The organism is Pedobacter suwonensis (assembly GCF_900111825.1).
In the GTDB taxonomy this organism is placed as follows: Bacteria; Bacteroidota; Bacteroidia; order Sphingobacteriales; family Sphingobacteriaceae; genus Pedobacter; species Pedobacter suwonensis.
In genome coordinates, this window is sequence record NZ_FOJM01000022.1 from 1 (window position 1) to 57,671 (window position 57,671).

Below are 57,671 nucleotides of genomic sequence, written 5' to 3' on the forward strand. Positions count from 1 at the left end.
AGCAGCAGTACTGATTGTTGAGATCGGTGATATTTCACGTTTTAAGAAATTTGACAGGCTCAACTCATTTGTCGGACTGTGTCCTATGGAGCATTCTACGGGTGAAAACGACAGAAAGGGAAGCATAACCACAAGACAGCACCGACGGCTCAGGTATATGCTCGTGGAGGCTGCCTGGGTAGCGGTAAGAACAGATCCCGCCCTTACGCTATGCTATAGCAGATAGACGGCAAAGGTTGGCTCCAAACGGGCCATCATCAAGGTAGGTAGAAAACTGCTTTCCAGGGTAAGACATGTTTGGAATAACCGGACACCGTATGTGAGCGGAATTGTGAAATAAAAAAAACAAAAACTAGCTGTTAAGATATGATAGACTGCTTTCTAAACCTTGCTTGGCAAAAACCTGCTTTAATCAGTGTGCGGCTATCTTTAAACCTAATTATTGATAGATACCTGCGGCAAATTTAATGACCGCTAATAGGAGGATATAGCTAAGTTTTTATACTTTTATAAAAAAAAAACTTCTGAGAGGCATTAATTTAAACAATAGACAGCCAATTCTCAGGACAGGGAACGTCTTTTGCCCATAAAAAAGAAAAAGCTTTCTAAGCTGCTTGAAAGGGGTTTTATTCATAGGAGGTTTAATAACAAAGGCTGGTGCTACTAGGGGGCTTCATTCCATAAGCGATTTACTCCCGATGGGCGGCGTTGGTTGATTAATTTATTTAAAAATCCTATGTTAAATGCTCCAAAAGGGGGCGACTACAAATTGCCGATAATAGCGGTAAATAGCAATTATCAATTGAATCATCCTCTGATTGCCTAGTCAAAGCAAAGCAGTGTCTTTTTTGTTCGTTACCACAATCTTAACCTTTAGTTTGGAATTTCAAACAATTTTATATTTTTGGTATATCTATGATCAACTTTCTAAGGCAAGTACACCGGGTATGGTTTCTATTCTGGATACTGTTTTTCTTCGCGCTTTTTTATCCTTTATATTACGTTACCTCCCGTAATGAGAAATATTATGGCATTCTGAATTTTTTTAGAAAAGCCAACAGCTTTTTATGCAGTCTGTTTTCAGGTGTTTTTTTTCGTTATCAATATCAGGAAAAACTCGACTGCACAAAAACATATATATATTGTGCCAACCATACTTCTAATCTGGATATCATGATTTTTTGTATCATGGGACATGGTAAATTCCACTTTATGGGTAAAGATGAACTACTGAACAATCCTGTTTTAAGCATTTTCTTTAAAACCATCGATATATCGGTAAACCGGGAGAGTAAGATTTCTGCTTTTAGGGCTTTTAAAAAAGCTGGTGAAAACCTGGAGAAAGGGATGAGCCTGGTTATTTTTCCGGAAGGAAAAATTGATGACCACTATCCACCAAAGTTAGCCGAGTTTAAAAATGGTCCTTTCCGTTTAGCTATCGATAAAAATATCCCCTTGGTACCTGTAAGCATTATCGATGTGTGGAAAATAAACTGGGATGACGGTTCAAAATATGGAAGTAAGCCAGGAATTTGCGATATTTACGTCCACAAACCTATCAATACTTCAACCCTGGCTGATGTTGATGCAGATGTATTGAAAGAAAAGGTTTACAGATTGATAGATAGTAAGTTGAAATAAAATATGAATTTAGACGCAAAAACCATTCATAAAATAGCTGATCTGGCCCGAATTCATATTGATGAAAAGCAGGTGGATACATTGATTCCTGAAATGAATAAAATTTTATCGTTCATGGAAAAGTTAAATGAATTAGATACTGCTAACGTAAAACCTTTGGTTTATATGAACGAATCTGTAAATGTTTGGAGAGAGGATATAATCAAGCAGGAAATTACTACTGCCGATGGTTTGAAAAATGCCGCTAAGCATACCGATCAGTTTTTTATGGTGCCAAAAATTATTGAAAAATAATAATTTTTCATCATGCTGTTCTAATAACCAATATGATTATTAGGTATCCCTAAAGATTAAGATTATGCTTAATTTTTAACCTCTTGTAACATCTTGCCTGCTATGCTTGTCTAAAAAAGAAAAAACATGGAGAAACCACTCATCACGATAAAAGAAATTGGCCGTAAATATGTGATTGGATCTGAAGTGATTCACGCTTTAAAATCAGTTTCTTTAGATATTTACAAAGGTGAATTTGTTGCTTTGATGGGGCCATCTGGTTCTGGAAAATCAACCCTGATGAACATTTTAGGTTGTTTGGACACGCCATCAAGCGGAACATATGTTTTAAACGGAACTAATGTAAGCCAGATGAGTGATGATGCCTTAGCAGAAGTGCGCAATAAGGAAATCGGTTTCGTTTTCCAGACTTTTAATTTATTGCCGCGTTCTACATCTTTAGACAACGTTGCTTTACCTTTGATTTATGCCGGAACCAGTAAAAAGGACCGCGATTCAAGGGCTGCCAAAGCATTAGAAAATGTGGGACTGGGTAACCGTATGGACCATAAACCCAACGAACTTTCGGGCGGTCAACGTCAGCGTGTAGCTGTAGCCAGGGCTTTAATCAATAACCCTTCCATCATCTTGGCCGATGAGCCTACCGGTAACTTAGATACCAAAACTTCCATTGAAATTATGGGGCTTTTAGAAGAAATCCATAGTAAAGGCAATACCATTATTTTGGTTACACACGAGGAAGATATTGCGCAGCATGCCCACCGTATCGTGCGTATGCGTGATGGTTTGATCGAAAATGACTATTTAAATACAGATATAAAAAATGTATCCCCGCGTTTGCAGGCACTGAAAGAAGCGGGCAGCGATTGGGAAAAAATTAATTAACCCCTAATTCCCCTAAAGGGGGCTTTTAGGATTAACCATATTATTACCCCTTAAGGGGTTAGGGGATATGAAAATCTACACTAAAACAGGCGATAAGGGCCAGACCTCACTAATTGGTGGTACCCGTGTTCCCAAATATCACTTGCGCATAGAAGTTTATGGAACTGTTGATGAATTAAATTCATATATCGGTTTAATTATGTGTCAGGATATTGACAACTATGATCAGCAATTACTAAAGGAAATTCAGGACAGGCTATTTACCATCGGAGCTTCCTTGGCGGCAGACCCTGACAAATCTAAAATGAAGATTCCAGATCTGCATGATGCTGATATTGCCTTATTGGAAAAGGAGATGGATCTGATGAACGAAAATCTGCCTGACTTAAAACACTTTGTTTTGCCGGGTGGAAACACGGTAATTTCTTACTGCCATATTGCACGTTGTATTTGCAGACGAGCTGAACGTTTGGCAGTGGCCCTTGCAGAAAATAGCTTTGTAGATGAGCATGTAACCATTTATTTAAATCGTTTAAGTGACTATTTATTCGTTTTGGCACGAAAACTGACCGTATATTTTAACGCCGAAGAAAATATTTGGATTCCTAGGGTTTAATAGTGGAAAAATAAGTTTGTTTTGCTCAAAAATTTTGATATAATTTGCGCAATAATAAGAATAGGAATTTAATTGAATTGACGATATGTATTGGACATTAGAACTAGCATCGCACCTGGAAGACGCACCATGGCCTGCAACTAAAGATGAATTAATTGATTATGGTATCCGCTCTGGTGCCCCGGTAGAAGTAATAGAAAATTTACAGGCATTAGAAGACGATGGAGAACCTTACGAAACCATTGAGGAAATTTGGCCGGATTACCCAACTAAAGAAGATTTTTTCTTTAATGAGGATGAATACTAAAGCTTAATAAAACATAAAAAACCTTTCAGAAATACTGAAAGGTTTTTTTATACAGGTTGTTTTTTGATATTGTAAATCAATACAGTAGCCAAATATTTTACATTTTCTAAACAAAAGCTTCAATAGGGGTGTTAATAAAGCAAAAATATAAACATTGCTAAAAAATTAACACTATGGGAAATTTATTGTACTTAGTCGCAGTAGTATTAGTTATACTATGGGTGATCGGATTTGTATTTCACGGCTTCGGCGACGTTGGTGGTATAATCCACGTTTTACTGGTAATCGCAGTTATTGCTATCTTATTAAAGGTAATTGGTAGGGCAGCGTAAAATAAAGTTGTCACCAAATTCATTCATTCAAGAAGTAAGAAAACACTTTTAAATAGATGGATTAAAAAAAGGAGTTTCATTTTTGGAATTCCTTTTTTTCATATAAGCTTTTGCTAAAACTTAACTCAATTAAAGGAATTTGATGAGGTAAGGCTTATTTTCGAATCAGAATCCAGCCTTTAGTTTTTTAGCAACAATTCGGCAAGTTCGAGATCAATGGGGTAGGTGATTTTAATATTAGCTCTTTCTCCTTCAATAATATTGATTTCGTGCCCAATACCTTCTACTACACTTGCATCATCGGTAAAATGAGGGTTGAATTCCTGATTGTAAGCCTCTTTAAGGATGTCAAGGCTGAAAGTTTGCGGGGTTTGCACTAAAAAGATCTCATCACGTTTTAAAGCTGATGTTTTTTTGTTTTTAACCAAACGTACGCTATCGCTTGATTGCACTGCCGCAATAACATTGCCTTGTTTTGCAGCTTCTGCATAGCAGCTATCAATCAGTCTTTTTGAAACCAGCGGACGAACAGCGTCATGAATGGCAACGTAGGCCTCTTCTTCAATGCTATAAATGGCATTTTTAACAGAATAAAAGCGCTCTATGCCGCCGTCAACAATCTGGTGTGGTATATGGAAATTAAATTCCTTGCAGAGTCTGCCCCAGTAAGCCTGCTGATCTTTATTTAAAACCAATAAGATTTTGGGTTGAGTATTGCTGGCCGCGAAAGCTTTTATGGTATGCATCAAAACCGGCAGGTTTTTAAGCAGTAGAAATTGTTTTGGGGTTTCTGTTTGCATCCGATTGCCAGAACCGCCTGCTACAATTATAGCGTAGTATTTCATTTGAAGCGATATGAGATGATAGATATGAGATATGAGACTTGGTTTAACTCAAATCTCATATCTCACTGCTCAAATCTATATAATTAGCATGGCATCGCCATAGCTGTAAAATTTATATTTTTCTTTTACTGCAACTTCGTATGCATTCATTACATTTTCATACCCGCCAAATGCGCTAACCATCATCAATAAAGTAGATTCTGGCGTATGGAAATTGGTGATCATAGCGTTTGCAATGCTGAAATCGTAAGGAGGGAAGATAAACTTACTGGTCCAATCGTTTGCCGCCTTTAATGTTCTGTTGGCAGAAACAGCAGATTCGATTGCACGCATGGAAGTTGTTCCAACTGCACAGATTTTTTTTCTGTCTTCGATCGCTTTGTTTACAATGTTTGCATCTTTTTGTTCGATGATAAACTGCTCCGAATCCATTTTGTGTTTAGTCAAATCCTCAACCTCAACCGTCCTGAAAGTCCCTAAACCTACGTGTAGCGTTACTTCTGCGAATTCTACTCCTTTAAGTTCAAGACGTTTCATCAGTTCACGGCTGAAGTGTAAACCTGCAGTTGGAGCTGCTACTGCGCCTTCGTGTTTAGCGAAAATAGTTTGGTAACGCTCTTTATCTTCAGCAGTAGCTTTACGTTTAATATATTTAGGAAGTGGGGTTTCGCCTAAAATTTCAACATTTTTTCTGAATTCTTCATCTGTCCCTTCAAATAAGAAACGGATGGTACGCCCACGTGATGTAGTATTATCTACAACCTCGGCAACCAGCAGGTCATCGTCTCCAAAATATAGTTTATTGCCTACACGGATTTTACGTGCCGGATCTACCAGAACATCCCATAAACGTAATTCCTTATTTAATTCACGTAGCAAGAAAACCTCAATAGTAGCACCGGTTTTTTCTTTATTTCCATATAAACGGGCAGGAAAAACCTTTGTGTTGTTTAATATCATGACGTCTTTGTCATCGAAATAACCTAAAACGTCTTTGAAAATTTTATGCTCAATTTTACCGCTGTCTTTATGTAAAACCATTAAGCGGGCTTCATCGCGTTGTTCTGCCGGATTATTGGCTACTAAAGATTCAGGTAAGTTGAATTTGAATTGTGATAATTTCATTCTTGATGAATTTTTTGAGGTGCAAAAATACGAATTTAATTTTTCTTTTTCGTATTTTATCAAACGCAATTTATGTATATTATGTTTTGATCATTTTAAATCAAAATATACAATGCTATCCGCGTATTAATAGACATAAAATTAATTAGTTTTGACCATAATCTGTAACCTTTTCAAAGGCTTTGCATCTAACCTGTAATTATGATAATCTTTAGGCTAATAGGCGAGAGTTTCCGTTTTGCATTTGATGCATTGCGCCAGAATAAATTACGCACCATGTTATCGCTTCTGGCTATAACGATCGGTATTTTTACCATTATAGCTGTATTTTCTGCGGTAGATACCTTTCGTGGAAAATTGCAGGCCAGTGTAGATAAATTAGGCTCTAATACCATTTATATTCAAAAATGGCCATGGAGTTTTGGTGATAATTATCCTTGGTGGAAATATATGAACCGCCCTCAGCCTTCATTGCGTGATTTCGAAGCGCTCCGCGAGCGGATTGAAAATGCTCAAGGCGTTACATTCGAAATATCGGCTAGCGATAGGGTTATCAAATATAGAAGTAGCTCGGTTGAAGGAATTTCGGTTTGGGCGGCATCGCACGATTTTAATAAAACCTGGAATTTCGAGCTTCAGGATGGACGTTATTTTACTGAAAATGAAAGTAAAAATGGATCTCCTGTCTGTATTTTAGGTTCTGACATAGCCGATGGACTTTTTAATGGAGATGCAGCAGTGGGTAAGCAGGTACAGATTTTAGGGAGAAGGTTAACGGTTATTGGTGTTTTTAACAAAGAAGGGGAGGATATGTTAGGTACTTCGCTCGATAAAAATGTAAATATTCCCATTACTTTTGCAAAGGGTGTTTTAGACATCCAAAATGAACGTTATGGCCCGCAAATTACTGTTCGCGGTAATGATAATGTAAGCCTTGAAGAGGTAGAGAGCGAATTGAGGGGGTTAATGCGCTCCATCCATAGAATCAAGCCCGGCAAGGAAGAAGATTTTGCGCTAAATAAAACCACTATTATTTCTAATCAGTTGGACTCGATGTTTAAGATGGTTAATATTGCAGGTTGGGTAATTGGCGGATTTTCGATTTTGGTTGGTGGTTTTAGTATTGCCAATATCATGTTTGTGTCGGTTAAAGAACGTACCAATATTATTGGTATCCAGAAATCGTTAGGTGCAAAAAACTATTTTATATTGCTTCAATTTATTTTTGAGTCTATTTCGCTTTGTATTTTAGGTGGTTTACTGGGGTTGTTACTCGTCTTTCTGCTCGCTCTGGCCATCGGTGCCGCGACAGATTTTCATATTATATTAGGACTGAATAATATTGCTTTAGGCATTGGTATATCCATTATTATTGGCACTATATCCGGTTTTTGGCCAGCCTATTCAGCGTCAAGGCTGGATCCCGTGGAGGCAATCAGAAGCTAGAACAGTTATCATTTGCCGGTTTGCAGTTGAAGTGCCTTACTGTTCATAAATCTTACTTCGTTGGATTGACCGGAGCAAGGCACGAGCGGGGACCAGCAAAGAAATAAAGACAAATAGCTCCCCTGAAGAATACTGGCGATCATTTTAAAAAATAGATTAAATCGTCACGTGGTCATTTTGACAAGAAACACTTAAATAAATGCTCATTTTTATTGGTGTTATATGCTTAACTATTTGTTTTACAAGTGTTTTTTTAGCGCGTAATTTAAATCATCTTTATCAATCGATACCATTTTTGGATGATCTCAAATAATTAATGTTTATGCCTCGTTGATTCTAAGTGGGGAAAGATTAAATCAGATTAAAACTCTTTTTTGAATTATTATTTTTAACAAGTCTAAATAATGTTAGATTTGCCGAAATTTCTATAATTCCATGAGGCCACTATATCTAAAATTTTTTGTCACAGCATTTATTTTACTTTCTACGGTTACCTTGTTTGCGCAAGAACAGCGAGGAACCATCAAAGGAAAAATTGTAGATTCGTTAGGGAACGGTATCCCTTTCGCCAATGTACAGGTTAAGAAACAAAACCTTAAAACTACTTCTGATAAAAGGGGCGTATTTAAATTGAATGCTGTTTCCACAGGTAATCAGCAGGTTAAAGTATCAATTACAGGTTACGATCTGTTCGAACAGGAAGTATCGGTTACTGCGAATGATACGGTTTCTGTTACATTTGTTCTAAAAGAACAAGCTGAAGGGCTAAATGATGTAATTGTTTCGGCAAGCAGAAGGCCAGAGTCATTATCACAAACGCCATCATCGGTAACGGTGCTTACAGCAAAAGAACTGAATACACAATCAACAATTAGCCCAAACTTAGCCAATATACTCTCTTATAGCGTACCCGGATTGGGTTTTTCAACCAATCAAACCGGTAACTCTGGTCAGACTTTGCGTGGTAGAAATGTGTTGGTTTTAATTGATGGTATCCCACAATCAACTCCTCTAAGGGCAGGCGGAAGGGATATCCGCAGCATAGATCCTTCTGTTATTGAGCGCGTTGAAGTGATTAAAGGTGCTACCGCGATTTACGGCAATGGTGCAGAAGGTGGTTTGATCAATTATATCACTAAAAAGGCCGACCAGGGAAAATCATTCGGAGGTTATTCTCAGGCCGGAATCACAGGAAACCTAAAAGGTGATAGTACTATTGGTTATCGTTTTTCGCAACAGCTATATGGTAAAACAGGTAAATTTGATTACATAGTAAGTGGCATGTTCGAAAAAACCGGTGTTTTCCGTGATGCTGATGGTTTGGTTATTTCGCCGGAATATGGTTTAGGCGAAACCAGATCTTACAATGGTTTTGTAAAATTAGGTTATAACTTCACACCAAAGCAGCGTTTGCAGCTCATGTATAATTATTTCAGTTCCAGACAACGTTCTAAATACATCACCAAAGAAGGCATTTACGGACAGTCGCCCGCTATTGGGATCTATGGCACCAGATTAGGTGAAGATGAAGGTACAAGATTTAACCATAATGCCAATTTACAATACACCAATCAACAGATTTTTGGTAAAACTGATTTAACAGCCAACGTATATTACCAGGATTTCTATACCATTTATTCTAATTCGGCATCATTTTTCGGTGGCGGCCAATCGGCTATTACTTCTACCAAAAAAGGGGCAAGGGTAAACCTGAATACACCATTTAATTTAACAGCTCAGGTACCAATGCAGTTAAACTATGGTTTGGATTTAATGAACGATAAAACCGCGCAAAGCTTAACTGATGGTCGGTTATGGGTGCCTGATATGAATATGGTAAACTTTGCGCCTTATCTGCAGGCTTCAGCAACATTAATTAACGATTTAACCATAAAAGGAGGCTTAAGGGTAGAAAATATCAATATTGATGTAGACGACTTTAATACCCTGGCTACCGGTGCAAACGGTGCCGGAAGTATAGCGGTACAGGGCGGTAAGTTAAATTACAATGCTTTGGTATTTAATGCCGGCGCACGTTATTCTAAATTCAAGTTTTTTAATCCTTTTATCAGTTATGCACAGTCTTTTTCAGTATTTGAGTTGGGCAGGGTATTAAGGGCTGCAAAAAGCAATACGTTAGCACAATTGGAAACCAAACCCATCATTGTAAACAATTATGAAGCAGGTTTTAGCAGCAGTATAGATAAACTTAATTTCAGTGCTGCTTACTATTACAGCACTTCTAAACTGGGTGCTAATCTTTTAGAGGTAAATGGTACTTATATTTCTCAACGGATTCCCGAGCGGGTATATGGATTTGAAGTCCAGGCTGATTACCAGTTGCTACGGGAGTTGAGTATAGGTGGTAACTATGCGCAGGTAGAAGGAAAAGGAGACGTAGATAATGACGGTAACTTTAATGGGGAGAAAGATGTGTATTTAAATACAACGCGCATCCCGCCATCAAAAACTACTGTTTATTTGAAATATTCGGGTATCAAAAACTTAAGTTTGGATGTGAACTGGATGCGTGTAGGAAACCGCGACCGTTTTAAAACGAACGCTGCAGGAAAGTATTTAATTGGTGAGGGGCCGGTAAAAGCTTTCAACTTATTTAACGTCGCAGCAGTATACCAGGTTACGCAACCGTTGAAACTATCTTTAGGCATAGAAAACCTGTTGAATAAAGTTTATTATCCTGCTATTTCTCAGTTTTATGGCAGCAATGTTAATTATGTGCGTGGTAATGGGCGTAGGTTTAACTTATCACTGGGTTACGCTTTTTAAGCAATGAAGAACAGAACATTTAAAAATGCCATCAGGAACATTCACCTCTGGTTCGGCCTGGCAACTGGCCTGGTGGTATTTATTATTAGTGTTACCGGTGCGCTGTATATCTTTGAAGAAGAGATCAGGGATTTTACTCAAAAAGATTTTCGGTACGTAAGGCTTCAGGATAGGCCTTTCGTGGGGCTGAATAAAGTGATTTCAGCATTTGAAAAACTTTCACCTAAAGATGAACTCAGGCTGGTAAGGATAGAAGATGCCAAGCCAAATGCGACAGTGGAACTCACTAGCAAAAAAGGGAAAGTTTATTATTTCAGTCCGTATGATGGCAGTTTGGTTAATAAAGGAGGTGAAGACTGGCTACAGGTAGTAGAGCACATCCATATTTCGTTATTGTTGGGTAAAACAGGCAAGTTTATCATCCAATGGTCGGTAGTTATTTTTGTAGTGATGCTCATTACCGGACTCATCCTTTGGTTTCCTGGCCAAATGCGTTTGTTAAAACAATCATTAACGATTAAAAGAAAAGCTTCATTTAAACGGCTCAATTATGATTTGCATAATGTATTGGGTTTTTATGCATCGTTTGTACTGTTGATTACTGCCTTAACGGGCTTGTACTTTGCCTTTAAAGAAGTAAAAAATGCAGCAAGTTTTTTTACCGGCAGTAAACTGGGGCAGGGGAAAGCTATCGTTTCTGCCAAACCCGCAACGATAGATCCTATACCTGTGCGCTACAATAAAATATATACCGAAGCAAAAATTAAATATCCCGGTGCGATATCTACCAGTCTTTCGCTTCGGGGTAAAGGAGAATTAAGGTTAAGGATGATTTATCCGTATCAATGGGCACGCAAGCAAAATACCTTTTTTTATGAGCAAGCTACCGGTAGAATGATCAGGGCCAAACTCTTCAAAGATTATAATGGGGCCGATTTAATAGAGGCCACCAATTACGATCTGCATACGGGAAGGCTTTTTGGTCTTCCGAACAAAGTTCTTTCGCTTTTAGCGGCGTTGGTTGCAGCCAGTTTACCAATAACAGGATTTATGATCTGGTGGCAAAAACAGAAAAAGCGTAAAAGAAAATAACAACAGCTCGTTGCTAAACGAAGTATAATCCTGTAGGCAGATACTGGTTGATTTGCTTAATAATTCGCTGAAAAATGATTTAATCATTTTGTCGAAAAAACTTAATTAGGTGTTAAATGAGTCTATGCCTAAAAATAAAGGCGATCATAATCTCTAAAAAAGATTTTACCGAAAACCGATTTTTGTTCCATTTATAAGAATGGCAGCTGCACTAGCTACCTTTAAAGGGGCTGAGCTTTCTGATGTTGCCCCATGCTTTCAGTTCATTTGGGCTAAACAGCTACTTGCTTGCATGAACATACCGTTGAGGCAGGGAAAGTGGAAAAGCATTATTAATCTATTGGTTTAATAGCGTGACAATTCAGGCAATAGGGCTTATTGGAACGCTGACATTTGTAAGATAGTTGATCAATTGCTAAATCTCATCTGGGGAAAGCTGTCGTCTAATTTTTTCAATCCCTAATATTAGGTATTTATATCGCAGTAATTATTCTGTAACTTGCTTGTATTGTTTAAGTTAACCACTTAATGTAATACTAAACCCAAACGCTTTACAACATGAGTACAGATCTGGTTAAAACCTACATCCTGAACAGAAGTTCAGAAGACATTAAATTAAGCCTGATTATTGGCGGTATAGAACAAACTGCCGCCAGTTTAATTACGCTAGGCGAAGAGCTGATTTTGAAGGATTATCCTGGCGACCTCCATCAAAAGATAATCGGACAAAATAATAACCTCCACAAAAAGGTGCTGAATATCGTTACTGTAATTACTGATACAGCGCCAAACCATAACGATACCGATTTATATGTTTTATTAGAAGGCGGCTTTGTAACCAAAGGTTATAAAATGCAGGAAGAGGTACAACCTGGCGCTTCAGCTGTTTACACTGTAGAAATTACTTTTTATCAATTTTAAACGCTATGAAATATCTGATATTAATTGTCCTCGCAACCTTAACAGCAACCGCTTTTGCCCAAGAAGCAGATCAAAAAGAAATTAAAGAAGTGAAACTCGATTTGCTCAAGGCACCGAGCTCGCCAGCCTCGGTATTACTGGGCTTTGCCGTTACCGATATCGAAAAGCCAACGGATTTAAGCGATTTTATGCTTTCATTACAATCGGCCAGTTCATCATATACCAAACTTCCATCTAATTATGCAGTAGATATTGCGCCTTTTTACCTTTTCCGCAATAAAGGCACAGACTTTAGCACCACTGGAAAAAAAGGATTACAATCAACACGCTTTAAAGATTATTTTAGGCAAAGCTTTGTGGTTTCGCTGGCATTGCGTAATCCCGATTCGGCTTTCAACAATTTTAAACCAACCAGTACCTATGGCGCCCTGGGTTTAAAATTCTCTATTGTGCGCCCACAGTACAATGCCGAAACCAAAGAGAAATTAAACTCCATCCACGAGAAACAGCGAGCGCTGCTGATGAGCTATAAAATTGGCTTGGAAGAGAAAAGGAAATCTGCCCGTTACCAATACCTGGGTATCAGGAATATTTATTTGCTGGATTCCATTTCTCACCTGCCATATCTGACTGAAGAAGAAAAAAAATCTCATGCGGTAGTGATGATGGATGACTCCACAAGTGAATTTTCTAAAAACGAAGTCGAAAAAAGCCAACTGAATAAAAGTTTTAAGGAGGATATTCAGGCCGAACTCGCCCAACAGTCGAAATTAGAAGCCGATTTGCAGGCTGAAGCTAAGACTTTTACCGGTAGTCGCCAGGGTCTGTCTGTGGATATTGCCGGTGGTTTAAGTGCGGAGTTCAGGGATAAAAGATTCAATAATTCGAAAATATTCAACTCAGGCGTATGGAGTACCTTTGGTTATAATTGGGCCAATGGAAGTTCTGTTTTAGGTCTTGCACGATACCTCTATAACCCGGATGAAATATTTGCGCTGGATAATGTTAAAAACGACGTGGCTAACCTGTCTACCTTCGATACCGGTTTGCGATTTATTTATTCAAAGGGCAAATTTGGCGGCGGTGCGGAGGCAATTTATCGTAGCATACTTTCGTCGGGAACCATAAAACCTTCGTGGCGGCTGGTTGCCAATGCCGACTATGCACTGAACGATAACCAGAAAATTATTTTTTCATTTGGCCGCAACTTTGATGGTACAATAACAAAGAACGGAAACCTTGTGGCAGCTTTAACCTTACTTTTTGGATTCGGAACAAGTAGATAAGCAGATGAATTCAGATCAGCTGAGGGAATGAGTAATATCACCCACGATATAGAAGATAAACAAAAAAATACTGAAACAGGTATAAATATTAAGCCACGCAGGCATAATTTGAGTTTTCCACAAATAAAATAGCAACACAATTAGCTGGCGGTTGGTCTATTTTTTGTAACCTTGCAAAAATGGAAAAACCGCTAGTTGATATCACCTATTGCCCTAAATGTGGCTGGATGTTGCGTTCGGCATACATGGCACAAGAAATTTTAAGCACTTTTGTAGATGATGTAAAGTGTGTAACCTTAATTCCGAGTGAAACATCAGGCGTTTTTACCGTTCATGTTGGTGGAAAGTTGATTTTTGATAGAAAACAAAAACAACGTTTCCCTGAAATAAAAGAATTAAAACAACTCATTCGTGATGAGGTTAATCCCACGAAAAACCTTGGTCATTCTGATGTGAGGTAATTTACGGCTTAATCTTTAACAGCCCCAAATGCCTGATTGTTCATCGAAAATAGAAAACACAGGGTTAGCCTAAGTACTCCTGTATTAATGTATTAAAAATCTTGCGCTTTAAGCTATTTAATACTAAATCATAGCTGCTGATAGTGTGTGAAGAAAATACGTATATTCGTTCCATACCAAATAATACCACAGTACTGTTTTCTCTATGTTCCTTCTAAATAAAAAAACTGCCTGCTATATACTTATTTTGTGGATGGCTGCAGGTATTTGTTTTGCCCAGTCTTCAGCTATTCCTTTAACTTACCTGGGGGTAGAAAACGGCTTGTCTAACAATGTGGTAAATTCTTTGTATTTAGATCATTATGGTTTTATGTGGATGGGTACCTATGATGGATTGAACCGTTATGATGGCTATCACTTTAAAGTTTTCAGAAATGGATGGGAAGATGAACATTCGCTGATCAATAACCATATTACGGTATTAACAGGAGATAGGAAAAACAGGGTATGGGTGGGTACGCAAAAGGGCGTCTCATATTATGATTATGCCGATTCCAAATTTCATCACCTCGTTTATCTGGATAGGGGCAGAAAAAACGAGGTAACTTATGCCGTCAATTCCATTGCCATAAGTGAGGCTTCAACAGTTTATGTAGCCACCGAGGAAAAGGGGCTGTTTATGCTTGAAAAGAACAGTGGTGCAGCGGAGAGGATCCCGTTTGCTAAAAATTTTGATTTTACGGTAAAAGCGTTGTATCTCGATAAAAATCAAACCCTTTGGCTTTTTATAAAGGATGTTGGCCTTTGTAGATATGATCATGGTCAAAACACCATCCGTTTAGTAACCAATGCCATACGTTCCGTAACTTGTATTACAAAAGGAACCGACCAGATGCTCTGGGTCGGTACAGAACGTGGCCTCTTTCAGTTAGATAAAGCCAAAGGTAGCCTTACCAGGTTTAGCGGGCATTTAAGTGACGAAAATATCATGAGTTTATTGTTGGATGAAAAACAAAAGCTTTGGATTTCAACTGATGGCGGAGGAATTACTATTTACGATACAAAAACCCATAAAACGGATTACCTGACCGCAGGAAAAGAAAAAGGTTTGCTCAGCAGTAATTCGGTCGCCCAGGTTTACGAAGACGGGGAATCCAGAAAATGGATTGCAACCTTACGCGGTGGTGTTAATGTTATCGATCCTGAAAATGAACAGTTTACCACGACCAAAAATGATCCGTTAAATAGAAATTCATTAATTAACAACTTTGTACTTTCCTTTAGTGAAGACGAGCATAAAAACATATGGATCGGTACCGATGGAGGTGGTCTGAGCATTTGGGACCAAAAGCAAAATAGATTTATCAATTATACTAAAACGAGCGATCCAAATTCCTTAACCAGTAATTTTATTACCAGTATTTTAAACGACGCAGACCATAATGTATGGGTAGCCAGTTTTAGCGGAGGAATAGACCATTTTAATAAAGCAACGCAGAAATTTGTTCATTATAATTGTTTTAATACCTATACATGCGTTGATGACATCAACATCTGGAAGCTTTATCAGGACAAGCAACACAATATCTGGGCAGGTACAACGAAGGGCGGAGCATTGTATCGTTACAACAAAAACAGCGATAAATTTGAGCTTTTTGATCACAAATTAAAGGATATCCATACCTTGTTCCAGGATTCGAAAGGCAGGCTTTGGGCAGGAAACTATACAGAACTGATCGAAATTGACCCGATCCACAAAAAACACCGTTATACCAAGATCAACTATGCCATCAGGGCTATTCAGGAAGGATTGAACAATCAGCTATGGATCGGCACAGAAGGTGGAGGGTTATTGCTTTTTGATCCGGAAACGAAAAATATAAAGCGATACCTTCAGCGTGACGGATTGCCAGGTAATTCCGTGCTTAATATCCTTCAGGATAATCAAGGCAACTTATGGTGCAGTACTTACAATGGACTATCCAAATTTGAGATTAAACACCATAATTTTAAAAATTACTATGCCACTGATGGTTTGCAGAGCAACCAGTTCAACTACAATGCAGCATTAAAGCTCACCAATGGTGATTTGTTATTTGGTGGGATTGGTGGTTTCAATCTTTTTTCTCCCGATAAAATCAAAAAAAGAAGAAGGATACCTAAAATGGTGCTGACAGATTTTAGGATCAATAATATTTCCCTTGATCAGGATTCTGTCTATAACGATATCTCTATCGTTAATTTAGAAAGTATAGAAATCCCATTTAGTGCTGCTGTCATTTCTGTTGATTATGCGGCCATAGAATTCTCCTTTCAGGATCAGATTTCTTATGCCTATTACCTGGAGGGCTGGGATAGAGACTGGAATTATGTAAATAAATTGAGCACAGCTTATTATTCAAGGTTAAACGAAGGTGAATATAAACTGCATATTAAAAGCACTGATACAGAAGGAGCCTGGAGCAACAATGAAAAAGTTGTGTTAATTAAAATTCTACCGCCCTGGTACCGTACCTGGTGGGCTTATACCATTTACCTTATTATAGGTTCCTCGTTATTTTATCTTTTTCAAACCTATCGCAACCGGCAGAGGAGGTTAAAACATGAGGTAGAACTCACCAACTTTAAAATGGAGCGTGAAAAGGATCTGAATGAGAAAAAGTTAAATTTCTTTACCAATATTTCACACGAGCTACGAACACCTTTAACCTTAATCGTCAACCCGATTAAAGATATTATAAATAAAAAAGAACCGGGACAGGAGCGTAACGACCTAAGTGTAGTTTATCGAAATTCGAGGCGTTTACTAAGCCTGGTAGATCAGTTATTACTTTTTAGAAAGACGGAAAGTGAAAATGATGCTTTAAAAATTGTGAAGATTAACCTGGCCAAATTTACAAAGGAGATTTTCCTTTGTTTCAATTATCTGGCCAAGCAGAACCAAATTGAATATAGTTTTGATTGCGAAGAAGAGGAACTGGATATTTATGGGGATAAAGACAAGCTCGAAATTGTTTTTTTTAACTTACTCTCTAATGCATTAAAATTTACGCCTAAAGGTGGATTTGTGAAATTCAGTGTTAAAACTGTTGGCATGCGTGTGCATATCGAAGTGAGCGATAGCGGCCCTGGGATACCTAAACATGTGGGTGAAAAACTGTTCGACAAATTTTATAAGGTAATGTCGAACGAATCATTAAAAATGGGTTTTGGCATCGGGCTTTACCTCGCCAAAAACTTTGTGGAACTGCATAAAGGTAAAATTTCGTTCCGTTCCAACCAGGGTTTTGGCACCATATTTTTGATCGATATCCCGTTTGGAGAACCAGACGCGCAGCATGGTGGCGTTTTACAAAACGAATTAACCTATGTAAATGAACTGATTGCACAAGAAGAAGAGGCAGAAATAAACGATGCCGAGAGCGTTGGCAACCTCGAATTGCTCATTTCAGATCTGCACTCCATTTTGGTTGTTGATGACAATCCTGAAATTATCGATTACATCAAACAGATTTTTCAGGATACTTTTAAAATTTACAAAGCCGAAAACGGTACCGAAGGTTTAAAAATTTGTAAAGAGTTTCTGCCAGACATCGTGATATCTGATGTAAACATGAGTGGCCTCAACGGGATTGAACTTTGTAAAGCGATTAAAGAAGATTCAGCACTTAGCCACATTCCGGTGATTCTGCTCACCGGCGATCCGAGTCCTGAAGTAAAACTTAAAGGAATTGAAGTGGGTGCCTACGATTTTATCGGTAAACCGTTCGATAAAGAGCTTTTTACCGCTAAAATTAAAAGCATCATTAAAAACAGGACCAATCTTCAGTCTTATTTCTATAATGAAATAACCTTAAAAAGTGATGCCCATAAAGTATCTCAGGAAGATAAAGGTTTTCTTCAAAAGTGCATCATGATAATAGAGGAAAATTTAATGGAAGACAGCTTCAATGTAAAAACGCTGGCATCTGATCTTGGAATGAGCCACTCAAATCTCTATAAAAAGATCAAAGCCACTTCAGGTCAATCAATAAATGGTTTTATCCGCTTTATACGGCTAAGAAAGGCTGCTGAATTATTAATCAATACCAATCTAAACATTAATGAAGCGGCCTTTAGAGTGGGTATCAATGATAGCAAATATTTCAGGGAACAGTTTCAGAAACTGTTTAAACTAACGCCGTCTGAGTTTATAAAGAAACACCGTAAAAGTTTTCATAAATATTATAATATTAATGGAACAACATAAAAGTTACGCTTTTTTGTGCTTTAAAGGGTATTTAGCTTAAAACGCCCCCTGCAAAGTGTGATTTAGCCCCCTATGTAAAGCCTAAAAATTTCGGTACTTCGGGTTTGCCAAACGATAAAAAACCGAGCAGTTTTAACCTAATAATGTATCAGTCCCTAATTAAAAGCACGTTTCTAATTTATGCGTTCATCAGCATCTCAATGGTGGGCGCTGCGCAGGAAACAGAATGGAGCACTATTGCTGGTAACGGCTGGGCAAATAATTCGGTAAATACGGTTATTTTTCGTAAAAATGCTTTGGTCAGCTTTAAGGGCGGCCAGTATGCTGCTTATTATGATCATGAACAAAACGTGGTATTGGCCAAACGCAAAATCGGCTCACCCCAGTGGACGGTAGTTACCACACCTTACAAAGGCGATGCCACCGACGCGCATAAGTCGATTAGTATTATGGTAGATGGTGACGGTTTTCTTCACATGGCTTGGGGCCAGCATAACAATAACTTAAACTACGCCAAATCTACTTCATCAGGTTCGCTAACGCTAGGTAATATGGAGCAAATGGTTTCCGTAAAGGAAAATAAAGTCAGTTATCCGGAGTTCTATAAACTGGCTAATGGCGATTTGTTATTTTTTTACCGCGATGGAGGTTCCGGAAACGGAAATTTGATGATTAATCGTTATCACTTAAAGACCAAAAAATGGACACGTGTACAGGACGGAATGATTGATGGAGAAGGACAACGAAATGCCTATTGGCAGGTTGCGGTGGATCAGGCTGGAACCATCCATTTATCATGGGTATGGCGCGAAAGCCCGGATGTGGCCAGTAACCACGATTTATGTTATGCTAAATCAACAGATGGCGGCACCACCTGGTTAAAATCCACAGGCGAGAAATACACGCTTCCCATTACAGCAACAAATGCTGAGTATACGGTCAAGATTCCACAGAAAAGCGAGCTGATTAACCAAACATCGATGTTTGCTGATGCAAAAGGTAAAGTGTTTATTGCTGGTTACTGGCGCGGACCGAACGAAACCGGTCCCCAATATCATCTTGTTTTTAAAACAGATGCCACCTGGAAAGTAAGCAACCTGAATTTCAGAAAAACAACTTTTAGCCTTAGTGGTACCGGTACGAAGCAGATTCCAATTTCGAGACCGCAGATTGTGGTGTGGGGCAAGGGAAAACATTATGCGGCGGGTTTACTGTTTAGAGATGCCGAACGCCAAAATGTGGCGTCTATCGCTTTAAATAATAACCTTGGAGCAGATGACTGGACAATCAAAGACCTTACTCAAACTCCTTTGGGCGATTGGGAGCCTAATTATGACACCGAACTTTGGAAAAACAAAAAGATATTGAGCCTATTTTTACAAAATGTTGTCCAGATAGATGGAGAAGGAAAGGCAGATCAGTTGCCGACCCCGGTTCAGGTATTGGATTGGAAACCTGGAAAATAAGTTAATTACAAGACATGAAGTATTCAACAAAATATCGTATTTTTTTATTGCTGATGTTTTTATCAGGCAAAATCATCGCACAACCAAAAAAAGATGCCGGAGAAAAAGAAAATATAGCTTACTTATTCACTTATTTTACTGGTAACGCGAAAGGAGAGGAAGCCATTCGTTTCGCAGTTAGCTCAGATGGTTATCACTATAAGGCATTAAATAACAATAATCCAGTCATTTCTTCAGAAAAGATCAGCAGCAGCGGTGGCGTTCGCGATCCGCATATTTTGCGTGGTGAAGATGGCAAAACCTTTTATATGGTAGCCACCGATATGGTTTCTGCCAATGGCTGGGATTCGAACAGGGCAATGGTTTTATTGAAATCAAACGATTTGATCCATTGGACATCCGCAGTTGTTAATATTCAAAAGCGTTTTCCAAACAATGAAAATTTGCTACGCGTTTGGGCACCGCAAACTATTTACGATAAAACGGCTAAAAAATACATGGTATATTGGTCAATGAAACATGGCAACGAACCTGATAAAATTTATTACGCTTATGCCAATGCTGACTTTACCGACCTGGAAACTGCTCCGAAGCAGTTGTTTTTTAGTCCAACCAATGGCTCTTGTATCGATGGTGATATTATTTACGATAAAGGGAAATATAACCTGTTCTTTAAAACCGAAGGCAATGGCAATGGCATCAAAAAGGCAGTATCTGATAAACTGACAGAAGGTTACGTATTACAGGACAAATACTTGCAGCAAACTAAAGAAGCCGTAGAAGGTGCCGGTGTTTTTAAGCTAAACCACAGTGATGAATATATCCTGATGTATGATGTTTATATGAAAGGCCATTATCAATTTACCAGGAGTAAAGATTTAACCCATTTTACTGTAATAGACCAGGATGTAAAAATGGATTTTCACCCTAGGCATGGAACGGTTTTACCAATTACTAAACAAGAGTTAAACCGTCTGCTTAAACAGTGGTATACCGTTGAGTCTGTTCTACAAACCGCAAGAAATCAGGCAATCAATCAAAACAACATTGTTCTTGATCGTGTAAACCAAACACTTTACCTACCTGTAAATTATAATACAGATTTAAAGGCTTTTGATCCGCAGTTTGATATCTTCAACCAGATCAATATCATGCCAAAAGGCAAACTCGATTTTTCTAAAGGCCCTGTAAACGTTAAGGTAAGCATTCCAGGTCAGCAACCTAAAACCTATTCGGTAAGGGTTGCCATAGCAAATAACCCTGTGTTAAAAGGATATTATGCCGATCCGGAAATTTTATATTCGAATAAAACGGCTAAGTATTACCTCTATCCAACCAGTGATGGCTTTAATAACTGGAGCGGCACTTATTTTAAATGTTTCTCTTCAACCGATCTGGTTAACTGGAAAGATGAAGGCAAGATATTAGACCTTGAAAAAGATGTATCATGGGCGAAAAGGAACGCCTGGGCACCAACCATTATTGAAAAGAAAGTAAATGGAGAATACAAGTATTTCTATTACTTTTCTGCCGCACAGAAGATTGGCGTTGCGGTGGCCGATAATCCCGCCGGTCCGTTTAAGGATAGTGGAAAAGCGCTAATTGCCAGCAGACCAAAGGAGGTTAAAGGTGGCCAGGAGATTGATCCGGATGTGTTTAACGATCCTAAAACCAACAAAAGTTATTTATATTGGGGAAACGGTTATATGGCTGTTGCCCCTTTAAATGATGATATGATCTCGATTGACACCAGTGCCATCAAAGTTATCACGCCAGATAATAGTTTCAGAGAAGGTACTGAAGTGTTTTATCGAAACGGGAAATATTACTTTTTATGGTCTGAAGATGATACCCGAAGTGAGAATTACAGAGTAAGATATGGCTTTTCTGATTCGCCTGCAGGAAAAATAACTATCCCTGAAAACAATCTGATTTTGGTAAAAGATGCTGCTCAGCAGATTTATGGCACCGGACACAATAGTGTAATCAAGGTAAACGGCAAAGACGAATGGTATATGGTTTACCACCGTTTTACCCGTCCAAAGGGGATCTCAATGGGTGACGCTGCCGGTTATAACCGTGAAGTTTGCATCGATAAAATGGACTTCAATGCTGACGGAACCATTATACCTGTTAAACCGACAGTAGGCGGCATTAAACCAATACGTTAACGTTATGAAATTACATCAAGTTTTTTTATTTACCTTTTTCTTGATCAGTCTGACGGTAAATGCCCAAAATCAACTTTCAAAAGATGAAGTGCTGGAAGTGATTAACCGCGCAAATACTTATTGGCAACATCACAATAAACCAGAAGTGAGAGCCTTTTGGGATCACGCGGCTTATCATACCGGTAACATGGCGGCCTATGAGGTGACGAAAAATGAAGCCTATCAAAAATATTCGGAAGACTGGGCTGAGTACAACAAATGGATGGGCGCAAAATCGACAGATAAATCCAATTGGAAATATAAATATGGCGAAACAGATGAGTATGTATTATTTGGCGACTGGCAGATCTGTTTTCAAACTTATATTGATTTATACCGCTTAAAACCCGAGGAATATAAAATTGCAAGGGCAAAAGAGGTGATGGAATATGAAATGGGTACGCCCAACAAAGATTATTGGTGGTGGGCAGATGGTTTGTACATGGTAATGCCGGTGATGACTAAACTTTACAAGGTAACCGGTGATCAAAAATACCTGGATAAACTGTATGAATATTTTATGTATGCCAACAGCATTATGTATGATAAGAAGGAAAAGCTTTATTACCGCGATGCCAAATATGTTTATCCCAAACATAAAACTGTCAATGGTAAAAAAGACTTTTGGGCAAGAGGAGATGGTTGGGTATTTGCAGGTTTGGCAAAAGTGCTGAAAGACTTGCCACTTACAGATCCGCATCGGAATGAATACCTAACCAAATACCGGAGTATGGCAAAGGCAATTGCCAAAAGCCAGCAAACAAGCGGCTATTGGACAAGAAGTATCCTCGATCCGTTACATGCGCCAGGACCAGAAACCAGTGGCACCGCATTTTTTACCTATGGTTTATTGTGGGGCATAAATAATGGTTATTTAAAAGAGAAAACCTATTTACCTGTCGCGCAGAAAGCCTGGTCATATTTAACAAAAACCGCATTGCAACCTGATGGAAAAGTGGGTTATGTACAGCCAATAGGAGAAAAGGCTATCCCCGGTCAGGTGGTTGATTTAAATTCTACGACAAATTTTGGCGTAGGGGCATTTTTGTTGGCCGGTAGTGAAATGTACCGCTATTTATCAAACAAACAATAAATTTTATTGCTAAAAATGAGAATTAAGAATATTTTAATTATTGCTTTAATAATGATTTGGGCTGGTGGCGCTGTTTTTGCCCAGAAAAAAGCCAGAAATAATAAGGGCACGGCATTAACGGATAGACAATTTTGGTTGCAACAGATGGATAAGATGGTGAGACCCGTTTTATATAATCTGGCTGAAGATAGTTTGAGGATCTCCATGCCTAAAGTTACATCTGTCCATATTGACAATAGAGACCACCGCATTAAAGTACAATATGTGGAGGTTTTAGGTAGGGTTTTAAGCGGTATAGCACCATGGTTGCAGTTAGAGGGAGGTTCAGTAGAAGAGGTGGCTTTAAGAAAGCAATACCGGGAGTGGGCCATTAAAGGCTTAAAAAATGCATTGGATTCTAATGCGAGAGATTTCATGGATTTTGATATTGGCGGGCAGCAATTGGTAGATGCTTCTTACATAGCGCTTGCTTTGGTTCGTGCGCCTTGGTTATGGGAAAACCTGGATAAGAAAAATCAGGAACTGATGATGCAATCTATTGTAACCACCAGAAGATTTAAACCTGTTTTTTCAAACTGGCTGTTGTTTTCAGCGATGAATGAGGCTTTTTTAGCCAGATTTGGATACAATTGGGATCCTATGCGTGTTGATTATGCGCTGCAGCAAATGGAACAATGGTATACTGGCGATGGCATGTATACCGACGGGACCTCATTCGCCTTCGATTATTACAATAGTTATGTTATCCATCCGTATCTGGCTATGTTGGCCAATATCATCGGGACCAAAACGAACAGTTATAAAGACATGTTCGAAAAAGTTAAAAAGCGCAATGAGCGCTATGCCATCATTCAGGAAAGATTAATTAATGCCGACGGTACTTACCCGGCTACTGGTCGCTCCATCATTTACAGGGGAGCTGCATTTCACCACCTGGCCGACATGGCCTGGCGTAAAGCCTTGCCTAAACAGTTAAGTCCGGCGCAGGTACGTTGTGCGCTAACAGCTGTAATCAGAAAAACTTTGGAAAGCCCTTCAACCTATAAAAATGGCTGGTTAACCATAGGTTTGTACGGCGATCAACCCAATCTCGGTGATTTTTATAACAATCAGGGCAGTCCGTATATCGCATCAAATATCTTTTTGCCTTTAGGTTTACCGGCATCAGATCCCTTTTGGGCGAATCCGGCAGAGAAATGGAGCGCGCAAAAGATCTGGAGCGGCGAAAATTTCGAGAATGATCATAGTGCAAGTTTAAAATAGATAAAAATTTGATACACAATTGAAATTGATAAGAGGAAACACCTTTTTTAGAATGTTAAAAATTAGTTTATAAAGTAATGAATAAGAAAATCAGTTTTGTTATAGGATTTATCGCCCTAAGTTTGGGATTAAGCGGTTATGTTTCTGCGCAGCAAACCTATACCTCTTTTACTCCTGGTAAAATTTGGAAAGATGACAAAGGCGTACATATCAATGCCCATGGCGGTGGAATTGTAGCGTATAAAGGTGTTTACTACTGGTTTGGAGAGCATAAAATCGAAGGAGAAATTGGAAATACGGCACAGGTAGGCGTACATTGCTATTCATCAAAAGATTTGTACAACTGGAAGGATGAAGGTATAGCACTGCCGGTTTCTAACGATTTAACGAGTGATATTGCCAAAGGCTGTATTCTCGAACGACCGAAAGTGGTGTACAACAAGAAAACCAAAAAGTTTGTGATGTGGTTTCACTTAGAGCTTTTGGGTAAAGGTTATGCAGCAGCCAGATCTGGCGTAGCTGTAGCTGATCGTCCGACCGGACCATATACGTTTATCAAGAGTTACCGGCCAAATCCTGGAAAAATGCCTTTTTATGCAGCAGGCACAGACGTAAAAGATATGGTAAACTGCCAGCAACCAGCCAATGAAAGCGATGGCTTTTTCTGCAGGGATTTTCCTGGCGGGCAGATGGCAAGGGATATGACTGTTTTCGTGGACGATGATGGAAAGGCTTATCATGTATTTTCTTCTGAAGAGAACTTAACGCTGCATCTGGCTGAATTAACGCCTGATTATTTGGGGCATACCGGTAAATTTATCAGAATTTATGTTGGCCATCAAACTGAAGCACCAGCTTTATTCAAGAAAAACGGAACTTATTATATGATTGGTTCAGGCTGTACAGGTTGGGCACCAAATGCAGCGAGATGGTTCAAAGCAAGCAGTATCTGGGGACCATGGAATTATATGGGAAATCCTTGCCAGGGAGAAGGCGCTAATATAACTTTTGGCGGACAGAGTACGCACGTATTACCGGCACCAGGAAAAAAGGGAGAATTTATTTTTATGGCAGATAAATGGGCACCCAAAAATGCAATTGACGGGCGTTATTTATGGTTGCCGGTTAAATTTGAAAATGATAAGATTTCGATAAACTGGGCGGATGAGTGGGATCTGAGCGTGTTTAAAAAGTAAAAAAAAACAAATTTATTATATAAACCAGATGACCGGATTGCACAGAAATGTGTAAAATAGGACTTTTTTGCCTAAAATTCCGGTCATCTCTAAACAAACTTTAACAAAAAAATGAAAGCAAAATTACTATGGCTGGTGGCGCTATGTTGCTCCTTATCGGCTTTTGCGCAGCAAGCTAAACATACGTTTAAGCTGGGAGAAAAAGAGTTTTTATTGGATGGAAAACCTTTTCAGATAATATCTGGTGAGATGCACTACCCTCGTGTGCCGAAAGAAGCATGGCGGGCACGTATGAAAATGGCCAAAGCCATGGGCTTAAATACCATTGGAACCTATGTTTTCTGGAATTTGCACGAACCACAAAAAGGCAAGTTCGATTTTACAGGCAATAACAATATTGCAGAATTTGTGAAAATTGCGCAACAGGAAGGTTTATGGGTTATTTTAAGACCAAGTCCTTACGTATGTGCAGAATGGGAGTTTGGCGGTTATCCATATTGGTTGCAAACTGAAAAAGGTCTTGTGGTAAGAAGTACTGAAAAACAATATCTTGATGAATATAAAAAGTATATTATTGAAGTAGGTAAACAATTGGCACCATTGCAAATTAACCACGGCGGTAACATCATCATGGTACAGGTAGAGAATGAATATGGTTCTTATGCTGCCGATAAAAACTATTTAGATATCAACCGGAAAATGTTTATAGAAGCAGGCTTTGATGGCTTACTTTATACCTGCGATCCTGCTGCAGATGTAAAGGATGGACATTTAGATGGATTACTGCCTGCACTGAACGGAATTGATAATCCGTCGAAAATCAGACAGCTGGTAAATGAAAATCACGGTGGCAAAGGTCCGTATTTTATTGCTGAATGGTATCCTGCATGGTTCGATTGGTGGGGAACTCCTCATCATACCGTTCCGGCTGAACAATATACCCAAAAGTTAGATTCTGTTTTAGCAGCAGGTATTTCGATCAATATGTATATGTTTCACGGAGGTACCACCCGGGATTTTATGAATGGTGCCAATTATAAAGATACCTCACCTTATGAGCCACAAATCAGCAGTTATGATTACGATGCACCTTTAAATGAAGCGGGAAATGTAACCGAAAAATTTAAGGCGTTTAGAAGTGTGATCGAGAAACACCTTCCCGCAGGACAAAGTTTACCTCCGATTCCAACTGCAAAACCTAGCATGGCCATTGCACCTTTTAAATTGGCGACTAAAGTAGCGTTATTTAACGCGCTGCCTAAAGCTGTAAAAAATAATACCCCTTTAGCTTTCGAAGATCTGAGTCAGGATTATGGTTATGTGTTGTATCGTACTACCATTAAAGGAGGTAGAAAAGGTGAGTTGCAGCTTAAACAGTTGCGAGATTATGCACTCGTTTTTATTAATCAAAAAAGAGTGGGTATTTTAGACCGCAGGCTAAATCAGAATACCTTATCGTTAGATCTTCCAGCGGGAGAGGTACAACTTGATATTTTTGTGGAGAATATGGGGCGTATAAATTTCGGGAAATATCTGCTTGAAAATAAAAAAGGAATTACAGAGCAGGTAACTTTCGATGGTACTGAGATTAAAGGTTGGGCTATGTATGGTTTTCCTTTTAGCAACGATCGGGTAGCTGCAAGCCGTCAATCAAAAGCAAACGGATATGGTCCAACATTACAAAAAGGATCTTTTCAGATTTCAACGGTAGCCGATACTTATTTAGATATGACCGATTGGGGCAAAGGAGTGGTTTGGGTTAACGGCCACAACTTAGGAAAGTACTGGGCAATTGGTCCGCAACAAACACTTTATGTCCCACAGGAATGGTTGAAAAAAGGCAAAAATGAGATCTCTGTTCTCGAACTGCTTAAACCAGATCAAAATACTTTAAAGGCGATTGATCAGCCGATTTTAAACACGCTTAAAAAAATTAATCTGGATTAAGCACCTATAAAATTCATTATTCCGTAGTCTATCGAAAAGCAAGCACAGATTAATGAATAGAAAAAGATCTCCGGACCATGCTATCGTCGCCACCCTGAACTCGTTTCAGGGTCTTTATTACGTGGTTTTCCTGTCCGTAGTGTTACGAAGGGCACTACGGATTAAAGAATGGAAAAGAGTCTCTTACCCGCTTTGATTATCTAATTAATATAACTTATTAGCTAGGAAATCCATAGACTCATGCTTAACTCTACGGGCAGTAATCAGAAAAAAGTTCATGAAATGACTGCCTGTAAATAGAAAAGGGCCATGGAAACTTAATCACGGCCCTTTTCTATTTGATGTTTAATAACTATTTCTGAACCTTTATTTCAGTTCTTCTGTTCAGAATCCTGCCTTCTTCGCTGTTATTGCTGCTGATGGGATTTTTTTCTCCATGGCCAACAACAGTAAAGTTATTTCCATTTAAACCAGCATTTATAAAGTACGATTTTACGGCATTTGCACGGTCTACAGAAAGTTGCATGTTATGTTCGGGCGTACCTTCGGCAGATGAATAGCCATTGAGGATAAATTTCGTATCCGGCGATTTTTTCATCTCTGTAACCGCTTTATCTAAAATAGGGAATGATGATGTTTTAAGTACGAATGAGTTAAACTCGAATTGAATGTTATCTAAGTTAAAATTTGGTTTTTCAACCGGTTCCGGAGTTTCTTCTTTCTCGGGAGCAGGCGCTGGTTTTTCTGCTTCCACTGGTGGCGCTGCTTTTTCAACGGGTTTCGGAACAGGCTTTGCAGCCAGTTTCTTTGTTTTACAAGAATACATAGTAAGCGTAAACAACGCCAAAAGCGTGGTAAATAAAAGGTTTTTGGTAATGTTCATGTTTTAAGATTAATTTATGTTTATTGTGTGTTTGTTGCCCAAACATACTAATAAATGATTATAGCTATAACGATGTTTTTCCAAAGAGCTTATATTTCATCTGTTAATCATATTAATTTACTTCCATTTTACGCAAACATATTTATCGCAAATTCCTTTATCTATTATAACCTGTTATTATGGACCGTTTTAAAAACAAAATCGCTTTGATTACCGGAAGCAGCCAGGGAATTGGCGCTGCATGTGCCTTAAGATTGGCCAAAGATGGCTGTGATATTATATTGAACGGACATAAGTTTGATGAAAGGGGTGAGAAGCTTATTGCAGATATAAAGGATTTAGGCAGAAGGGTAACTTTTTTAGAAGCAGATTTAAGTAAAGCAAATGCAGCCATCAAGTTGATCAACGATGCTGTAGAAGTATTTGGCCATTTAGATATTTTGGTCAATAACGCGGGCGTAGAAAAAAATGCCTGTTTTTGGGAGGTTACAGAAGAGGATTATGATCTGATCATGAATACAAATTTAAAAGGTGTTTTTTTTGGCATCCAGTCATTTGTAAACTATTGTAGAAAAAACAAATTACCAGGAACGGTAATCAACATGAGTTCTGTACACGAAGAAATCGCATTTCCAAATTTTGCTGCCTATTGTGCCAGTAAAGGTGGTTTAATGATGCTCACCAGAAATCTCGCTTCAGAATTAGCACAGTTTAACATCAGGATCAATAATGTGGCGCCCGGCGCGGTGGCAACACCAATTAACCGGGATTTATTAGATAATAAGGAACAACTTGAAAAAGTGCTTCAAAATATTCCATTAAAACGAATGGGTAAACCAGAGGAGGTGGCAGCCGTAGTTGCTTTCCTTGCTTCTGATGATGCCGCTTACGTAACCGGATCAACTTATTATGTCGATGGTGGATTGACCTATCATTACGAAGAGCAATAGGCTAACCCGTTTTGCGGCTCAGTTGTTTATTAAGCTCTACAGCTGCGCTGATTAAAGCCAGGTGCGTAAAGGCCTGTGGAAAATTACCCAGGTGTTCGCCTTTTTGCCCCAATTCTTCGCTAAAGAGGAAAAGATGGTTGGAATAACCGATCATCTTTTCAAAATTTTCAACTGCACGTTCCAGTTCTCCACTTTTGGCCAATGCTTCAATAAACCAGAAAGAACACATGTTAAAAGTGCCCTCTTCGCCCTGTAGTCCGTCTATTTTAGTCATGCCATTTTTATATCGGTAAACCAACACATCCAGCAGTAATTCTTTATCAATTGCTTTCATGGTCGAAAGCCAGCGGGGTTCCAACGGTGAAATGAAATGTGTTAACGGCATCAATAAGGCACTGGCATCTACGTGGGTAGCGCCTTTATACTGAACCCATGCCCCTAACTTTTCATTCCAGAAATTATGATAAATATCTTTGTAAATTTCGCTGCGGATACCGTGCCATTCCTGCTCGGGGTAAGGAAACGATCGGTTTTCGGCAATTTTAATTGCCCTATCCATCGCTACCCAGCACATTAAACGTGTGTGAAGGAACTCCTTTTTCTCATTTCTGATTTCCCAGATGCCGTGATCAGGTTTTTTCCATTGCTTGATTACACACTGAACCTGTTTTTCGATCAATTTCCAGAATTCGTAGGTAATTGGTTTATGTGATTTATTGTAAATGTAAACCGTATCAATCAGTTCTCCATAAATATCAATCTGTAACTGACTGGCTGCTTCATTGCCAATGCGTACGGGCTTCGACGAGCGGTAACCTTCAAACTGATCGGCTTCTATTTCTTTTATTTTCGTATTGCCATCAATCTGATATACCAGTTGCAGGTCTATCTTCTGACAAAGGTTAAATATCCAGTCTATAAATGCAGTAGCTTCATCAAAAAAGCCCAGCCTTAAAAATGCATACATGGTAAAAGCGGCATCCCTGATCCAGGTAAAACGGTAATCCCAGTTACGGTTTCCACCAATCGTTTCGGGCAGTCCAAAAGTAGGCGCGGCCACTACCGAACCAAATTCTGCCGATGTAAGCAACTTTAGTGTAATTGCCGATCTTTTTATAATTTCATCATAACGGCCTTGATAGGTGGTTTGACTGATCCATTCACGCCAGTAATCTACAGTTTTGCGATAACCATGTGCTTTATAATGGGCTAAATCAGCGGCAACTTTATCATCCTGAATAATTTCCATAATGATGTGCGCCGTTTTCGATTCCTTTAGGGTAAATTCAGCATAGCCAGTACCTTTTTTGATGTGTAACGGCACATCCGCTTTTAGTTTTAAGGTTATTTTTTCAGTTTCGGAAAAAAATACCAGTTCGTCATTTTCATGCCAAACCGTATGCTCACTCTTCATGTAGCCAAAAGCCGGTACACAGAAAACCTTAAACGTTATATTGCCCCTGATGGATTTGATCTGCCGTACAATAGCGCTGGGAAAATCAGTTTCCTTCGATACCGGCATGTAATCGCTAAGCTCTGCGATGCCTTGTTCAGCGAAAAAACGGGTAAGCAGCACTGCTGTTCCCGGTAAATAAAGTTGTTTGCTGGTAAAATTTTCAAGCTGTGGTTCAACCGAGAAATAACCTCCTTTTTCCGAATCGAGCATTGAGGCAAAAACGGTGGGAGAATCGAATTTTGGTGCGCACAAAAAATCTATTGAGCCATTTAGCGAAACTAGCGCTATAGTTTTAAGGTTGCCGATAACGCCATAGTTTTCTATTGGCTGGAAAGGTCGTTTTCTGTGCTTTGCCATATTTAAGGTATAATTTACCTAAGCAAAGGAATAAGGGTTGGTTTTTGTTTTATCGCCCTGATAATAGGTGTTACAAAATGCAAAAATAAGCTACACCTTTAAGTTTGGTACCAGGCTTAAGAAGGCCTGTGCATTGGCGGCATATTTTTTCTTATCTAACTTGAAATAGAATGCGCCTTTTTTGGAACCCGTTCTATCTTTCTCTGCCAGCTTGATCAATAATCCCGTAGAAGTAATTTTCCGGCTGAAATTCCTCGTATCTATTTTAGTATCATTTACTTCTTCAAAAAGGATGTGTAGCTGTGGAATGGTAAATTTTTTAGGCAGCATTTCGAACAGTATAGGGTGTAGGGCCGCTTTGTACCTTAATTTTTTACGGGCATCAGCAACCATTTTGTCATGGTCGAAAATAAGTTTGGGCCTATCGTTGATCAAAAACCATTCGGCCTCATAATCGTCGTTTAATTGCGCCTCATATTTGTGGATGTCAATAAGGGCAAAATAGCCGACAGAAAGTGTTCTTTCAATCGGGTCACGATGAGGTTCCCCGTAAATCTGCATCTGCTCCAGGTAAACACCTTCTAAACCTGTCATTTTTTTAAGTACCCGGTTTGCTGCATCATCCGGGCTTTCACTAGGCCCCACGAAACCACCCATCAAACTCCACTTGTTGATCTCGGGTTCTAGGCCACGTTTTACCAACAAAATCTTAAGGTGTTCGCCATCAAATCCAAACACGATGCAATCAACAGCTACAAGATAATGCGGCTGCCTGGAATATTCAATCATTTTTTATTAAGGTTTAAAGGGCTTAATATGTTCAAATTTTTACGAAAATAAAAATTATTATTAATTGTCTTTTTGACAATTAATAATAATTTTATAATTTGGCGCCTTGGATAAGAAGGCCATGTGGCCTTCTTTTTTCTAACCAGTTGAAAATATAAAATGAACCAAACATTCGAACTTGACAATAATCCGCATACCCGGCTCAACATATTAACCGGTGAGTGGGTTCTGGTATCACCGCATCGCACTAAAAGGCCATGGCAAGGTAAAGTTGAAGACATTACCCCAGATAACCGCCCGGAATATGATCCAAAATGTTATTTATGCCCTGGAAACGGAAGGGCAGACGGAGATAGCAACCCATCCTATACAGATAGCTTTGTTTTTAACAATGATTTTGCCGCTCTGCTGGAAGATACACCAGCCGGAGAGATGAACGAAGACGATTTGTTGGTAGCCAACAACCAACGCGGGCTGTGCAGGGTAATCAGCTTTAGCCCTAAGCATAATCTAACTCTTCCCGAGATGAGTGTAGAAGCCATAACCGCTGTAGTTAATGTTTGGCAGCAGGAGTTTAACAGCCTGGCTGGCAACGAGTGGATTAAATACATTCAGATTTTTGAGAATAAGGGTGAAATAATGGGCTGTAGTAATCCACATCCCCATGGTCAGATCTGGTCGCTGGGTGATGTGCCAATGGAAATTGCCAAGGAAACCGATCGTCAGAAAACTTATTATGCCATCCATAGAAGAAGTTTACTTGCTGATTATTTAAAACTGGAGCAAAAGAAAAACGAACGCATCATATTTGAGAACGATCATTTTGCAGTATTGGTGCCTTTCTGGGCAGTATGGCCTTATGAAACTATGATCATCAGCAAAAGGCATGTAGGAAGCATTAAGCTTTTCTCTGCTGCAGAAAAGAAATCGTTAGCCGAGGCCATCAAAATCCTTACAACGAAATACGATAACCTTTTCGAAACTTCTTTCCCTTACTCGGCAGGTATGCACCAGGCGCCTGTAAATCTTGGAGATTATCCGGAATGGCATTGGCATATGCATTTTTATCCACCTTTGTTGCGCTCAGCATCGGTTAAAAAATTTATGGTAGGTTATGAGATGCTTGCCAACCCTCAGCGCGATATTACGCCAGAGTTTGCAGCAAACCGGCTTAAAGAAATGTCTACTATACACTATAAAACCAGCAAGGCTGAAGATTAAAATTTTAATAAATGAATGCACAAGATTTAAGAAGTACATTTAAAAGACTTTTCAATGCCGAACCCATTTTAGTTCGCTCGCCGGGAAGGATTAACATTATTGGCGAACATACCGATTATAATGGCGGTTTCGTAATGCCTGCTGCTATTGATAAGGCTATCTATGTTGCCATATCGAAACGAGAGGATGACGAAATTCATTTATTTTCAGAAAGTTACCAGCAGTTTGATATATCATCCATAAAGAATTTACAGAAATCAGAAAATAGCTGGGCAAACTATATTTTAGGTGTAGCCGATCAGCTAAAAGAAAGAGGGTATGCTTTAGGAGGTTTTAATTTTTATATTGATGGTGATGTACCGTTGGGTGCAGGCTTATCGTCATCAGCAGCTGTGGAGTGTGCAACAGGTTTTGCGCTCGATCAGCTTTTTTCGCTTGAGGTTCCAAAACTGGATATCGCTTTGGTTGCACAAAAAGCCGAACAGACTTTTGCTGGTGTTAACTGTGGTATTATGGATCAATTTGCCTCTGTATTTGGCCAGAAAGATCAGGCCATCATGCTCGATTGCCGGTCAATGCAGCACAGCTACATTCCGCTGAAGTTAGATGGTTATAAACTTTTACTTTTAAATACCAATGTAAAACATGCGCTTACCGATTCAGCCTACAACAAAAGAAGGGCACAATGCGAGCAAGGTGTAGCCTGGATAAAAGAGCATTACCCTAACGTAAATACGTTACGGGACGTAACGCTTGAAATGCTGGAAGCACATGTTAAGCCAAAAGATGAAGAAGTGTTTACAAAATGCAGTTTTGTAGTTAAAGAAATCGGGCGTTTACTTACCGCGGCTGAGCAACTTGTAAATGGCAATCTGCACGGTTTGGGAAATCTTATGTTCGAAACTCACGAAGGTTTAAGCAAAGATTATGAAGTAAGCTGCAAGGAATTGGATTTTTTAGTGGAGGAGGTTAAACCGCTGGATGAAGTGTTAGGTGCCAGAATGATGGGCGGTGGCTTTGGTGGTTGTACCATTAATATCGTTAAAGAAGAGAAAATAGCAGATTTGATCGAAGAACTATCTTCTAAATATTTATTACAATTCGGCCTCAAGCTGGATGCTTATATCGTTCAAACCGATAATGGAACTAGTTTATTCAATTAAAAACTAAATAACCTAACTGGGATATTAACCCAATAAATCAATGAAAAACAATTTATTAGATACGAAGGATTACATTGTCTTTGCAATTTACTTCGTTATTGTGGCTGCTTACGGGCTTTATATCTACAACAAGAAAAAGTCAGAATCTACCGGTTCTAAAGATTATTTTCTTGCTGAAGGTTCTTTAACCTGGTGGGCAATTGGCGCTTCCTTAATTGCATCGAACATTTCTGCAGAGCAGTTTATCGGGATGAGTGGCTCAGGTTTTAAAATGGGATTGGCCATTGCCACCTATGAATGGATGGGTGCGCTAACCTTGGTGGTTGTGGCTGTATTTTTTATACCGGTTTATTTGAAAAATAAAATAGCCACCATGCCGCAGTTTTTGCACCAACGTTATAATGGTACCGTTGCGATGATTATGGCTGTTTTCTGGTTATTGCTGTATGTGGTGGTAAACTTAACCTCTATTCTCTACCTGGGTGCCCTGGCCGTAAGCAGTATTTCTGGTTTCGACCTGAGGTTCTGTATGTATGCCATTGCCGTTTTTGCTATCATCATTACCCTCGGTGGGATGAAAGTAATCGGTTACACGGATGTAATTCAGGTGTTTTTCCTGATTTTAGGTGGTTTGGCAACAACGTATCTGGCATTGAACCTGGTTTCCACACATTATGGTACAAGCGGCGTATTTGAAGGTTATAGCTTAATGACGACTAAGGCTTCTGAGCATTTTCACATGATTTTTAAGCCGGATAACGAAAATTACATCAACTTGCCAGGGTTGAGTGTATTGATTGGCGGTATGTGGATCGTAAACCTGAATTATTGGGGCTGCAACCAGTACATCACACAGCGTGCATTGGGTGCCAATTTAGAAACTGCCCGCGGCGGCCTTCTTTTTGCTGCTTTCTTAAAATTGCTTATGCCTATCATTGTGGTATTGCCTGGTATAGCCGCCTATGTGCTATATAAAGACGGCGTGTTCCAATCTGAAATGATTCAAGGTGGTTCCGTTGTTCCTGATCGTGCTTATCCGGTATTGCTGAACTTGTTACCTGCGGGATTAAAAGGACTTTCTTTTGCTGCGCTAACCGCTGCGGTTGTAGCCTCATTGGCAGGAAAAGCAAATAGTATTGCCACCATTTTTACTTTAGATATCTACAAAAAAGTATTAAAAACAGATGCCTCTGAGAAAAATTTAGTTACAACAGGCAAGATTTCTATCATCGTAGCCATGATTCTCGGTGTATTGATTGCGCCTCATTTGGGAATAGATAAGAAAGGTGGTTTTGAATATATCCAGGAATATACCGGGTTTGTATCTCCGGGTATTTTTGCCATGTTTATTTTAGGTTTCTTTTGGAAAAGGACTACATCAGCAGCCGCATTATTTGCTACAATAGGCGGTTTCGGTTTATCAGTTTTACTTAAATTCTTACCAATAGTAACTGATTTGTCCTGGTTAGCTGGAATGGGTTTTTCTGTCAAAAACGCAGATGGTGTATACGAAATTCCGTTTTTAGACCGGATGGGCTTTGTATTTGTATTTTGTATCATCGGTATGGTGATCATTAGTTTGGTAAGCAATAAAGCTAAGGCCGAAGCTAAAGGATTGGCCATTGATGCTAAAATGTTTAAAACAAGCCGAGGTTTTGCGGTTGGTGCTTTAATCATTATCGGGCTATTGGTTGCGCTGTATAGCGTATACTGGTAGCAATTAGTTATTGACCTTGACAATTTTAATGTGCATAATGCCTTAAGATTGTCAAGGTTATCCACTTATCAGGACATCTTGTTCTGGTAAATCTCCTGCTAAATTGATCAGGATCTTTCCTCTAAGTCTGCCCGGTTGAAGCTAATGATTTGATCGTTATATTTTAGCTTCCTGTTTAAAAAAGCTTTTGAAGTTTTATTGGAATAGATATAAAATAAACAACGAGATCATTAACGTTGTAACCTGGGTCTTTTACTCTTAAAATTGGGGTTTGGGTGTGGGTTTGAGTTTGTTTTTGGCTTTGGTGTTTTAGCACCACTTTCATCCTCAGATATTTTAACTGTAATTACATTACCTTTAAAAGTTTCTCCATTTAAGGTAGATACGATATTTTTGGCGTCAGGAAGACTGTAAATTTCCAGAAATGCATAGCCCTTACATTTTCCCGTAGCCCTGTCACGAACTACTTTAATTGTTTCAACCCTACCATGAAGGCTAACCCAAATTGCCAAATCCATTTCTTGGATATTGTCAGGAAGGCCACCTATGAAAATCTTAACCATTAATATTTTATTTTAGGGAACACTTAAGGCTTTACTATTAAAAGCTACATTGTTCTTTTAGGCTTGCAAAATAGGTAAAATGATGCGCTTACCCAAACTAAATTTTACCAAAATTGCCCAATTTTATGATAACTTTTTGGTGAAGAGTGACTAAAAATATTGATGTTAACTTAGATAAAACGTACATTAGCTTTCTAATGACCAAAAAACAGTTCAAAATATGAGCACCCGCAAGCTAAGCATCCTAATTCTCATTTCATCACTACTTTTCATATCACCATTTACACAAGCAAAAATATCATTGCCTTCAGTTTTTAGTGATAATATGGTTTTACAGCAGAAAACAAATGCCGCAATTTGGGGCAAAGCAGATGCAGGTAAAGCCGTTAAAGTAATGGTTTCATGGAACAAAACTAATTATGGCGCTATTGCCGATTCCAATGGAAATTGGAAACTTAAAGTAGCAACACCAGGTTATGGTGGTCCGTATACCATCACCATATCAGACGGCGAGTTATTGGTACTCAATAATGTATTAATTGGTGACGTGTGGATCTGCTCCGGGCAATCGAACATGGAAATGCCGCTGGCAGGTTGGGGCAAAATCCTCAATAGCGAAAAAGAAATTGCAGCAGCAAACTATCCCAACATCCGTTTACTGCAGGCAGAACATGTTACCAGTAATTTTCCGCTTAACGATGCTAAAGTGGCTTTTGGCGGCTGGCAGGAATGTAGCCCCAAATATATTGCCGGATTTTCTTCTACCGCATACTTTTTCGCCCGCGAAGTGTATCAAAAAACTAAAATTCCCATCGGCCTGATCCATACTTCATGGGGAGGAACAGTGGCAGAGGCCTGGACGAGTGCTGAATCGCTAAAAAAGATGTCAGATTTTTCTGCAGCAGTTGATCAGATACAGAAAATGGCTAAAAACACATCGTCAACTTCTTACGAAGATAAATTGTTGAAATGGGTAAAAATTACTAGTGATAAAGATTCAGGTAATCAAAATGGGACGATGAAATGGGCATTACCAGAGAGTGATAGCTGGAAAAACATGACGTTGCCAACCTTATGGGAAGATGCCGCACTTAAAGATTTCGATGGAGTAGTATGGTTTACGAAAAAGGTTACCATCCCCGAAAACTGGAAAACAAAAGGAGCAAAACTTAATTTGGGCACGGTTGATGATAATGATGTTACCTTTATTAACGGTGTGAAAATTGGCGAAACTGCAGGATATAACGTTGAAAGAACTTATGTTATACCTGCTGATTTGCTCAAAGCTGGTGAAAACATCATTACAGTGAGGGTTTTTGATAGTGGCGGCGGTGGCGGATTATATGGTAATGCCAAGGATTTAAATTTAACAAATGGAACGGAGAAGATTTCGTTGGCCGGCGAATGGAAATATAAAATAGGTTTGAACTTTAAAAATATTGAACCGAAGCCATATGAAGAGAATGGTCCTAACCGACCAACTGTTTTGTATAACGCCATGATCCATCCTTACCTGCAATTTTCCATCAAAGGAGCAATCTGGTATCAGGGCGAATCAAACGCCGATAGAGCTTACCAATACCGCACGTTATTTCCGAGGATGATTAAAGATTGGAGACAGAAATGGGGACAGGGCGATTTTCCTTTCTATTTTGTCCAGCTGGCCAATTATATGCAGATTGATCAAAAGCCAACAGCTTCTGCATGGGCCGAGTTAAGGGAGGCGCAGCAAAAAACACTGGCTTTGCAAAATACAGGCATGGCCACGATTATTGATATCGGCGATGCAAAAGATATCCACCCTAAAAATAAACAGGAGGTAGGCAGGAGGCTGGCTTTAATTGCCCTGGCTAAAACATATGGACAAAAAATAAATTATTCTGGGCCTATTTACCAGTCAAATAAAATTGAAGGAAAACAGATCATATTATCGTTTGGCAATAGCCAAAATGGATTAAAAACAGCAGATGGAGCAGCGCCAACTGGTTTTGCAATTGCTGGCGCAGATCAGAAATTTTACTGGGCCAAAGCAAGTATTAAAGGGAACCAGATTATCGTCAGTAGCGATGAGGTAGCGAATCCCGTTGCCGTTCGTTATGCATGGGGAAACAATCCCGTATGTAACCTGGTGAGTAATGATGGTTTACCCGCATCGCCATTTAGAACAGATACCTGGCCTGGGATTACCTTTGGCAAAAAATAGATTAAAAAAGCGTTTTTAAATAACCCCAACAATTTATCTCATATAAGTTGTCGGGGTTAATTTATCGGATTACCTGCGATATGCGGTTCCTTATCTTTTATACTAAATCGTTTTATTAGTTATGCAGATTTGTTAGTTTTACCTTATAAATTTCTAACCCAATATACCTTTTATGACTAAAATAATATTCCCGTTATGTGTACTGCTGGCCGGTTTATCAATTAAATACACAAAGGCACAAAGCTTAACTGAATTTAATAAGGCACCATTAAAACAGCAGGTTTATGTGCAATTGCCCTTAGGCAGTATCAAGGCGAAGGGTTGGTTGTTAAAGCAGCTGGAGCAACAAAGGGATGGGGCAACAGGCATGGCCGAAGAGCTGTATCCGGAAAAAGACAATCTGGGCAAAAATACCGATTGGTTAGGCGGGGAGGGTAGCAGCTGGGAGCGCGTACCTTATTACGTTAAAGGCCTGGTTGCGCTGGCCTATACTTTAGATGATCCCATGCTAAAAGCGAAAGCGCAAAAGTATATCGATTGGACATTGAATAACCAGCAGGCTAATGGATTATTTGGTCCTCCTAAAATGAAAGACTGGTGGCCACGTATGCCAATGATGTATGCATTGCAAAGTTATTATGAGGCCACCAATGATAAAAGGGTTATTCCTTTCCTTTCAAAGTACTTTCAATATGAACTGGATCACCTCGATGCCAATCCTTTAAGTGAGTGGGCTAAAGCAAGAGCAGGTGATAACATGGAAATTGCCATTTGGCTTTACAATAAAACCGGCGAAAATTATTTGTTAAAGCTTGTAGAAAAGTTAAAACAACAGGCCTATCCGTGGATCGATATTTACACCAACAACGGATTTTACTTTTTTGGTGACGATTTTCAGCCAAAACATATGGTTAATGTGGCGCAGGCTTTAAAATTTCCCGTAGTTTACGCCCAGCTTCAAGATTCTCCGGGTAACCTTCAGGCATTTACGAAGGGCATCAGCCACATTATGCACGACCATGGACAGCCAGAAGGTTTAGGTTCTGGAACAGAATTTCTTGCGGGAAACAGTAGCATAGAAGGGGTAGAAACCTGTACGGTAGTAGAATGGATGCAGAGTTTAGAAACGGCTGCCAGGGTTGTTCACGAGGTGAAAGTTGGCGATCAGCTGGAAAAAGTTGCTTTTAATGCTTTACCTGCTCAGTTTAGCCGTGATTTTAAAAACCATTCTTATTACACCTTACCCAACCAGGTACAGAGTATATATGGTGAGCACGGCTTTAATCAGGATTATGCCTCCGGAATTGTTTCCAGCCCATACTCGGGCTTTGGTTGCTGTCGCTATAACATGCACATGGGATGGCCATATTATATTAAAAATAGTGTTGTGGCCACACCAGAGAAAGGTTTGGCATTCAGTACCTATGGCCCTATGGAGATAGAAACGATGGTTGCCGGAAACCAAAAGATAAAAATTACAGAAGAAACCAATTATCCCTTTGAAGAGCAGATCAGACTAAAAGTAGGGCTTGTCGACCCTGTGTTTTTTCCCTTGATTTTAAGAATTCCGGCCTGGAGTGTTAAGCCTAGCATTAAGTTAAACGGTGTTATTTTAGGGGGAGTAAAGGCCGGAGAAATGTTTACCATAAAACGGAAATGGGAAGATAAAGATCAATTGGAACTTAACTTTCCAATGGAAATCATTACCAGCAAACAGGTCAATAATTCTGTAAGTGTGGAGCGTGGCCCGATTGTTTATGCCTTGGAAATTAAGGCCGAAAACAGGGTGACAAAAACGCACGCTGTTGCAGGCTTTACCGATTACGAAATCCATCCACAATCGGCATGGAATTATGGCTTAATGATTGATAAATATAGTCTAAACCAGGCGAGTTTGTTCAGGTCAAAAATGCCGGAAAATCCTTTTATAGCAGCCTATGCATCGCTTAAAATAAAGGTTTTGGCTAAAAAGATTCCCTCATGGGGCTTAGATTACAATAAGGTTGCTGCTTTTGATGTGCCCTATAGTCCGATTGCGTCTGTAGAAAAGCCTGAGGAAATTGTATTGGTGCCTTACGGTTCTGAAAATATCCGTTTAAGTTGTTTTCCCGTAATCGGTCAACCTAAAATGATAAATAGAACCTTAGTTGAGAATTTTGATCAGGGGATGGCCAGCAATTGGGTTTTTTATGGCGGTGGCTGGTTTTGGAAAGATGGTAAAATGAACGTTTCTTCCAATCCTGGTTCTGGCGGTTTTGGTATAAACGGGTCTAAATACGTAGCCAATGATACAGACTTCAGGAATTTTATTTACCAGGCAGAAGTTAAGATTGATACCAAAGGCGATGCCGGGTTAATGTTCAGGGTGGCTAAACCTGCCATTGGTCCGGATGCTTACCAGGGCTATTATGTAGGTTTAGATCAGGTTAATGGAACCATAGTGTTCGGAAAAGCCGACGGGCAAAAATGGACCGTAATAGGTTCAAAAAAATACTCTGTTGAGACGAATAAAGTGTATATTTTGAGGATAGTAGCTAATGGTTCTAAATTCGATGTTTTTGTAGATGGATCTGCCAGGCCTGTACTTTCGGCATCAGACAGCCAATATCAGTCAGGAAGTATAGGATTAAGAACATATAAGGCATTGGCAAGCTTTGATTCGGTAAAAATTAACATCATTTAACGTCAGTTCATGATCACTTAAAACATTACGGCAAGAAATTTGCTGATGCAGTAATAATAAATAAAGTAATATTATGAAATTATACAAATCAATTCCCATAATGCTCTTTACCCTGGCGCTTGCTGCAGGTTGTGTGAGCAATAAAAAATATGCCGAGCTTCAGGATACCTATTCGAAGTTAAGAGAGAGAAATCAGGAACTTAGCAATAAATACCAGGATAGTCAGCGCGAACTTAGCGGAAGTACGAGCAGGGTTAGAAGTTTGGAAGAGCAGATTGCATCAGAAAAGGCTAACGTAGCGGCATTACAAGAGGCATTGAACAAATGTTTAAATTCCAGCAGCCAAGGGAATGTAAATATTTCAAAACTGGTTGATGAAATTAATAGTTCGAACAAATACATCAAACAACTGGTAAACGCCAAAAATAAAAGCGATTCCCTTAATATGGTATTAACCAATAACCTGACGCGTTCGCTGAGTCGTGAAGAATTGGGAGATGTTGATGTACAGGTGCTTAAAGGTGTGGTGTATATATCTTTGGCTGACAATATGTTATATAAATCTGGTAGCTATGAAGTATCAGATAAAGCCGGCGAAACATTGAGTAAAATTGCCAAGATCATTAAAGATTACGACACTTATGATGTACTGATAGAAGGTAATACAGATAATGTGCCTATTTCTCAGCCTAATATACGAAACAACTGGGATTTGAGTGCTTTACGTGCTTCATCTGTAGTGCAGGTATTACAGAACAAATATGCGGTAGACCCCAAGCGTTTAACTGCGGGCGGACGTGGAGAGTTTAACCCAATTGCAGATAATGCAACCGCTGGTGGAAAAGCAAAAAACAGACGTACACAGATTATCATCACGCCTAAACTGGACCAGTTTATGGATCTGATCGGGAAAGCGCCTGAGCAATCTCAAAAATAGTGCATAACTAATCGAAATTACAGAGGGTTGAAATTAAATTTTCAGCCCTTTTTTGGTTTCAAGGTTTTTCTTCCCTTTTTGATGTTCTTTTGTGCTTATAAGTGCCAGAATTTACTAGTTGGTTCAACAATAGCTGTTAAGTACTTATAATACCTTTGAAAATGTTTTTGATATTGAATGGCAAGAGCATGTTTTGGAGTGATCAACTAAAGAAATAGAGATTAACATATTCAATCATATCTTCAGAAAGGTGTGAGTTCATTGCTCAGTTGAAAAAGGTAAACTGAAATAAAATATAGAGCCTTTTCCTACTTTACTTTCTACCCATATTTTTCCATTGTGCCTTTCAATTACTTCAGCACAAATATATAAGCCTACCCCAAAGCCTGCAATGGTTTTGGTATCAGGACTTTCTACGCGATAAAAACGATCAAAAAGCCGCGGTAGATCATTTTCTCTAATGCCCAGACCCTCATCTTCTACACTTACAACTGCATAATCGTCTTGTATTTCACATTTTATTGCAATCAGCGATTCTTTTCTGGAATATTTTAGCGCGTTGCCAATCAGGTTGTTCACAACACTTCCGATTTTTTCCATATCGGCATGTACAATCAATTCTTCCGGGCCAAGTACCTGGATAAAATGGCTAGGCGAAACCATCCTGGTTTCTTCAGCAATGGTCTTAACCAGCGCAGTAAGGTTAAAATTTGTTTTGTTCAATAATATTTTACCGGATTCTAGTAAGGAAACATTCAGAAAACCATCAATCATTATCGACATTTTTTTCATTTGAATATTTATCTTATCAAGTATTTGAGCAGAGAAAACATTATCTGTTTGTTTAGATTTATATTGTAAAAGCTGTACGTACGCGCTTAAAGAAGTTAAAGGTGTTTTAAGCTCATGACTAACCATACTGATAAAGTCATTTTTTCTTATTTCATCCTGTTTGTGTTCTGTAATATCCAGAATTGCCCCCGCGATATAAATAGCCGTTCCATCTTCGTTGTAATAAGCCTTTCCCGCAGTTCGTATCCATTTGCGCTTTTCATTAACGCCTTTAAGGTTAATCTGATATTCAATGTTAAAGGCATCGCGGTTGTGTAGTGCGCGTATGATACCCCGGGTTAGATGCCCCATATCTTCCTGGCAGATCATGGATTTGGCCTCCTCGATATCTAACCTGTTATGCTCAATTTCATAGATCTGTTGCGCCCTTTCAGATAATAGCACCTGCTTGTTTGATAGGTCGATATTCCATGATCCCATTTCGGAGGCATCCATGGCTATTTTTAAAATGTCTTTCGCTTTAAGAAGTTCCTTTTTAAAATTTACCTGTTCGGTAATATCTTTAATAATCAACAAGATGCTGGTTACTTCGTTTTTATCATTCTTTAAGGGTTCATAAAGCGCAATAAAATACCCATCCGAAACCAGAGTAGAGAGTTTCAATTCATTGATTGTTAGCGTTTGCTTGTTTTTGAAAATGTCTTTTACACGTTTTACCAGCGCCTGTTGTGTTTGAAATTCCGGTCTTGCATCTTCCAAAGATATTCCGATAACCTCTTTTCTACTCTTGCCCCAGAGTTTTAATATATTGTCATTCGCATACTCCGTAATAAGTTCGGGGCCCCTCAAAACACACATGCCTAAGGGCGCTTGCTCAAAAAAACCTCTAAAACGCATTTCGCTTTCCGAAAGCTCAAGTAAAATGTGCTCCAGGTCGTTCTCGTTCACCGGGATTTCCTTTAATGAGCAAATGAGGTATTCAACAGGGCGGTTGCTTTGTAATACCGGCGAGAATTCGAGCTCCCATTTTACATGCGGGGAATTTGAATAGATAGGATGAACGGTCAGGCTTTGCCTGGTTTTGAGCTCACTTACGTTTTGAACTGTTTTAATCAGCGTCGTTCTTTCATCATCAGATAGGAGGTCAGGGATAATATCGATATTATAGGATTCTGACTTCCCGCCAACGCACGTTATTAAAGCCTGGTAAGCGTCATTATGTTCTACCACTACTAATACCGGCTTAATTTTAAAAATGACTACAGGGTTTGTAGCATGTTTTAATAATGCCTTTAAAAATGGCGAAGCTAAATCTATCATAAATCTGAGATGACACTTTCTCAAATATAACCGTTAAACACTAAATTCCAATCGATTCACAGATCTTTATCATATTTGATACGATATAACCTATACGGGGAATTATACTACGGTAGTTTACACTGGATTAAAGAAAACCCCAGTAACTTTTAAGTTTTGAAAGCGTCAGCTTATTGAGATTTTGATCGGTAGCAGGTTAGGTCAACATCAAAAAAATGTAAATTTAAAAATAGAAAATCTTCTTACTCATTATTTCTTGAAACACTAATGATTATAATTGTATATTTTATACTACAAAATTATTGTCAATTTTAATAAAAAAAGTGTCTTTTTAAGTTGTTAAAAAGTTTTTAAGTAAATTTGTTTAAAATTATTATACTGTAAATCAGATGTTTGTGATTAAATTTAAAGCTAATTAGCTGATTTAAACGATTTCGCGTTTCTTGTTTATATTTTTTTAAAAAATTATATATATTTGTTCTTACCCTTTCGAGGGTATGTTTTTCATAGGTAGATGTAGGGTCAGAACATTGTTCTGGCCCTTTTTTGTTTTAATCAATTTAGATAAACTACTTTTGTGGTTATGATGAAAAAGAAAGTAATTGTTGCCGTTACGGGTGCCAGCGGTTCGATATATGCAAAGGTTTTGTTTGATCAGTTGCTGAAATTAAGAGACCAGATAGAGGCAGTAGGCATAGTGATGAGTGATAATGCAAAAGCAGTTTGGCAATTCGAGCTGGGAAATCAGGATTATAACCAGTTTACAGCGTTTAACTTTTATAACAAAAATGATTTTAATGCACCTTTTGCCTCAGGATCGGCTAAATATGATACCATGATAATTGTCCCTTGCTCAATGGGTACCTTGGGCAGGATAGCGCATGGAATATCTAACGACTTAATTTCCAGAGCGGCAGATGTGGTGTTAAAAGAACGCAGAAAATTAATAGCTGTAGTAAGAGATACCCCATTTAGCCTGATTCACATCAACAATATGAAAATGGTTACTGAAGCTGGAGGCATTATTTGTCCGGCTAACCCATCATTTTACAGTTTACCCCAAACGATAGAAGAGGTTGCCGGAACGGTAGTGAGTAGGGTATTGGATTTGGCGGGTTTCGAGCAGGAAAGCTACCGTTGGCAGGAGAAATAGTTTTCAGTTTGCAATTCTCAGTTTGCAATTCTCAGTTTGTAGTCAACTGAAAACTTAAAATTGCCAACTCCTTTGTTAATAGACTGTAATTTACCCTTAATCTCGAATTCCATATCTCCATACTCAAATCTAATTTCCTATCTTTGCAGCTTCAATGAAAAAGGTCGCATTTTATACATTAGGTTGTAAACTCAATTTCTCTGAGACTTCAACCATCGGTCGCTTGTTTACCGATGCCGGTTATGCTGTGGTAGAATTTCAGGACCAGGCTGATGTTTATGTAATCAATACCTGTTCTGTAACTGAACATGCGGATAAAAAATGCCGTAAAGTTGTTAAAGAGGCTTTAAAGTATTCGCCAAATGCCTTTGTAACCATTGTAGGTTGTTATGCCCAGTTAAAACCTCAGGAAATTGCCGAAATAGAAGGTGTTGACATGGTTTTAGGTGCGGCCGAAAAATTCAGAATTGTTGAATACATTACTGATTTAACAAAACAGCCAAAAGCGCTTGTTCATCAGCAGAATATAGAGAAAGTTAACCATAACTTTATTGCATCCTATTCAATTGGCGATAGAACGCGTACCTTCTTAAAAGTGCAGGATGGCTGCGATTATCCATGTACTTATTGTACCATTCCTTTAGCACGCGGTGCAAGCCGTAGCGATACCATTGAAAATGTGGTAAACCGTGCTAAAATGATTGCCGAAAGCGGTGTTAAAGAAATTGTATTAACGGGTGTAAATCTTGGTGATTTCGGAATCAGAAACGGGAAACGCGAAGACAAGTTTTTCGACCTGGTTAAAGCCCTGGATGAAGTGGAAGGAATTGAAAGAATTAGGATATCCTCTATTGAACCAAATTTATTAAGCAATGAAATTATAGAATTTGTAGCCACTTCAAAAAGGTTTGTTCCGCATTTTCATATTCCTTTACAATCTGGCTCTGATAAAATTTTGGGATTAATGCGCCGCCGTTATCGGAGTGATCTGTATGTAGAACGTGTTGCTAAAATTAAGGAGGTAATGCCAAACTGTTGTATTGGTGTGGATGTAATTGTAGGATTCCCCGGCGAAACGAAAGAAGATTTTTTGGATACCTATCAATTTTTAAATCAACTGGATATTTCTTATCTGCATGTATTTACTTATTCTGAACGTGAGCTGACAGCAGCGGCCGAAATGAAAGGTGTTGTAGCCGGAAGTGAACGGAATGAACGCAGTAAAATGCTTCATATCTTATCTGATAAAAAACGTAGGGCTTTCTACGAATCGCAGATTGGTAATGAAGGAGAAGTACTTTTTGAAGCAGATCAGAAATCTGGTTATATGCACGGTTTTACCAAAAATTATGTAAAAGTGCGGGCTAAATACGATCCGGTTATGGTAAACGAATTGAAAGCGGTTAAGCTTTTAGGGATTACTGCCGACGGAGAAGTGGAAGTAGCCGAATTGGAAACTACGCTGGCACATCATTAGTTTAGTCTTCAGCCCTTAGTCTGAAGTTTCTGTCAAATACCTTTTACTGTCATTCTGAACGCAGTGAAGAATCTTTTAACGTTAAGGTGTAAAATGGACGATGTAAAAAATGGACGATGGGATAGAAATATCGTGTTCCATAAATTATTAGTCTTTTAGCCTTCGTCCTTGAACATCAGTCTTTCCACTTTGGTCTTTACTCTTTCTTTCCTATCTTCGCAACAAAATATTTCTATGTTTCCTACCGTTTCACATTTTTTAGAATACCTTTTCGGCATTAATTTACCGCTTCCATTTAATACATTCGGTGTTTTTGTGGCGCTCGCGTTTGTTGCCGGTTACTGGGCTTTTACCAAAGAGCTTAAACGTAAAGAAGCATTAGGCATACTCCATCCAATTAAAAAGACCATTATAGTGGGTAAGCCCGCAACCACGTCAGAATTGATTATGAATGGCCTTTTTGGCTTTGTTATCGGTTACAAGCTGGTTTACGCATTACTGAACTATAAACTTTTTGTAAATGATGCCCAGTCCGTTTTAATGTCGACCCAGGGAAATATAATTGGTGGTTTGTTTTTTGCTGGCTTATTTGCTTACTGGGATTATACTGAAAAGAATAAGCATAAATTAGATAAACCAAAAGAAACACAGGTAATCATCCACCCATATCAGATCATGAGTAACCTGATTGTATGGGCGGCTATCTGGGGATTTTTAGGGGCGAAATTCTTTGATAATCTGGAATATTGGGATGATTTTGTTCAACATCCTATAGAACGCTTATTATCGTTTAGCGGTTTAACCTTTTATGGTGGCTTAATCTGCGGTGGCGCAGCGGTATTGATCATTGCAAAGCGAAACGGCATTAAACCCTTACATATGTTGGACGTAGGTGGACCCGGCATGATGCTGGCTTATGCAGTTGGTCGTATTGGCTGTCATATGGCAGGTGATGGCGACTGGGGCATTGTAAATCCTAACCCGAAACCGTTCTCCTGGCTGCCGGATTGGTTATGGTCTTACAAATATCCAAACAATGTGGTAGGCGAGGGTATTCCCATTCCAGGCTGTACCGGTAAGTTTTGTAACGAATTGGCACAAGGCGTGTATCCGACACCGCTTTACGAAGTGATTATATGTTTAATCCTTTTTGCCTTTCTGTGGAGTATAAGGGATAAAATAAAAGCGCCTGGTTTAATGTTTGGTATTTACATGATCTTGAACGGTGTTGAACGTTTTTGTATTGAGTTGATTCGTGTAAACTCCAAGTACCATGTTTTTGGCTTATCTTTTACACAGGCAGAAATGATTTCAACTTTTCTTGTTGTGGGGGGCATTGCGCTAAGTGCTTATGCTTTGCGGAACAAGAACCAATTAGTCCAATAAGAACCTGATAAATTCAATTAAAATCCAACAACAGCATTATTCTGTTGTTAAATAATTATGAATTACGAATTACTGTGCAATAAAGTGATCTCGATTGTTAAGCTTACCGGAAATTTTATCCGCAAAGAAGCCATGCAGTTTGATGTTCAGAAAATAGAATATAAAGGATTAAATGATATGGTTTCTTATGTTGATAAAACAGCAGAGCAGAAACTTGTTCAAAATCTGGAAAAATTAATTCCTGATGCAGGTTTTATCACCGAAGAAAAAACCATTAACCGCATTGGGAAAACCTATACTTGGATCATTGATCCCTTAGATGGTACAACGAACTTTATTCATGGCATCCCGGCCTATGGCATTAGTGTAGCGCTTTATGAAGATGGGCTTCCTGCAATAGGTGTGGTTTACGAGTTAAATCGGGGAGAGATGTTTTATTCTTATAAAGGTGGACCTGCTCTGATGAATAAAAAGGAAATTGGGGTTTCCGGCAATCCAGATTTAAAGTCAAGCCTGCTGGCTACGGGTTTTCCATATTATCAGTTTGATAAACAAGAGAAATACTTAAAATTATTAGCTGAAATGATGCAGAAAAGCCACGGAGTTCGTAGGATTGGTGCGGCAGCTATAGACCTGGTATATACTGCTTGCGGACGTTTCGATGCATTTTTTGAATATAACCTGCAGCAATGGGATTTTGCAGCCGGGTGTTTCATTGTTCAGCAAGCTGGCGGAGAAGTTTGCGATTTCTCTGGAGGTAATAATTACTTTGAGAAAAGGGAAATTTTAGCCACGAATGGAAAATTAACTGCTGAAATGCTGGAAGCGATAAAAAGATATTTTTAAATCGGCCGTAGCCTTGATTGGAAAGTTATCGAATTTTTACTGTAAATACCCTTAGATTCGCCTCACGATCAATATTGAAAGTTAAACGATGAACGGTTTTTAAAAACTGAAAGATAAATGCCTGTCAATACTTCGGTGCTAACCCATTAATCAGGTATGTGGGTTGGTATTCCTGGAAGAATAAAGTCTATATAACTACTGATATTTTTGAAATTTACCTTGATCAATCCAGTATAATATAAAGCATTTTTGAAACAATAATAAGGAAATTGGTTCAGTAAAAACTTTATTGATATAGGGTTAATTTTCTGATAATTAATAGTATATAATCTTTATTTAGCGTGCTTGTTCAGCCCAAAGAATTTTATTAAAAATCCTAATGATGACGAAGTGTTGACGTCGTAATGATCGGAACAATGCAAGCGATCAGAATAAAGAGCTGCCTGTTGTAAACCTGTTTAATAAATAAACCCGCAATCATCAGTAATTTATTATCAGTATCTGAAGATATAACCCCACTATTGTTACTACACGTATACATAATGTGTTCATCCTGATAATTACTTACGGTCCATTGTGATTTCCAGATGCCTGTTGATTTCCATTCATACTGTTTTCCGTTTGTCAGGCTGATTAATGCTTTTGATTTCCAGCTATCGTATGTAATAACAGCGATCACTTCATTCGTTTTCCGGTCGATTACCTTCGTGTTTGATTGCCAGAATCCCTCACTTACAAACTGATAATTTTGATCTTCAAACACACTTTCAGCACTGCTTGTCCACACTCCAAAAGTTATGGCCCCTTTCTGAAGCCCATCTGCAAAGAGTTTAAAATTTCCATTAAACCAATCGCTCTTCCAGTTGATCAATTTTGACATTTTAATTGTGTTTTATTTTAGATGCAGGAGGTTTAGAGTTGTTACATAAAAAAAGTGCCTATTGTTGGTAAGCACTTTTTCAGTTGGCAGTTTTCAGTTTTCAATTGGCAATTAACCAATTGTAACGGTTAACCGATAAATTAGAAATTCGGTTTAAGCACATATTTATCGTAAAAACGGAAAATATGTTCTGCAGCCTCTTCGGCAGTATCAACCAGTCTGAACAGGTTTAAATCCTCTTCATGGATATTATGCTCTTTTTGTAACATGGTTCCCTTAATCCAGTCGATTAGTCCACCCCAATAATCAACGCCTACCAGTACAATCGGGAAACGGGCAATCTTGCCGGTCTGGATCAGGGTTAGGGCCTCAAATAACTCATCCATAGTTCCAAAACCACCTGGTAATACCACAAAACCCTGACTATATTTCATAAACATTACTTTGCGCACAAAGAAATAATCAAACTCCAGCAATTTATTATGATCAATATATTTATTATGGAATTGCTCAAATGGTAACTCTATGTTCAAACCTACCGACTTACCGCCATTGGTATGGGCACCCTTGTTACCAGCCTCCATAATGCCAGGCCCACCGCCCGTAATTACACCATAACCTCTATCAGTTAACAATTTACCACACTGTTCTGCCAGTTGATAGTATCGGTTTGTTTGAGCCGTACGCGCAGAGCCATAAATGGTAACGCATGGACCAATTTTAGCTAGTTTTTCAAAGCCGTCTACAAATTCGGCCATGATTTTAAAAATTTGCCAGGAATCGGTTACTTTGATTTCCTGCCAGTCTTTGTTCTCAAAAGCACTTCTAATTTTTTCTTCACTCGTCATATACTGTTATTCTAATATTAAAATCTGGTCTGTGCATCAGTTTTTTTGCTGATGAATAACAAACCTATAAATGTGATTAAACCGTTGATTAAAATCAGTTCAACACTAAAAACATATCCTCCTAATATTTCAGCAGAATTGCTTGCAAGCAAGTAACATAAAAAAGGTGATAATAAGCAAACTATTGGCACTAATTTATCATGCAGACCGCGTTTTTTTACAAAAAGCCCAAAACTATATAAGCCCAAAAGCGGTCCGTAGGTATAAGAAGCAATGGTGAAAATTAAGCTCACAACTGATGAACTGTTCAAAGCATTGATTACAATAATCACCAGGAACATCAAAACAGAAAAAACAATGTGTACCGTATGGCGTTTTTTTACAGCATTTTCTGCATTTACATTTTCTGCTTTAGCCATGCCCAGAAAGTCTACGCAGAACGAAGTGGTTAAAGCCGTTAGCGCCGAATCTGTTGTGGCAAAGGTGGCTGCGGTTAAGCCCAGCATAAAAATAATGGCCGGAACGGAGCCTAAGTTGTTCAATGCGATTTCGGGGAACAATAAATCCGTACGAGGTTTACCTGTAACGTGATCTAAAGGAATATCAATACCATTTTTACTCGCATAGATGTATAATAATGCACCGACACTTAAGAAGAAAATATTTAAGATGACAAACACGCCGGTAAAGGTGAACATATTTTTTTTCGCTTCCTGGATGGTTCCCATACTCAGGTTTTTTTGCATCAGGTCCTGATCAAGGCCTGTCATGGCAATGGTTACAAAAATACCTCCGATAAACTGTTTGCTGAAATAGAACTTATTGATGAGGAAATCATCGAAGAAGAATATTTTAGAATAGCTGCTGTTTTTTACAGTTTCAAATGCCTGTGGAATATTGAAATCAAGACTGTTGCAAATAAAATAAATGGTGAGAAAAACCGAAAGCACAAGAAAGAAGGTCTGCAATGTATCAGTAATAATAATGGTTTTTAATCCACCTTTAAATGTGTAAGACCATATCAACGCCAACGAAATGAGTACCGTTAACCAGAATGGAACACCATAGCTGTCGAAAATAAAACGTTGCAATACGATTACGACGAGGTATAGTCGGGTTGCTGATCCTAAAGTTCGGCTCAATAGAAATATTGAGGCAGCTGTTTTGTAGCTATAATGGCCTAATCTCTTCTCAATATAACCATAAATAGAGGTTAAGTTCATCCGATAATAAAGCGGCAGTAAAACGGTAGCTATAATGATAAAACCAACCGCGTTACCCAGCACAAACTGAAAATATTGAAACTGGTTTCCGCTAGGTGCACCAACTTCTCCGGGTACCGAAATAAAGGTAACACCAGATAGTGCTGTTCCAATCATGCCGAATGCCACCAGGTACCATTTAGAATTTCTGTTGGCAACAAAGAAGGTGCTGTTGTCTGAGGATTTTTGAGAAGTTACAAACGAAATGATAATCAGTAGCAGAAAGTAGCCAATTAGAAAACACAAGAGAATGGTTGGTGACATATTTTTGATTTAAGCTGATAAATGTAAAGAAAACTATCAAATCAAGCAATATGTTATTAGTCCGGTGTCGGAAGTCAGAAGTCCGAAGTCAAAGTGAATGATAGCCATTTGCAGTTTTCAGTCGGCAATTTGCAGTTACCACTCGCTATGGACTATTGACCAATGAATCAATATCCAGTTTTCAGTTGGCAATTTGCATTTACTATGGACTATTGACCAATGAATCAATATCCAGTTTTCAGTTGGCAATTTGCAGTTACCATTTACTATGGACCAATGAACTATTCACTATTGACCAATGAACCAATATCCAGTTTTAAGTTGGCAATTTGCAGTTACCATTTACTATGGACTATTGATCAATAAACTATTGACCAATGACCATTCACTATTGAACCAATGAACCTTTTTATCTATTTTTGCACTATGAATTTTTCATCCAAACTGCTTGAAGATGCGGTAAACGAATTCTCAAAACTTCCTGGTGTAGGGCAAAAGACAGCTTTACGTTTGGTATTACATCTTTTAAATAAGGAGCAGGAGGAGGTAAATCAGTTTGGTAATACGTTTATAAAACTTAAACAACAGATTAAACACTGCAGTACCTGCCATAATATTTCCGATTACTCAATTTGTGAAATCTGTACATCGCATAAACGGGATAAAGAAACCATTTGTGTGGTAGAAGATACGCGTGATGTCATGGCTATTGAAAATACCGGTCAATATTTCGGGGTTTACCATGTTTTAGGTGGTTTAATTTCGCCAATGGATGGAGTAGGGCCTTCTGATCTGTTTATTGATGGTTTGGTAGCCAGGATGACAGCAGGGGGGATCAAAGAAGTGATTTTGGCGCTCAGTCCGAATATGGAAGGAGATACCACCTTGTTCTATCTCTATAAAAGGCTGAAAGAATTTAATGTACCGGTAACCACCATTGCACGTGGAATTGCTTTCGGAGGTGAACTAGAATATGCCGATGAAATTACCCTGGGCCGATCGATCATTACCCGCGTACCTTACGAAACTGCAATGATGAAATAATTAGCATTAGGTATAAAGTAGCAGGCATTAGGCATAAAATCACAGATTGGGACTTATCATTTACCTTCTTCTTGATACTCGATACTTGATACTCAATACTAGATACTTATTACTCCTACTCAATACTTACTACTTAATACTCACTACTACAAATGAACCTAAAGAATAAAGTAATTATCATTACCGGAGCATCAAGCGGAATTGGAAAAGCCTGCGCGGAAGAATTTGCCAGGCGTGGGGCCAATCTGGTTTTAGCTGCCCGTCAATACGTTACCCTTTGCGAAATTACTGCTGATTTAGAGAAAAAATATGGCATAAGAGCGGTTGCGGTACAAGCCGATGTGAGTAAAGAGGACGATTGCGAACTCATCATAAAACAAACCCTGGTTTCTTTTCAGAGAATTGATATTCTGATAAATAATGCCGGATTATCGATGCGAGCCCTGTTTAACGATCTGGATTTATCAGTGCTTAAAAACCTGATGGATGTAAACTTTTGGGGAACAGTATATTGTACCAAATATGCACTTCCTGAAATTTTAAAAACAAAGGGAACAGTGGTGGGCGTATCGTCTATTGCGGGTTACCGTGGTTTGCCGGGCCGTACAGGTTATTCGGCTTCTAAGTTCGCCATGAATGGTTTTATGGAGTCTTTACGTACCGAATTGCTCAAAACCGGAGTAAATGTGATGGTGGCTTGTCCAGGGTTTACGGCTTCGAATATCCGGGTAACGGCTTTATCTAAAGATGGTGCAGCACACGGCGAAACCAGTATGGACGAAGGTAAAATGATGACATCGGAAGAAGTGGCCGGGATAATTGCCGATGGCATTGAACAGCGAAAACGCACTTTGGTGATGACCAGACAAGGCAAACTGGCCGTATGGATGAACAAACTGTTTCCGGCTTTTGTAGATAACAAGGTATTTGATTTGTTTGCGAAAGAAAAGAATCCGTTGATAAAGGCTTAAGGTAGAAGGTTTAAGTGCGCAAGTTGATTATGTCTTGATACTAGATACTCGATACCTGATACTATCAATAAATCCACACTAACAACAATTTCGTTTATTAACTGTTGAGTTGGAAAACCTTTATGATGTACAAATACGTTGTTTTATTAATGCTCTTGTTTCAAACGTTACTTTCTGCTGCACAAGTTAAAAAGGTAAAAAATATCAATTATGCTGGCAACACCGATGAAGCCAATACGCTGAATATTTTTTATAAAAACGATAGTATCAAAAATAAACCCGTTTTAGTTTTTATTCATGGTGGCTCGTGGAGCAGTGGTAAAAAAGAAACGTATTGGTGGCTAGGCAGGAATTTTGCACGCAAAGGTGTGGTTACGGTCATTATTAATTATCCTTTGGCACCAAATGTTCAGTATGGAGAGATGGGCAATGATTGTGCTTTAGCTGTAAAATGGGTTAAAGAACATATTGCTGATTTTACCGGAAGTGCAGAGCAGATTTTTATAATGGGACATTCTGCAGGGGCGCACTTGGCTGAACTGATCAATGCAGATCCTAAATATTTTAATAAGGCTGGGATATCTAATCCAATTAAAGGTGTAATTTTGAATGATCCCTTCGGACTCGATATGGAAGAATATTTAACCACAGCCGAAAAAGACCATTTTTATTTCGATTTCATCCGGACCTTTACGGAACGGCCTGCGGTTTGGAAAAGTGCCTCACCCTTAGCTTATGTAAACAATATTAAAAATCCACATTTACTCTTTTATGGTAGTAAAACATATGGTGCCATTAAATTACAAACGCCGAGGTTATATGAAAAGCTTAAGGCGAACCATGTGCCTGTAGAGATAAAAGAAATTAAGGGCAAAAGCCATGTACCGATGATCAGTCAGATGATTTTTGGTGGAAATCAGTTGTATAAGGATATTTTGGATTTTATACAAAAGACATCTTCGTAAGATTTGTAAATTTTCTTGCCTCTTTGCTATTAAAGTTGACACTTCTAGATCATTTTTTAATTCCCTTCCGTTGGAGGGCTGCCTATAAGGCGGGGTGGTCTATTTATTGTACCAACCCAACCCACCTAAACCTGACAGCAGCGGAAATCCTTTTTGTTGACAGTAAACCCGAATATCCTGCCGTCTGCAGCCTATTCAACAGATTGGTGCTTCAGTATGATGGCTACGCAACAAAAAGATTGCAGCGTATGGCGGGGCTATCATAACCGACTGGCACCGTACCCTGCTTTCCAAAAAAGAAAAGAATCTTTTAAACAAAAGAGACCATTATACCGTTCGCGTAATCTTATCCAGCTTACTATAATCCATTACTATTTTACCTTCTTCATTATGGTAATGCATTTTTTCGAACTTTGCATCCATTTCTATATCTTCATCCTGATAGCTCGTGCGCGTATGAATGGTTTGGGAAAATGTATCATCAAATGCCTTAAGCATAACGAAAACTTCGACCTCTGCCTGTTGTAGTTCCGTTAACGATTTTTCGTATAAAGGACTGTCTTCTGTAATAGGGTGTACTAAAGTCCAGTTTAATGACAGGATGCCGATTTTATCGCGTTCCAGCGCCAAAGGGTAAAACCTTCTTATTTGTTTGCCATCAACGGTTTCATTGTACGACATCACCATTTGTACCTCCACCTCAATAAGCTGATTACGGCGTAAGTTAACCAAACGGCACATTAAACCATGGCCTTTTTCATAAGGTGCGATTACCATTTTTTTACTGAAATTCACTTTTGAGGTAGGTCTGCTAAAACGGCCATACAACAAACCTGTTGCCAATGCAAAAGCGAGCAGGCCCAGCATACTCTCGAAAGCAGCCAGAATACTCGTAATAAACCCCTGTGGAGAAATATGGCCATAACCCACCGTAGAAATGGTTTGAGCAGAAAAGAAAAAGGCATCAAAAAACTGATCGCGGAGTGTTAAACCTTTAGCGCCTTCTAAATTCTCGATTCCAACAACATTATATAATACTGCAAATATGGTATTCACAATAAGGTAGGCAATCAGAATAACGAAGAAAAACCTTGGCCAGCTCATGGTGACCAGACGTGTGTAGGTATCATCGAACTTAAACCAGGGCAGGCCCGTACGCTCAATATTTGCAGAACCATCCGGGTTTAGCATGCGCTGATTTTTCGTTACCGGATTGGATCCGAAACCCAGATCATCATTAAACTGTACTTTTCTTTTAAAGAAAACCATATATTTTAGAAAGATTTTGGAATATTAAAAAACTATGTCAATATTTGCTTTATACAAACATGATCATTAAAAACTTAAATAACAATTGGTGGTGGCATAACGAAATTCGTTAGGCAGATTCTATTGTTATATATTTTAAAATATTTTAAACACAACGAAGGGGATTGCCTGAAAAGCAATCCTTTTTTTATGCAATTTTTTTTTAAACGTCGCATGGTTTGTGTCACCACGAACCAGAATAAACATAAATGGTTTGTGGAGACACAACCAGCGGAATACAAAACATGAAAAAGATATTAAACCATTTATTTGAGAACAAGAGCTTTAGCAGGGAAGAGGCAAAGAACATTTTAATTTCCATTTCAGAAGGTGCATTTAATTCTTCGCAAATTGCTGCTTTTATTACGGCTTATGCCATGCGGAACATTACCGTGCAGGAACTGCAGGGCTTTAGAGATGCCATGCTGGATATGTGCCTAAAGGTAGATCTTTCCGGTTATAACCTCATTGATCTTTGTGGTACAGGAGGTGATGGCAAAGATACTTTCAATATTTCCACCTTATCTTCATTTGTAGTAGCGGGGGCGGGGCATCATGTAGCCAAGCATGGCAACTATGGGGTTTCTTCGGGCTGCGGATCATCAAATGTAATGGAATACCTGGGCTATAGTTTTACCAATGATGAAGCTACTTTAAAGCGCAATCTTGATGCCGCGGGCATTTGCTTTTTGCACGCACCGCTGTTTAACCCAGCCATGAAAATTGTAGCACCGATCCGTAAAGAGCTTGGGGTAAAAACATTTTTTAATA

General features: G+C 38.8%; 46 protein-coding genes (1 of these 46 running past the window's edge). 35 read left to right on the forward strand and 11 right to left on the reverse strand.

All coding sequences use genetic code 11. From position 1 onward, the window contains the following. The 7 genes from BM107_RS22590 to BM107_RS24565 all read left to right on the forward strand — a co-directional run. A partial coding sequence (locus tag BM107_RS22590; protein WP_139222326.1) for a transposase occupies positions 1–226 on the forward strand: 226 nt, incomplete at its 5' end. Positions 227–915: 689 nt separating this feature from the next. Continuing rightward, the gene (locus tag BM107_RS22595; RefSeq protein ID WP_090987601.1) at positions 916–1,641 is read left to right on the forward strand and encodes a lysophospholipid acyltransferase family protein; all 726 of its coding nucleotides are present in this window, start codon (positions 916–918) and stop codon (positions 1,639–1,641) included. A 3-nt stretch (positions 1,642–1,644) separates the two neighbouring features. Further along, positions 1,645–1,935 (forward strand): Asp-tRNA(Asn)/Glu-tRNA(Gln) amidotransferase subunit GatC, encoded by a 291-nt coding sequence (gene gatC / locus BM107_RS22600; RefSeq protein ID WP_090987603.1) that lies wholly within the window; start codon positions 1,645–1,647, stop codon positions 1,933–1,935. Positions 1,936–2,061: 126 nt separating this feature from the next. After that, the gene (locus BM107_RS22605; protein WP_090987605.1) at positions 2,062–2,820 is read left to right on the forward strand and encodes an ABC transporter ATP-binding protein; all 759 of its coding nucleotides are present in this window, start codon (positions 2,062–2,064) and stop codon (positions 2,818–2,820) included. A gap of 67 nt (positions 2,821–2,887) precedes the next feature. Then, entirely contained in the window at positions 2,888–3,436 is a 549-nt protein-coding gene (locus BM107_RS22610) for a cob(I)yrinic acid a,c-diamide adenosyltransferase (protein ID WP_090987607.1), read from the forward strand. A gap of 85 nt (positions 3,437–3,521) precedes the next feature. Beyond that, positions 3,522–3,743 (forward strand): DUF2795 domain-containing protein, encoded by a 222-nt coding sequence (locus BM107_RS22615; protein ID WP_010603503.1) that lies wholly within the window; start codon positions 3,522–3,524, stop codon positions 3,741–3,743. 173 nt (positions 3,744–3,916) lie between these two features. Beyond that, the gene (locus BM107_RS24565) at positions 3,917–4,075 is read left to right on the forward strand and encodes a lmo0937 family membrane protein (protein ID WP_109924584.1); all 159 of its coding nucleotides are present in this window, start codon (positions 3,917–3,919) and stop codon (positions 4,073–4,075) included. A 179-nt stretch (positions 4,076–4,254) separates the two neighbouring features. Here the strand turns inward: BM107_RS24565 and BM107_RS22620 are convergent, their stop codons facing one another. Continuing rightward, complete coding sequence (locus tag BM107_RS22620) at positions 4,255–4,920, reverse strand: 2-C-methyl-D-erythritol 4-phosphate cytidylyltransferase (protein ID WP_090987609.1); 666 nt, start codon at positions 4,918–4,920, stop codon at positions 4,255–4,257. 75 nt (positions 4,921–4,995) lie between these two features. Continuing rightward, on the reverse strand, positions 4,996–6,045 hold the full coding sequence (gene queA / locus BM107_RS22625) for a tRNA preQ1(34) S-adenosylmethionine ribosyltransferase-isomerase QueA (protein ID WP_090987611.1): 1,050 nt from the start codon (positions 6,043–6,045) through the stop codon (positions 4,996–4,998). A 201-nt stretch (positions 6,046–6,246) separates the two neighbouring features. Between queA and BM107_RS22630 the strand changes: the two genes are divergently transcribed. The 13 genes from BM107_RS22630 to BM107_RS22690 all read left to right on the forward strand — a co-directional run bounded on the left by BM107_RS22630 (position 6,247) and on the right by BM107_RS22690 (position 27,462). Beyond that, complete coding sequence (locus BM107_RS22630) at positions 6,247–7,491, forward strand: ABC transporter permease (RefSeq protein WP_090987613.1); 1,245 nt, start codon at positions 6,247–6,249, stop codon at positions 7,489–7,491. A gap of 435 nt (positions 7,492–7,926) precedes the next feature. Then, on the forward strand, positions 7,927–10,278 hold the full coding sequence (locus BM107_RS22635) for a TonB-dependent receptor (RefSeq protein ID WP_090987615.1): 2,352 nt from the start codon (positions 7,927–7,929) through the stop codon (positions 10,276–10,278). A gap of 3 nt (positions 10,279–10,281) precedes the next feature. Then, entirely contained in the window at positions 10,282–11,370 is a 1,089-nt protein-coding gene (locus tag BM107_RS22640; protein WP_090987617.1) for a PepSY-associated TM helix domain-containing protein, read from the forward strand. A gap of 558 nt (positions 11,371–11,928) precedes the next feature. Then, positions 11,929–12,291 (forward strand): hypothetical protein, encoded by a 363-nt coding sequence (locus tag BM107_RS22645; RefSeq protein WP_090987619.1) that lies wholly within the window; start codon positions 11,929–11,931, stop codon positions 12,289–12,291. A gap of 5 nt (positions 12,292–12,296) precedes the next feature. Further along, a complete protein-coding gene (locus BM107_RS22650; protein WP_090987621.1) occupies positions 12,297–13,577 on the forward strand; it encodes a hypothetical protein in 1,281 nt (426 codons plus the stop codon). A 179-nt stretch (positions 13,578–13,756) separates the two neighbouring features. Further along, on the forward strand, positions 13,757–14,038 hold the full coding sequence (locus BM107_RS22655; protein ID WP_090987623.1) for an Rdx family protein: 282 nt from the start codon (positions 13,757–13,759) through the stop codon (positions 14,036–14,038). Between the two features lie 253 nt (positions 14,039–14,291). Further along, on the forward strand, positions 14,292–18,287 hold the full coding sequence (locus BM107_RS22660; protein ID WP_159435303.1) for a hybrid sensor histidine kinase/response regulator transcription factor: 3,996 nt from the start codon (positions 14,292–14,294) through the stop codon (positions 18,285–18,287). 143 nt (positions 18,288–18,430) lie between these two features. Next, a complete protein-coding gene (locus BM107_RS22665) occupies positions 18,431–19,753 on the forward strand; it encodes a BNR repeat-containing protein (RefSeq protein WP_090987627.1) in 1,323 nt (440 codons plus the stop codon). Between the two features lie 14 nt (positions 19,754–19,767). Then, positions 19,768–21,924: a glycoside hydrolase family 43 protein gene (locus BM107_RS22670; RefSeq protein WP_208864446.1), complete on the forward strand. Its 2,157-nt coding sequence runs from the start codon at positions 19,768–19,770 to the stop codon at positions 21,922–21,924. A gap of 4 nt (positions 21,925–21,928) precedes the next feature. After that, positions 21,929–23,056: a glycoside hydrolase family 88/105 protein gene (locus BM107_RS22675; RefSeq protein WP_090987632.1), complete on the forward strand. Its 1,128-nt coding sequence runs from the start codon at positions 21,929–21,931 to the stop codon at positions 23,054–23,056. Between the two features lie 15 nt (positions 23,057–23,071). Then, a complete protein-coding gene (locus BM107_RS22680) occupies positions 23,072–24,319 on the forward strand; it encodes a DUF2264 domain-containing protein (protein WP_208864447.1) in 1,248 nt (415 codons plus the stop codon). A 77-nt stretch (positions 24,320–24,396) separates the two neighbouring features. Next, a complete protein-coding gene (locus tag BM107_RS22685) occupies positions 24,397–25,515 on the forward strand; it encodes a glycoside hydrolase family 43 protein (RefSeq protein WP_090987634.1) in 1,119 nt (372 codons plus the stop codon). A gap of 111 nt (positions 25,516–25,626) precedes the next feature. Then, positions 25,627–27,462: a glycoside hydrolase family 35 protein gene (locus BM107_RS22690; protein WP_090987636.1), complete on the forward strand. Its 1,836-nt coding sequence runs from the start codon at positions 25,627–25,629 to the stop codon at positions 27,460–27,462. A gap of 352 nt (positions 27,463–27,814) precedes the next feature. On the opposite strand, the gene BM107_RS22695 is transcribed toward BM107_RS22690, so the two are convergent. Next, positions 27,815–28,345 carry an OmpA family protein gene (locus BM107_RS22695; RefSeq protein WP_090987637.1) on the reverse strand — a complete coding sequence of 177 codons (531 nt, stop codon included), beginning with the start codon at positions 28,343–28,345 and terminating at the stop codon, positions 27,815–27,817. Between the two features lie 179 nt (positions 28,346–28,524). On the opposite strand from BM107_RS22695, the gene BM107_RS22700 reads away from it, so the two are divergent. Continuing rightward, on the forward strand, positions 28,525–29,295 hold the full coding sequence (locus BM107_RS22700) for an SDR family NAD(P)-dependent oxidoreductase (RefSeq protein ID WP_090987639.1): 771 nt from the start codon (positions 28,525–28,527) through the stop codon (positions 29,293–29,295). A 1-nt stretch (position 29,296) separates the two neighbouring features. Here BM107_RS22700 and BM107_RS22705 read toward each other — a convergent pair whose 3' ends face one another. Beyond that, positions 29,297–31,108 carry a glycoside hydrolase family 15 protein gene (locus BM107_RS22705; RefSeq protein ID WP_090987641.1) on the reverse strand — a complete coding sequence of 604 codons (1,812 nt, stop codon included), beginning with the start codon at positions 31,106–31,108 and terminating at the stop codon, positions 29,297–29,299. 90 nt (positions 31,109–31,198) lie between these two features. Beyond that, positions 31,199–31,897: an NUDIX hydrolase gene (locus BM107_RS22710; RefSeq protein ID WP_090987643.1), complete on the reverse strand. Its 699-nt coding sequence runs from the start codon at positions 31,895–31,897 to the stop codon at positions 31,199–31,201. Positions 31,898–32,056: 159 nt separating this feature from the next. Here BM107_RS22710 and BM107_RS22715 point away from each other — a divergent pair, with 159 nt between their 5' ends. The 3 genes from BM107_RS22715 to BM107_RS22725 are packed head-to-tail and all read left to right on the forward strand — an operon-like array spanning position 32,057 to position 35,998. After that, positions 32,057–33,118: a UDP-glucose--hexose-1-phosphate uridylyltransferase gene (locus BM107_RS22715; protein WP_090987645.1), complete on the forward strand. Its 1,062-nt coding sequence runs from the start codon at positions 32,057–32,059 to the stop codon at positions 33,116–33,118. Positions 33,119–33,129: 11 nt separating this feature from the next. Further along, positions 33,130–34,281, forward strand: a complete 1,152-nt coding sequence (locus tag BM107_RS22720) for a galactokinase (RefSeq protein ID WP_090987647.1) — start codon at positions 33,130–33,132, stop codon at positions 34,279–34,281. Positions 34,282–34,321: 40 nt separating this feature from the next. Next, the gene (locus tag BM107_RS22725) at positions 34,322–35,998 is read left to right on the forward strand and encodes a sodium/sugar symporter (RefSeq protein WP_090987648.1); all 1,677 of its coding nucleotides are present in this window, start codon (positions 34,322–34,324) and stop codon (positions 35,996–35,998) included. Positions 35,999–36,228: 230 nt separating this feature from the next. Here BM107_RS22725 and BM107_RS22730 read toward each other — a convergent pair whose 3' ends face one another. Further along, a complete protein-coding gene (locus BM107_RS22730) occupies positions 36,229–36,561 on the reverse strand; it encodes an RNA recognition motif domain-containing protein (RefSeq protein WP_090987650.1) in 333 nt (110 codons plus the stop codon). A gap of 220 nt (positions 36,562–36,781) precedes the next feature. Between BM107_RS22730 and BM107_RS22735 the strand changes: the two genes are divergently transcribed. From BM107_RS22735 to BM107_RS22745, 3 genes are all read left to right on the forward strand, one after another. Further along, positions 36,782–38,764, forward strand: a complete 1,983-nt coding sequence (locus BM107_RS22735; RefSeq protein ID WP_090987652.1) for a sialate O-acetylesterase — start codon at positions 36,782–36,784, stop codon at positions 38,762–38,764. 172 nt (positions 38,765–38,936) lie between these two features. Beyond that, positions 38,937–41,447, forward strand: coding sequence for a beta-L-arabinofuranosidase domain-containing protein (locus BM107_RS22740; protein ID WP_090987654.1), 2,511 nt, complete (start codon positions 38,937–38,939; stop codon positions 41,445–41,447). Between the two features lie 73 nt (positions 41,448–41,520). Continuing rightward, complete coding sequence (locus BM107_RS22745) at positions 41,521–42,384, forward strand: OmpA family protein (RefSeq protein ID WP_090987655.1); 864 nt, start codon at positions 41,521–41,523, stop codon at positions 42,382–42,384. Positions 42,385–42,642: 258 nt separating this feature from the next. Here the strand turns inward: BM107_RS22745 and BM107_RS22750 are convergent, their stop codons facing one another. Beyond that, the gene (locus BM107_RS22750) at positions 42,643–44,496 is read right to left on the reverse strand and encodes a PAS domain-containing sensor histidine kinase (RefSeq protein ID WP_090987657.1); all 1,854 of its coding nucleotides are present in this window, start codon (positions 44,494–44,496) and stop codon (positions 42,643–42,645) included. Positions 44,497–45,079: 583 nt separating this feature from the next. Between BM107_RS22750 and BM107_RS22755 the strand changes: the two genes are divergently transcribed. The 4 genes from BM107_RS22755 to BM107_RS22770 all read left to right on the forward strand — a co-directional run bounded on the left by BM107_RS22755 (position 45,080) and on the right by BM107_RS22770 (position 49,358). Further along, the gene (locus BM107_RS22755) at positions 45,080–45,649 is read left to right on the forward strand and encodes a UbiX family flavin prenyltransferase (protein ID WP_090987659.1); all 570 of its coding nucleotides are present in this window, start codon (positions 45,080–45,082) and stop codon (positions 45,647–45,649) included. A 154-nt stretch (positions 45,650–45,803) separates the two neighbouring features. Further along, positions 45,804–47,126, forward strand: a complete 1,323-nt coding sequence (gene mtaB / locus BM107_RS22760; RefSeq protein WP_090987660.1) for a tRNA (N(6)-L-threonylcarbamoyladenosine(37)-C(2))-methylthiotransferase MtaB — start codon at positions 45,804–45,806, stop codon at positions 47,124–47,126. A 234-nt stretch (positions 47,127–47,360) separates the two neighbouring features. Further along, positions 47,361–48,512 (forward strand): prolipoprotein diacylglyceryl transferase, encoded by a 1,152-nt coding sequence (locus BM107_RS22765; protein WP_090987662.1) that lies wholly within the window; start codon positions 47,361–47,363, stop codon positions 48,510–48,512. A gap of 57 nt (positions 48,513–48,569) precedes the next feature. Further along, on the forward strand, positions 48,570–49,358 hold the full coding sequence (locus tag BM107_RS22770; protein WP_090987664.1) for an inositol monophosphatase family protein: 789 nt from the start codon (positions 48,570–48,572) through the stop codon (positions 49,356–49,358). 376 nt (positions 49,359–49,734) lie between these two features. Here BM107_RS22770 and BM107_RS22775 read toward each other — a convergent pair whose 3' ends face one another. The 3 genes from BM107_RS22775 to BM107_RS22785 all read right to left on the reverse strand — a co-directional run bounded on the left by BM107_RS22775 (position 49,735) and on the right by BM107_RS22785 (position 52,612). Next, positions 49,735–50,238 carry a hypothetical protein gene (locus tag BM107_RS22775; RefSeq protein ID WP_090987666.1) on the reverse strand — a complete coding sequence of 168 codons (504 nt, stop codon included), beginning with the start codon at positions 50,236–50,238 and terminating at the stop codon, positions 49,735–49,737. Between the two features lie 140 nt (positions 50,239–50,378). Then, the gene (locus BM107_RS22780) at positions 50,379–51,086 is read right to left on the reverse strand and encodes an LOG family protein (protein ID WP_090987668.1); all 708 of its coding nucleotides are present in this window, start codon (positions 51,084–51,086) and stop codon (positions 50,379–50,381) included. Positions 51,087–51,103: 17 nt separating this feature from the next. Further along, on the reverse strand, positions 51,104–52,612 hold the full coding sequence (locus tag BM107_RS22785; protein WP_090987671.1) for a sodium:solute symporter: 1,509 nt from the start codon (positions 52,610–52,612) through the stop codon (positions 51,104–51,106). Positions 52,613–53,038: 426 nt separating this feature from the next. On the opposite strand from BM107_RS22785, the gene recR reads away from it, so the two are divergent. From recR to BM107_RS22800, 3 genes are all read left to right on the forward strand, one after another. Then, positions 53,039–53,656, forward strand: a complete 618-nt coding sequence (gene recR / locus BM107_RS22790; RefSeq protein ID WP_090987673.1) for a recombination mediator RecR — start codon at positions 53,039–53,041, stop codon at positions 53,654–53,656. Between the two features lie 152 nt (positions 53,657–53,808). After that, positions 53,809–54,627, forward strand: coding sequence for an SDR family oxidoreductase (locus tag BM107_RS22795; RefSeq protein ID WP_090987675.1), 819 nt, complete (start codon positions 53,809–53,811; stop codon positions 54,625–54,627). A gap of 122 nt (positions 54,628–54,749) precedes the next feature. Continuing rightward, positions 54,750–55,592, forward strand: a complete 843-nt coding sequence (locus BM107_RS22800; protein WP_244278892.1) for an alpha/beta hydrolase — start codon at positions 54,750–54,752, stop codon at positions 55,590–55,592. Positions 55,593–55,919: 327 nt separating this feature from the next. On the opposite strand, the gene BM107_RS22805 is transcribed toward BM107_RS22800, so the two are convergent. Then, the gene (locus BM107_RS22805) at positions 55,920–56,861 is read right to left on the reverse strand and encodes an ion channel (protein WP_090987679.1); all 942 of its coding nucleotides are present in this window, start codon (positions 56,859–56,861) and stop codon (positions 55,920–55,922) included. A gap of 284 nt (positions 56,862–57,145) precedes the next feature. On the opposite strand from BM107_RS22805, the gene trpD reads away from it, so the two are divergent. Then, positions 57,146–57,671: the 5' portion of an anthranilate phosphoribosyltransferase gene (gene trpD / locus BM107_RS22810; protein ID WP_090987709.1), read on the forward strand. It continues 464 nt past the right edge of the window; 526 of the gene's 990 nt are visible here — the first part of the coding sequence; the start codon lies at positions 57,146–57,148; the stop codon falls past the right edge of the window.

Coding starts and splice junctions, on each gene's coding strand:
- BM107_RS22595 (WP_090987601.1), top strand. CDS start 916: ATGATCAACTTTCTAAGGCAAGTACACCGGGTATGGTTTCTATTCTGG.
- gatC (WP_090987603.1), top strand. CDS start 1,645: ATGAATTTAGACGCAAAAACCATTCATAAAATAGCTGATCTGGCCCGA.
- BM107_RS22605 (WP_090987605.1), top strand. CDS start 2,062: ATGGAGAAACCACTCATCACGATAAAAGAAATTGGCCGTAAATATGTG.
- BM107_RS22610 (WP_090987607.1), top strand. CDS start 2,888: ATGAAAATCTACACTAAAACAGGCGATAAGGGCCAGACCTCACTAATT.
- BM107_RS22615 (WP_010603503.1), top strand. CDS start 3,522: ATGTATTGGACATTAGAACTAGCATCGCACCTGGAAGACGCACCATGG.
- BM107_RS24565 (WP_109924584.1), top strand. CDS start 3,917: ATGGGAAATTTATTGTACTTAGTCGCAGTAGTATTAGTTATACTATGG.
- BM107_RS22620 (WP_090987609.1), bottom strand. CDS start 4,920: ATGAAATACTACGCTATAATTGTAGCAGGCGGTTCTGGCAATCGGATG.
- queA (WP_090987611.1), bottom strand. CDS start 6,045: ATGAAATTATCACAATTCAAATTCAACTTACCTGAATCTTTAGTAGCC.
- BM107_RS22630 (WP_090987613.1), top strand. CDS start 6,247: ATGATAATCTTTAGGCTAATAGGCGAGAGTTTCCGTTTTGCATTTGAT.
- BM107_RS22635 (WP_090987615.1), top strand. CDS start 7,927: ATGAGGCCACTATATCTAAAATTTTTTGTCACAGCATTTATTTTACTT.
- BM107_RS22640 (WP_090987617.1), top strand. CDS start 10,282: ATGAAGAACAGAACATTTAAAAATGCCATCAGGAACATTCACCTCTGG.
- BM107_RS22645 (WP_090987619.1), top strand. CDS start 11,929: ATGAGTACAGATCTGGTTAAAACCTACATCCTGAACAGAAGTTCAGAA.
- BM107_RS22650 (WP_090987621.1), top strand. CDS start 12,297: ATGAAATATCTGATATTAATTGTCCTCGCAACCTTAACAGCAACCGCT.
- BM107_RS22655 (WP_090987623.1), top strand. CDS start 13,757: ATGGAAAAACCGCTAGTTGATATCACCTATTGCCCTAAATGTGGCTGG.
- BM107_RS22660 (WP_159435303.1), top strand. CDS start 14,292: ATGGCTGCAGGTATTTGTTTTGCCCAGTCTTCAGCTATTCCTTTAACT.
- BM107_RS22665 (WP_090987627.1), top strand. CDS start 18,431: ATGTATCAGTCCCTAATTAAAAGCACGTTTCTAATTTATGCGTTCATC.
- BM107_RS22670 (WP_208864446.1), top strand. CDS start 19,768: ATGAAGTATTCAACAAAATATCGTATTTTTTTATTGCTGATGTTTTTA.
- BM107_RS22675 (WP_090987632.1), top strand. CDS start 21,929: ATGAAATTACATCAAGTTTTTTTATTTACCTTTTTCTTGATCAGTCTG.
- BM107_RS22680 (WP_208864447.1), top strand. CDS start 23,072: ATGAGAATTAAGAATATTTTAATTATTGCTTTAATAATGATTTGGGCT.
- BM107_RS22685 (WP_090987634.1), top strand. CDS start 24,397: ATGAATAAGAAAATCAGTTTTGTTATAGGATTTATCGCCCTAAGTTTG.
- BM107_RS22690 (WP_090987636.1), top strand. CDS start 25,627: ATGAAAGCAAAATTACTATGGCTGGTGGCGCTATGTTGCTCCTTATCG.
- BM107_RS22695 (WP_090987637.1), bottom strand. CDS start 28,345: ATGAACATTACCAAAAACCTTTTATTTACCACGCTTTTGGCGTTGTTT.
- BM107_RS22700 (WP_090987639.1), top strand. CDS start 28,525: ATGGACCGTTTTAAAAACAAAATCGCTTTGATTACCGGAAGCAGCCAG.
- BM107_RS22705 (WP_090987641.1), bottom strand. CDS start 31,108: ATGGCAAAGCACAGAAAACGACCTTTCCAGCCAATAGAAAACTATGGC.
- BM107_RS22710 (WP_090987643.1), bottom strand. CDS start 31,897: ATGATTGAATATTCCAGGCAGCCGCATTATCTTGTAGCTGTTGATTGC.
- BM107_RS22715 (WP_090987645.1), top strand. CDS start 32,057: ATGAACCAAACATTCGAACTTGACAATAATCCGCATACCCGGCTCAAC.
- BM107_RS22720 (WP_090987647.1), top strand. CDS start 33,130: ATGAATGCACAAGATTTAAGAAGTACATTTAAAAGACTTTTCAATGCC.
- BM107_RS22725 (WP_090987648.1), top strand. CDS start 34,322: ATGAAAAACAATTTATTAGATACGAAGGATTACATTGTCTTTGCAATT.
- BM107_RS22730 (WP_090987650.1), bottom strand. CDS start 36,561: ATGGTTAAGATTTTCATAGGTGGCCTTCCTGACAATATCCAAGAAATG.
- BM107_RS22735 (WP_090987652.1), top strand. CDS start 36,782: ATGAGCACCCGCAAGCTAAGCATCCTAATTCTCATTTCATCACTACTT.
- BM107_RS22740 (WP_090987654.1), top strand. CDS start 38,937: ATGACTAAAATAATATTCCCGTTATGTGTACTGCTGGCCGGTTTATCA.
- BM107_RS22745 (WP_090987655.1), top strand. CDS start 41,521: ATGAAATTATACAAATCAATTCCCATAATGCTCTTTACCCTGGCGCTT.
- BM107_RS22750 (WP_090987657.1), bottom strand. CDS start 44,496: ATGATAGATTTAGCTTCGCCATTTTTAAAGGCATTATTAAAACATGCT.
- BM107_RS22755 (WP_090987659.1), top strand. CDS start 45,080: ATGATGAAAAAGAAAGTAATTGTTGCCGTTACGGGTGCCAGCGGTTCG.
- mtaB (WP_090987660.1), top strand. CDS start 45,804: ATGAAAAAGGTCGCATTTTATACATTAGGTTGTAAACTCAATTTCTCT.
- BM107_RS22765 (WP_090987662.1), top strand. CDS start 47,361: ATGTTTCCTACCGTTTCACATTTTTTAGAATACCTTTTCGGCATTAAT.
- BM107_RS22770 (WP_090987664.1), top strand. CDS start 48,570: ATGAATTACGAATTACTGTGCAATAAAGTGATCTCGATTGTTAAGCTT.
- BM107_RS22775 (WP_090987666.1), bottom strand. CDS start 50,238: ATGTCAAAATTGATCAACTGGAAGAGCGATTGGTTTAATGGAAATTTT.
- BM107_RS22780 (WP_090987668.1), bottom strand. CDS start 51,086: ATGACGAGTGAAGAAAAAATTAGAAGTGCTTTTGAGAACAAAGACTGG.
- BM107_RS22785 (WP_090987671.1), bottom strand. CDS start 52,612: ATGTCACCAACCATTCTCTTGTGTTTTCTAATTGGCTACTTTCTGCTA.
- recR (WP_090987673.1), top strand. CDS start 53,039: ATGAATTTTTCATCCAAACTGCTTGAAGATGCGGTAAACGAATTCTCA.
- BM107_RS22795 (WP_090987675.1), top strand. CDS start 53,809: ATGAACCTAAAGAATAAAGTAATTATCATTACCGGAGCATCAAGCGGA.
- BM107_RS22800 (WP_244278892.1), top strand. CDS start 54,750: ATGATGTACAAATACGTTGTTTTATTAATGCTCTTGTTTCAAACGTTA.
- BM107_RS22805 (WP_090987679.1), bottom strand. CDS start 56,861: ATGGTTTTCTTTAAAAGAAAAGTACAGTTTAATGATGATCTGGGTTTC.